A 57,671-nucleotide genomic window follows, 5' to 3' on the forward strand; every position below is an offset into this window, starting at 1 on the left:
ATAAATGATGCAGTAGAAGCTGTTATTAACATACTACAAGCTGGCATTCCAATTGCGAGAATAGAACTTGTTGATGAATTATCTATGAAACAAGTAAATCATTACAATGAAACAAATTACAGAGAAGAACCAACACTTTTTTTAGAGTTTCACGGAAATGAAGCAGGGCTAACGCAAGATATCGAGTTTACGAAGGAAATTGTTTTTGATCATAAATGTAAAGAAGTTGCTTTTGAAACTGAAACTGCGGCAAGAAATAAATTATGGGATGCAAGACATAACTTAGCTTATTCTTACGTTCATAGTTATCCTGGTAAAAAGCTAATGAGCACAGATGTATGTGTGCCAATTTCAGAGTTAGCTGGCGCGATTCAAAATGCGAAAGAGACGTTAGATAAGGTGGGCCTTGTTGGTGGTATTCTTGGCCATGTAGGAGACGGGAATTTTCACGTGCTCTTAATGATTGATCCAAATGATAAAGACGAAGTGAAAAAAGCAGATGAAATAAATGAAAGTATTGTACTGTATGCTCTTAAGCGTGGCGGAACTTGTACAGGAGAGCATGGCGTTGGAATAGGAAAGCAGAAGTATCAAGAAGAAGAACATGGTGCGGCATTATTGGTAATGGAGAAAATAAAGAAAGCTCTTGATCCGCAAAATATTTTAAATCCGAATAAAATTTTCAAGCTAACAGATAAGGAATGATGAATTTTGGAGAAACGAATTATACACTTTGAAGGATTGGTCGTCTTATTAGCTGCGGTTTATATATATGCATTATGTGGATTTAGTTGGTTATTATTTATCGTATTACTTTTTGCACCTGATTTAGCAATGGTGGCGTACTCTATTAACAAACGTGTTGGTGCACAAATTTATAATCTATTTCACACATATATCATATCAATATTACTTGTTTTAATAGGGGTCTATTTAAAGATGGATACGATTTTAATGATTGGTTTAATATGGACAGCACATATTGGAATGGATCGAATGCTTGGGTATGGATTGAAGTATGAAACTGATTTTAAGGATACGCATATTCAGAGGTTATAAAAGTGATTTGAGAAGGGTGGTCAATTGAAACAATTTATTACTGTTGAGAAATATAATACACAATGGGAAAGTGAATTTTGTAAATTACAGACGTTGATTAATAACGTAATGGGAGAACTCATTTTTTCTATAGAGCACGTTGGGAGTACATCTGTTAAAGGTCTTGCTTCTAAACCGATATTAGATGTCGATGTTGTAATAGAAGATTATGATGTTTTTCCTAAAATAATAAAGAAACTTGAAAAAATAGGTTATTTTCATCAAGAAGAGTGGAGTTTTAAGGGGAGAGAAGCTTTTGGGAGAAAGGATCAATATGTTCCGAGGGACGGGAAGAATGCAATTTGGATGGAACATCATTTATATGTATGCGATAAGAATAGTGAAGAGTTAAGAAGACATGTGGCGTTTCGTGATTACCTTCGTGGAAATCCAAACATTGTTATTGAATATGGAAAGCTAAAGAAAGAATTAGCAGAAACGGCGGGAAATCGCTTAAATTATAGCTTAGATAAAACGGAATTTATTGAATATGTATTAGAAAAAGCTATGAAGGATCGTTGAATAAGGGAGTTTGTATAAATAAAAAGATTGACTAAGGTGGCAGAAATCATATAATGCCACCTATTGTTTTTGAAGAAGAGGTTTTACTATATGAACTGACCTTATAAAATAATTACAATCAAGAAGATAAGAAAAGAGGGAGCTTATGTACATACCAAAACATTTCACTATACAAGATGAAGAGACGAAGTACGAAATGATTGAACAAAATAGCTTTGCAACTTTATTTTCTCAACATAACGGAGCACCGTACGCAACGCATTTGCCGTTATTATTAAATAGGGAAACACTTACTTTATATGGTCATTTTGCACGTCCAAATGAGCAGTGGAAAGATAGTGGAAATCAACAAGTGTTAGCTGTTTTTCAAGGGCCACATAGCTACATTTCTCCGTCATGGTATGAAACAAATAAAGCAGTACCAACATGGAACTATGTTGCGGTGCATGTATATGGAGAGTTAGAAATTGTTGAAGATGAACAGGGATTAATAGATTCTCTTCAAGATTTAGTACATAAATATGAAAATCCAAAGAGCACCTACTCACTGAACGATGTAGATCCAAATTATATGGAAGGATTAAGTAGGGGAATAGTTGGATTCAAAATAAAGATAAATAAAATAGAAGGAAAAGCGAAGTTAAGTCAAAATCATTCTGTGGAGAGAAGAGAATTAGTTGTAGAAGAACTTGAGAAAGTTGGGAGTGAAGGGAGCAGGGGGATTGCAGGGTTGATGAAGAAGGGTGTTTAAAATAATGGTGGAGTGTGAATACACATTTATAAAGTGTTAATATATTGTATTTATAGATTTTTATAGTGATTTAGACGCTGTATTTATGGGGGGCAATTTTCTTTAGTGTTTTAAAAAATTTACAGCATGTGATTAATTTAATGGATTTAATGTTAAATAAATGTTGAGAAATATTAATGAGATATTTATATCTTAATATCTATTTGTTATTATTTATGTGAGAATATTCAAAAAAGGGGGATCTTATGAACATTCCAGTGAAGGGAAGCGAACAGGTTACAAAGCAACTTAATGAATGGTATCAAGCAATGTTACAACAACAATTGTCAAAAGCAACTAATTTAAAACAAGAAATTGATAAAAATATTGATGTTTTGAAACAAGAATCAAATAAAATGTTGCAAGAACAAAATTTATTATATTATTTCTTACTAGATTTTCGTTATAAAACGCTTGTTGATAGATTTAGTATCACAAAGAGAAGCTTTGACGAAATAGATTCTTTTAAAATTCCGACGGATGGTTTCTTATCTTATTATTACCATTTTTGTAAAGCGGTATATGCTACTATAATTAAAGATTATAAAGAAGCGAAAAAATATTATGAAAAAGCAGAGTTTTTTTTGAAAGACGTTCCAGAAGAAATTGAACAAGCTGAATTTCAATCTAAGTTAGCCTTATTCTATCATAATAATAATGAACCACTTTTAGCTGTTCACTATGCAACTATTTCAAAAGATATCTTCTCTAAACACCAAGGTTATGAAAGTAATACTGCTTCTTGCGAAAATACTATTGGAATGAGTTGTGTATCTCTAAAACAGTTTGAACAGGCCGAGGAACATTTAAATTCTGCATTAAATTTATTACAAAAAAATAATGAAGAAAGATTAATTTCATTCGTGCGGCACAACTTAGGGTGGCTATATGCAAATCAAAACCTTTCTGAATTAGCTATCCGTCACTTATCAGAAGTAACAGAGAAAATACCTAATCATTTCAAAGCTGTTTTTTTACAAGCTAGGGAATATTCTAAGTTAGGTGAAACAAATGTATCTTCTATCCTTATTGAAAAAGGATTGGAACTTTGTTTAGAAGTAGAGAATGAAGAATATACACATCATTTCAATATTTTAAAAGCATTAAATAATAATGTGACTATCGAGGAATTAAAAAGGGTAATTGTTACAGGGATTTCTTATTTCAAAGAAGAGAATCTTTCTTATTATGTAGAAGAATATGCTGAGGTGATGGCAGCTAGGTTATATGAGGTGTGTGATTATAAAACGTCTAGTGAATATTTTTGTTTAAGTCTTGAAGCAAGAAAAACAAATTTAGCTAAAGGGGCGTTAAAATAATGAAGAAACTGAGTTTAATGGTAATGAGTTTAGCTGTTACAGGTATTACAGTTTTTACGATAAATACTACTCCAAAGATTCAACAAACAGCAACCACAAATACTGTCGTCAATAAGTTACAATCGACTCACGGAGAAGGGTGGTCTCCAACAAGACCTGAGTTAGTATACTTAGAGGGAAGACAACTCTAAAGTATTATTTTAAGAGTGCTAGCTTTAGTTGATATTACTTACTGGCTTGTAAACATTAAAGGTTTACAAGCCAGTTTTTTGTTGTTAGAGCTACCTTCACATTATGTTGAAAGTAATCCGTCATAATTTTAAACTATTGTAATGAATTTTAATAAAAGATTGTTGAGGAATATAGTGAAGATATTGGAACATACAAATTCTCATTAGTTATATTAAAATGGATTCATTCTCTTCTCCTTTATTTTTTATCAACATTTGTACAATAGCTGGATTTTTATATTCGAGAATAGTTGTTCCTTATCGATGTACCTGGATATAATAAGAAAAAATGAAGATTGAATAGAAGAATTTTAATAGAACAGTTACCAAGTTAACGCATTAGGAAAGAAATAGGTAGGAAGTAAGGAGCTCTCCTTTGTTCGTGACAGCTTGTTTGGTGTATGTATCTTTTTCGCATGGGAGGAAATTGATAGAGGTGATAATATACAACTGTAATCACATAGAATATGCTAACGATATGTAATACATAAAAGAAACGCAAACTAGAGTATTAAATTACGTTTTTTTTTTTCAAAAGATGGAGAAAAAAGTAGAAAAGGTGTTTTTATATGAAAACACCTTTTCTACTTATAATGTTCCTTTATGGAAAATAACGAATTGTGTACTTGAATTTAGTGGGAATTACACTAATAAATAATACAATTAGGAGCAGAAAAACAGTCTTAGTGCTCTAAATCACGTCCCGCAAAAAGTCCTATAAGGGCGATTCGACGGCGCTGGAGGCGTGCAGTAATCCGCTTGTTCTTGAGAATATTCATAAGGATTTGCTAAAGCTTGAAGAAGTTTCTCCATTACGCTATAGTCTCCATTTTTAACAGCTGCTTCTAGTGCTTCTTCTACTCTGTGGTTGCGAGGGATGATTACTGGGTTGTTATTTTTCATTAATTTGTATGCATCATCTTTCGATTCTTTTTGTCTTTCTAACCGAGATTGCCATAGCTCGTACCATTCTTTAAATTCAGGACTTTCAAATAAAGGTGCATTTTCTAATGTAGTGTCAGTTAATGCACGGAATGTATTTGTATAATCTGCTTTATATTTTTCCATTGCTTTTAAAAGTTTCTCAATAAGGGATTGATCTTGCTCTTCATTGCTAAATAGTCCTAATTTCTTCTTCATTCCGAGGAACCAATTGTTTTCGTACTGCACGTTAAACTTTGAAATTTCATCTTGTGCAATCTTTAGCGCTTCTTCTTCATCTTCGTGTAGAATCGGCATTAAAGATTCAGCTAATCGTGCAAGGTCCCATGCAGCCATATAGGGCTGATTTCCATATGAGTAGCGGCCTTTTACATCAATAGAGCTAAATACTGTTCCTTGGTCATAACTATCCATAAAGGCACAAGGACCGTAATCAATCGTTTCACCGCTAATCGTTATATTGTCAGTGTTCATTACGCCGTGAATGAAGCCGACGAGTTGCCATTTGGCGATGAGGCTTGCTTGTCTCTTAATAACTTCTTGTAGTAATGAAACGTATGGATTTTCAGTAGATTCAATTTCTGGATAATGTCTTTTTATCGTATAGTCAGCTAACGCTTTGAGATCTTCGATTGAGCCGCGAGCTGCTGCGTATTGGAATGTTCCAACGCGTATATGACTGCTTGCAACTCTTGTTAAAATAGCTCCAGGTAGCTTTGTTTCGCGATAGATTGGTTCGCCAGTTGAGACTACTGCTAAACTGCGAGTAGTTGGAATGTCAAGTGCGTACATCGCTTCACTAATAATATACTCACGTAGCATTGGACCGAGTGCGGCACGGCCATCACCGCGGCGCGAATACGGAGTTGGACCGGAACCTTTCAATTGAATATCAAACCGTTCGCCTGAAGGAGTAATTTGTTCTCCAATTAAAAGGGCACGACCATCTCCTAACATGTTGAAATGACCAAATTGGTGTCCAGCATACGCCTGAGCTAGTGGATGAGCTCCTTCTGGAATAGTATTACCAGCTAAAATGGCAATTTCAGCGTCCTTTTTTAGTTCCTCAGGATTAACGCCAAGAGATATTGCTAAAGAATTATTTAGTTTAATTAACTCCGGTGAGTGTACAGGAGTTGGGGGGATTTCAGTGAAAAATGATTTGGGCAGGTCAGTATAACTACTCTCTAAATTCCAACCAGTTTCGTTTTTATTAGTCATCGTATCTCCTCCTTTTTGTGTGTTTTTGAAATTTGAATTGTAATTGGTTTTTAATTATTTTCTTGTACTTATATGTATTCTGTGTGAGGTTAATTAAAAATATTATACGTTTATTGTAAATGATCCCCTTGAAATCTATTGTAAGGACTTCATTACATTGTGTCCATTTAACTGTCAAAAAAACAAAAAGAGCCTTCGTTATATAACGAAGGCTCTTTTTGTTTTTTTCCTTTTATTCATACACAGTCTTCATAGTTGTAGCTGTATAAAAGGAAAAAAGAAATTGGGGGCGTAATCTATCTATATGATAATTCAAAATGAAATATAAGTCTATATTTTTGTTGGTTTTTTGATTATATTTATGTCACTGAGCTCAGAAGAATATATGTGGAGGGAAAATATATGAAATCAAAACATGTACCAGTTTTAATTGTTGGAGGGGGCTTATCAGGATTATCGTCTGCATTATTTCTTGCGAAACATAACATTGATTATGTGCTTATAGAAAGGCATCCGTCTACTGCGATTCATCCGAAAGCAGGTGGAATCACATTTCGCACAATGGAATTATTTCGAGAATTAGGTCTAGAAAAAGGAATTAGATTAGCTGGTAAAGCATTAGAGAATTGTCACGGGAGAATTGCGGTTCAAACAATAGCTGAGGTAAAGAATGAAGAGTTGGAACAAATAAGGGCGGCACAGTATGAAAATAATGAAAAGTTAGTTCGTAAAGTGGAAGAGATTAGCCCATCAAAACAAACTGCTTGTTATCAAATTACTTTAGAAGAGATGATGTTACAATACGCGCAAAAGTTAGGCGGAAATCTATCTTTTAATCATGAACTGGTTTCTTATGAGCAAAATGAGAACGGAGTAATAGCAACTATTCGAAATCGTGAAACGAAGGAAGAGTGTCTTATTTATTGTGATTATGTAATCGCAGCAGATGGAGCGAAAAGTAAAATACGTGAACAGCTAGGTATTTTAACCGAGGGCCGTGGTGTAATCGGTGGTTATTATATGAACATATATTTTGAAGCGGATTTGAGTGAATTTATTAAAGGAGACGCATTCGGTTTTACTATGATAGTACATCCAGAAGTAATTGGTGCGCTTATTCCAGTCAATAACGAAAGTAAATGGATTTATCATGTAGCTTATGATCCAGTAAAAGGGGAGCGACCAGAGGATTTCTCTATAGAACGCTGTAAACAAATTATTCAAACTGCAATTGGGAGCATGGATATTAAGCCAGAAATAGTAAGTGTTTTACCGTGGGAAGCGAGTGAAAGTACAGCGGTGAAATTTCAGGGAAATCGCATCTTTTTAGTTGGTGACTCAGCACATATTATGCCGCCAACAGGAGGATTCGGTTCAAATACAGGGATACAAGATGCACATAATTTAGCTTGGAAATTAGCGGCTGTTATAAAAGGGAAAGCAAATCCGAAATTGTTAGAAACATACCATGAAGAGCGATATCCTGTTGCAAAATTAACGACGGACCATGCGAGTAGTATATTATTTCGTGCAGCGAATAGAGAGGAAGGTAATTTGAATACTATGGATAGTTTAGCTGTCACTGCTGGCTATCAGTATTGCTCAGAAGCAATTATAGACGAATGTAACACACCGCATAGAATGAATATAGTTGATTTGAACGGACGCCCTGGAACTCGTGCGCCACATTTTTGGGGAACTTATGAAGGAAATGAAGTTTCTATACTTGATCTATTTGGTAGCAACTTTGTGTTACTTACTGGAGCAGAGCCTAGTACTTGGACTGAAGCTGCAAATGTTGTTTCATCCCGATTAGGAGTAAAGATAAAAGTGTATCAGGTAGGTTTAACTGGTGATTTTATCGATCAAGGTAACTTTTTTAGAAAACTATACGGGATAGAAAATGGAGGAGCGGTAGTAATAAGACCAGATGGATTTATTGGATGGCGTACGGAAAATGAGGTAGTAAAGCCGGGTATATTACTTGAAGAGATAATGAATCGTTTATTATGTAATTAAATATAAAAACACCGCTTGTATTTCAAAAGCGGTGTTTTGATTGCTTACAACTTACAAAAATAAAATATTGTAAGTCGTAAGCGGATGTGCTAATCTTATAACCTACTTGAAAGATGAATTTTTTTGATTGCAACTTACAAATAATAAAAAATGTAAGTTATTGAAATAACAGAAGATAATTTTATTATGTAAATAAAGTGGACGGTGAGAAAAATGACAGAAAAAGCATTAACGAGAAATGTTGTTTTGGATGCAGCGGAAAAGGAATTGATTAAATACGGATGGAGTAGGACGACTCTCGTTAGTATTGCGAAATCACTTGATGTTAGTCATGCAGCTTTATACTCTTATTTTCGTAGTAAGGCAGCACTTCGAGACGCTATTTTAGAAAGATGGTTATTAAAGTATTCGGATCAACTTGAGAAAATTAGTGGGAAAGACGGAGAAACAGCAGTGATTTTACAAGAGTGGTTCTTATGTTTGTTCCAACTTAAACAGAAAGAGTTACTGGAAAATGAAGAGCTATTTACATTGAATAGTTCGTTAGTTCAGCAAAAGAATGCTGTTATCCAAAAACATGAAGAAAGATTAGTTAGGCAACTGGAGAAGGTTATAAATCAAGGGATAGAGCGTAACGAGATTGAAAAACAAGACAGTTTATTTTTAGCGCATACGATTTTTGGACTCCTATCACCGTTCTACCAGCCTGCTTTTTCTGAGCGATGGAAAGAAGAGAAGATAAACGAAGAATTTCAAAAGTCATGGGAAATTGTTGCGCGTGGTATTTTTCAAAAGTAAAGAACTTCGTATCATATAAGGCTTTCAATCAGGAAACGTAATGAGAAGGGGAGATTATATGAGTCATGTGGTATTACGATGATTGGGTATTGGCGCGCATGGGGGAAGGACCACAATTATTGCTGCCGTCTGCGTTGGCTTAATATGTAAAAGAATGTTTGAACAGTGCTATAAATCTATGATAATATACCGCTATCTATGCTTTATCTGTATAATAAAATGAATATAAAGGGCTGAGCGTTATGAGAAGAAAAGGCTATTTTATAAATAATGAAAGTAAGGAAATGTACAATAATGAAATAGTAGTTTCAAATAAAATATATCCTGAAAATCCTACATTAGAAGAACTGAAACAAATGGTTTTTAACGGTGAAATAGAAGAAGTGTTTATTTCTCATTATTACGACGATCGAAAAAGTAATTTAGAACGTGAATCAATAGATGATGTGAGAGCAGACTGGGATACAAAATATCACAATAATATTTGTCTTACTGATGAACCAGTATCTTTAGAAGATTTCCCAGAAGAGTATTGTTTCTTTGCTGAAATGTGGGGGGATGAAAAAGGAAAAGTAATTTTAGTGTTATTTATGCATCATTAGAATATTCGGGAAGCCTTTATATTGGCTTCCCGATATTTTTTATGTTGAAAAAATATTATGCAAGATGTTGGTAATATACTACGTATTTTTCTAATCCTTCAATCTCTTTCTCAGGAGGTTCAATTCCACCTTTTCGGCCGTAGCAAACATTTCTCAAGTATTCGCCGAAAATCATAGAGCGACTTTTCTCATTTTCCATCCAATTATATCTATTAATTATAAAATCACCATCAAAACTTGTATCAAATGTATATGGAATACAAGTTATATGTTTTGGTAAATGTTTTTTTAATACTCTATATTGCCGGCCTGCTCCTAAGCTTTTACATACAAATAGTAAACTGTTAATTGTTGTAAAATCAAAGATCTTCTTAGCTTCAATTACATTTGCGATAGAATGGAGAGAGTTTTTCTCGAAAATGATAGCATCTTCCGGTACACCGTGTTCAATTAACTTGTTAACAATTACTTCTGATTCTGATAAATCTCCATAATTCCAGTTTGGATGTTTCATTCCATGTAAACTAGTACCACCTGTGACGATAATTTGTGCACCTAAACCTTGTTGATAAGCATGTAAAGGAGCTTGCCAATTACCAGGATGGGAACCACCGAAAACGAAAATTGCATCACACTGTTGTGGTGTTGATTCTTTTAGGAAAGCGATTTCGGTTATTTCTTCAATTTGTTTTTTCGTAAGATGTGGGACTTCAGGGTATTTAGGGATTACCATATGAAAATCTCCTATATAGTGAAATGTTAAATTCATTATATAGCGATGTTGTTTAGTGGAAAAAGGGAAGTTTTTCATTTGACAGTTCCCCTTTTATGATAACTCTCCTATAAACAAAAGTTCTCCTTCATCATTAAATCCATCTTCATCCTTGATTATCTCTTGGAAATGCAATGTTTGGACACTGTTAGAAATTGATATTTTCCATTCATGCCCGAAGTCGGAAGCATTGGAGAGGGGAATCCATTTTTGAAATTCGTTATCTCTATTGAAAAAATTTTGAAAGTAGTCATCGTTTTTAAATATGATGATTTGTGAGTTCCATAAGCTTGCTATTTTGATCATAACAACGACTCGATATGTATTTGTATCGTTCGGTTTCATTGTCATTAATTGATTCGCTTGATTTAACAGGGTTTGAATGCACAATCGCTTTACTTTCCTAGGTGTTGTACTAGAATTGATAAAAGCTTGAGAGCCTGGTAAAGGCATATGCCAGTATTCATCGTTATAGAAAGTAGACGGAAATGCTTTAGTAGAGTCTTCAATTCTTTTTATAAGAGTTTTTGTTTTTCGTTTCATTCCGCGTATTTTCTGTTCACGCATTGTTGATCATCTCCATAAATTTTTGCAAGGCAGCTGAGTGGAAAATATCTTTTCGAATAATAAAGGTAGTAGGAACCTTTTTAAAGTGATTTGGTAATGTATTTAAAGATACACCATGTTCATAATCTGGAATAATGGATTTCATCATAATAGCCGCGCCCATACCTGATTTTACACATGCAAGTATTGCTTCAATTGTTCCGAACTCTAGTATTCTTTTAGGTGAAATCCCTTCTTCTTGAAGCCAGTTTTCTAATAGTTTTCTGTAATAACAACCTTGACTAAAAGCGAGTAAATTCAGTTCTTCTATTGTTTTAAAGGAAGATAGAGGAGTCTTACTAATGAGAACGAGTTCTTCTTCTCGAAATGAAAGTGTATGAAGTTCAGTATGCTGAATATTTCCAGCGATAAGAGCCCCGTCTAGTTTTCGCTCTAAAACGAGCTGAGTTAATTGGTCTGTCGTATTTGTTTCTAGAATCAATTCAACTTCTGGATACTTTTCATAATAGGTCGTTAATATAGGCGGGAGACGAACGGCTGTTGTCGATTCTGTACACCCGATTTTTAACGTGCCTTTTGGCTCGGTTCCGCTACTTTGAACAGCTTGAATGGATTGATCGATTAGATGGATGATTTGTTTTGCATATGTTAACAAAATTTCTCCGTTAGAAGTTAAAGTAACGCCTTTTCCATTTCGATAAAATAAAGGCACACCTAACTCAATTTCTAGTTGTTTTATACGCATCGTTACACCTGATTGTACATAGTTTAAGTTTTTAGCAGCATGAGATATATTTCCTACTGTCGCAACTTCGTAAAAAACCGTTAAATCTTTTATGTCCATTTATTATCACCCCGAAAAAGGTATCAATTTTTTTGATGGATTCTATTATTAACACTTATTTTACATGATATCAGAACCTTCATACAATGAAAGGGATATGGGGGAGATAACGTTGATAAGTGAAGAAAAAATTGAAAAGTACAGTAGTTCTAATAAATGGATCATGTTAACTTTGGCAACGGTAGCACAGGCAAGTGCAACACTTATAACATATGGAGTAGGGGTACTTGCGTTATTTTGGAAAGAGAAATATGCACTTTCGAATATGCAGGTTGGGTTGTTAATAAGTGCTGTAAATATTGGTCCGCTGTTTTGTATGCTTTTTGCCGGAAGGTTACTTGATCGATATAATGAAAGAATATTAATTGGAGCGAGTGCTGTATTACTTGGCGGGGCGCTGTTACTTGCTCATACGGCAAGGGGATTTATTGGGTTATTATTTGTTCTTCTTTTAATAGGGACCTTTTATAGTGTATCCCAGCCAGGGGGAAGTAAAGTAATCTTGAAATGGTTTCCGAAAGAGATTCGCGGATTAGCTATGGGAATACGGCAAGCTGGTATACCTATTGGCGGGGCGTTAGCAGGAGTAATAATCCCTTTGCTTACAATTAAATTTAGTTTAGCTTATACGATAAATGTTATTGCAACTATATGTATAATAGGCGGGTTATTGTTTTTCATATTTTATAAGGAATCGTACGTACGAGAACACAAGAGCCAAGAAAATGTAAGTATTTCTTTTTGGATGCAGTTAAAAAAGGTAATATGTAAAAAAGAGCTGTATCCAATTTTTATTACAGGTATTTGCATGATTTCTTTACAAATGATATTAGTCGGACATTTTATGAAGTTTTTAGCTGTTGAAAAATCGATAACACCTATTGTAGCAGGGAAAGTATTTTCAGTTATGCTAGTTGCAGGAATGATTGGGCGAATTATATTAGCTACAATAAGTGATACATATTACAAAGGTGATCGTCGTACACCTTTATTAATAACTGTATGTATATCTTTTTGCTTAATTTTAGTTGTTGTAATGAGTATAAACACAATGACACTTGAGGCATTGTTTGTGATGAGCGGACTGCTAGGGTTCTTTGCGATCGGTTGGTTTAGTCTTTTTATGGTTGAAGTTGCTGAGTCTGCAAGTGAGGAATTGGTAGGCCTAACAGTGAGTTTTGCGCTTACACTTAATCAAATTGCTATTATCTTTGCACCTGCTTTGTTTGGTTATATAGTAGATGGAAAAGGCTACACATATGCATGGATGGGGATAGCTGCATTACTAAGCGTTTCAGCAGTGAGTTTATGTAAAAGTAAACGAATATTAAAAATGTAAATCTTTTATGAAGAAAATCTAAAGAAATGTCGTGGGAGTGACATTTCTTTTTTAATATGTTGTATAATCAAGTTATAAATGAGATTCGTTTTCATTAACGTTCATTTCCTCTTTTGAAGTTACCTGTAATTTTAGCCATAATAAGTTGTTTGTCTTTTTCCTTATTTGCCCGAGTTATTTTGTTTAAAAATTTTTCAATGTCATTTCCTTTTAAATTTATAATTCATTTTCCGTAATATTCAATTAAAACTATGTTGTTATTTTTTGTTGCTCGATAATGAAACATCATATCATCTAAACGATTGTGCTTATCGGTATTTTTCAAAGTAACACCCCCATTCTTGTTAATGTGTAACGAATGTTACATAAAAAAATGAATTTAAGTGGGATGTATCCGATTGTAAGGTGGAAATTTTGTAAAAAAGAACTACAATAGAGAGTAGTTAAAATTTGAACGTTAGAAAAAGGAATCTAGTTTACTATGAGGAATAATAGAGTAGATAGATTATAAGATATTTAAAAACTAAAAGATATAGAATAGAATGGAAAAGTATAAAGTGAAACTAGATAAAAGAGGGTTCCCATATGTTTAAGAAATGGTTAATCGCTTTCTTTGTTTTTGCTATTTTTTGTGGGAGTGTCGCTGCACTCATACATGCAAATAAAGAAAAGAAATACAGTTTGAAGACATTTTCAAATTTTGAGGATAAAGTTGGAAATGTTCAACCGAAAGTTGATGCGAATCAGCAAAAACGTTATGATATTGCAGCAACGAAACTCGATCAATATTTAAAAGATAAAGGATTTAACGGAACGGTTCTCGTAACGGATAAAAATAATGTGGTTTTACGAAAAGGCTACGGGTATGCGAATATAAAAGATAAAGTTTTAACAACGCCAAGAACAAAATATCGCATCGGTTCCATAACGAAAACAGTAGTTGCAATATCTATATTACAGCTAAGAGAAAAAGGGAAATTGAATATTGAAGACAATGTAAATAAGTATATTCCATCGTTTCCAGCAGATAAAAACATTACGTTACGAAATTTGTTAACACATACGTCTGGGTTACCAGATCAGGGACAAGGTAGTGTTGATGCGGCATCACGTTTAAAGTTAGTAACGTGGATTGGAGCGCAAAAGTTGCAATTTCCTGCAGGGACAGGATGGAAATATACAGATTATAATTATATGGTACTTGCGTATATTGTAGAAAAGATATCGAATAAACCGCTTGCTGAATATGTGAAAGAAAACATTTTTACTCCTGTTGAAATGAATGAATCTGGTATGGGTGCAACTCTCCCTGAAGATATTTTCTTAGCAGAAGGTTACACGAAAAAAGATAATGAGTTAATAGCTACACCCCGCTTAAAAATGAACTGGCTGTATGGTTGTGGTGAAATGTATACGACCGTTGAAGATATGAAAAGATTAGATGAGGCTATTATGGATGGAAAGCTGATTTCTAAACAAAGCTTATCAGATATGTTTACAGTATCACCTGCGAGAAAATATGGATTTAGCTTCTATATTTACCCAGATTATTATCATAACCACGGTGTATTAGCTGGCTGGAACACTTTTAATAATTTTAACTGGGATAAAAGAACGTTTGTAATATTATTCTCTAACGTACAAAATGGTATGAATGATACATTTAATCAAGAGTTTAGGAAATTAGCGAATGATTTAATAGAAGGAAAATAATTATTTAAAAATCGGTATTGATATAAAATTATCAATACCGATTTTTTTTATTTAGTGAACAAGCATGTATGAGAGGGGATTAGTATTAGAATAAATTTATGAAGGAAGTTAAATGATAGGGATGTTAAATATAGGAAGTGTATTTTGTGAATGTCATCTATTTGTATTGAAATTATGTGATTATCATGCGGAAGAATAATTGGTAATTTTTACATTGATGAAAAAGCTTGAGCTTCACACTATGTTAAGCCTTACATTATTGTAGACATGAACAGGAGGTTGAAAAATGAAAAAAATAGTAAAGTTTTGTTTAATAGCTACATTATCTACAACGATTATTAGTGGATGTTCTTTTGAAGGGAATAATGAAAATGTCAAAGGGAAAGAGGATAAAAAAGTAGAGGTACAGAAAAACGCTGGAAAATATACGATGCCGGATGAAAAAGATAAACATGAAGGTACATGGCTACAATGGCCTCATGAATACACATATGGTCAAGAGTATAAACAAGAAGTTGAACCTATTTGGATTAAGATGGCAAGTGCTTTAACTGAGGGTGAAAAAGTCCACATTGTTGCATATGATGAGGAAGAGAAAGAGCGAATCAATAAGCTTTTAATAGATAAAGGGCTGAATATGGATAAAGTTGATTTCTTTATCGCTCCTACTGATGATGTGTGGGCAAGAGATAGTGGACCGATTTTTGTTTATGACAATAATAAAAATCTAAAAATATTAGATCCAGCATTTAATGGTTGGGGAAAGAAAACTCCATATAAAAATGATGCCCGTATACGTGAGAATGTTAGTAAACAATTAGGGATTGAAAGAATTGATTGGGGGAAATTTGTCCTTGAAGGTGGCGCAATTGAATTAGACAGCAATGGGACTGCTTTATTAACTCGAAGCGCAGTAACGAATAAAAATAGAAATCCTGATTTATCAGAAGCGGAAATTGAAAAATATATAAGTGACCTTGGGGTGACAAGCTTTATTTGGTTAGATGGAGTGCCTAATTTAGATATTACTGATTTTCATATTGATGGATTTGCTAAATTCCATGATAAATCTACAATCGTAACGATGGCAGAAGATGACTTGGCTGAATGGGGCTTGTCAAACAAAGATATGGATAAATTGTTAGATGCAAAAAATGCTTCAGGACAGAAATATAAGTACGAATACTTACCGCTTAGTAAAGATAAAGTTACTTTAGAAGGTGGAAAAACTCTAGATTATAAGGGGTCGTATATCAATTATTATGTTGGGAATACAGTTATATTGGTGCCTAACTATAATGATCCAAATGACAAAATCGCAAACGATACGATTCAGAAATTATACCCGGATCGTAAAGTAGTGGGAATTGATGTGAGAGCGCTTTATAAAAATGGCGGAATGATCCATTGTGTGACACAGCAACAACCGATTCAATTGAAGTAATCGATTATAGTTTCGTTATGTTGCTTTATAGACAAAATAGGTGAAATGCTATCTTTACTTATTTTTTCTTGTTTTAACATCTGTAACAAGAACGGAATGTATAATTTTAATGTAACGATAATTAAATAAAAGTATATTGTCATTATTGTTTTATATGGAAAAGGAGAAAAATGTTTGTGTTAAAGAATTTAAAAAGAGTATTTTCGTTTTTCCCTATCGTTCTACAGTACATTATAAATGTAGCTTTGATCTGCTTGGGAATTGTTTTAAGTGTGTTTCTTATGAAAGAAGTCATTCAATTTATACAAGAACTTAAATTAAATAGTGAGGAATCTAGTTATCATTTAATTGATAGCATTGTCGTATTCTTTTTATATTTTGAATTCATCGTAATGATTATAAAGTATTTTCAAATGAACTTTCATTTTCCATTACGTTATTTTATATATATAGGTATTACGGCTATTGTTCGTCTAATTATTATAGACCATGATAGTCCAATGGATTCATTGATATATGCTTGCGCGATTCTTGTATTAATTAGTGCTTTATTCATTGCAAATTCTAAAATAATGCGTCGTGATTTAGAAGAGTGAACGTTTGTTATTTAAATCAAAAAAGATGTTTTATCTTTTGGTAAAAAGGAGTAACAGTATTGAAAGAAATAATCTTAACCAGTTTTATAATAATAGGGTTTATGATTCTACTATTTAATTGTATACTTTCATAATTTAAAAGAATAAAAGGTTAATAAGGAAAGAGGTTTTTGTAAATATGGTTCATTACAATAATCAAAATAGTTTACATCAAATATTTACATTAAAGGGAACAGTTATAAGAGATATTTTCCCGCAAATTTTATTATATATATGTATTTCAACGATAGTAACTGTGATTAATTATTATTATGTAGAAATAAAAATTAATCAAACTCCTTGGATAATTGTTGGAGGAGCTTTAGGTCTACTGTTAGTTTTTCGTACTAACACTGCCTATGATAGGTATTGGGAAGGTAGAAAGTTATTTGGCACGGTTGGTGCTTGTACTAGAAATTTGGCAGTTAGTTTTTTATGTTATTGGGAGTCTGAAGGGAAAAAGACGGATCAGGAAAAATTAAAATTTTTACATTTGTTAATTGCTTTTCCAAAGATAGCGAAAGGACATTTGAGAGACGAAAAAGATTTATCCGAAATAAAAGCATTGTTTGATATTTGTTCTGAGAAGGAAAAAGAAATGTTGGCTGAGTCTATTCATTTACCGATTAGTATAGTTTTTATGTTAAAAACTATACTATCAAAAGGTTTGAAAACGGGTCAAATTCACCCAAATGCAATAATTAATATGGAAGCTGATTTGAATACTCTGCTTACGGCTGTGGGTGGATGTGATCGGATCAAAACAACGCCTATTCCTTTTGCATATTTTGCTCATATTAAAATTTTACTGCTCATATTTTGCGGGACTTTATCGATTGGTCTTGTTGATAGTCTTGGATGGTTTACAGTACTTGCAACTACGTTTATAAGTTTTGCATTTATAGGGATTGAAGCAATAGGAGTTGAAATTGAGGATCCATTTGGTCAAGATCCAAATGATCTCCCGTTAGAAGGAATTTGCATTGGGGTAGAAACACATTTAGTGAATTTATATAATCAAAACGCTCTATTAGAAGTAATGGATTTGAATCTTGATAAAAAAATCATCTAATCCTTCATTGTGTACGACGATTAAAATTTAAAAATCTTGTCAAGAGTCAGTTTACGGCTTAACGCCTGCTTTATATTTTTTATATAAATATATAATATTTCTCCGTGCTATAATCCATTCATGAAATGTGCACGTTTCAAAAATTGTAATGAAAAGAGAAATGAATTGGGGAATAGTTGGCTTATTGAAAACAGTTATTCAATCATTATTAAAAAGCGAGGTAAATAATATGGAACAAAAACATAATGGAATTATTTTTACTGCAATACCAGATAAATCGAATGAATATTATCGACCATTTTATGAAGACATTATTTATTTTAATGAATACTTAAATGAAAATAAAGCATTTACCGATCAACTTATATCTTTATCTGTTGAAGAGCAAGACTTTCATACAAACTTTTTTGAGTATGATGATATTTGGCTAAGAGATGTTGCACCAGTTGTAACAAATCATCTAGTTAAATTTAAATATCAACCAAATTACTTACCGAAAGATCAAGGACGATATTTAGATCAACAATTTAATAAATGGTTGAAAAAGAACGATTTTGAATATGTGACATCTCCATTGATATTAGACGGTGGAAATCTTATTTGGAATAAAAAAGATACCGTTATATTAACGGAACGCATATTTGATGATAATTATGATTGGACGGAAGAAGAAATTATAGAGCAACTGGAATGGGATTTAGATGTGAGTCGGGTTATTATTATTCCTGCTGAAGAGGGAGATGTACTTGCACACGCAGACGGAATGGTTAAATTTATTGATGAACATACAATGTTTATTAGTGATTTTTTAGGGGATCATGAATTTAGATATAATGTTCAAGAGATCATTCAAGAGCAAATGCCAGAGGCTGAATTTATATTTGTTCCTTCGTCATATACAGAGAAGGGTCAATACGATGAAGAGATAGCGTCAGCAAAAGGTTTATATATAAATATGTTAGAAACATGTGATACGCTTTACGTTCCTAAGTTTGGATTAGCTAAAGATGAGGGAGTTTTACGATATATTCAACAGCATACTGAGAAACAAGCTATTCAAATTCATGTAGGAGAAATATCGACAATGGGAGGCGCGATGAATTGTTTAACGTGGTATTGTCCTAGTCATTTGTTACCTTCAAAAATGAAAAGGCTGAACGATCAGAATGAAGGTTCTTCAATCAGAAAAATATTTGATTGGTTTTAATAAATAAGCTTATATATAAGAAAATGTATTCAAGGGGTATTTATATGTATACAATTACTGAATTTTCACGGATTTGTAAAATGAGTACACGAATGTTAAGGCATTATGATAAAGAGGAAATATTGAAACCAGCATATGTGAACCCGGAAAATGGGTATAGATATTATGAGCAAGGGCAGTTAGAAATAGCATTGAAAATAAAAAAGTTAAGGGAGTATAAGTTCCCTTTACCGAAAATTAAAATCATTCTTCAGTCGTCAGATCAAGATTCATTTATTAAACATATGCAAGCACAAATTATAGAGTTATCTCATGAGGTGAAACAAAATTTACAGGTTATTTCAGAAATGAATGAAATGGTAAATATGAATCATGGTCTAAATATTGCTCGCCATAGAAGTTACGATATATTAATTGGAATGAGAAATGAAATGACGGTAATTACTCAAAGACTACAAATAGATATAGATGATATGGATGATTATTTTTATGACTTATATGAAAATGTACAAAAAAATAGCTTTCAAATAGTCGGTTCTCCATCCGTAGTTTTTTATGATAAAGAGTATATTCCAAATCACAGTGATATTGAATTAAGAATTCCGGTTATGCATGGAAACGATAAAGACGTATTACAAGAATGTGAAATAAAAAAGCTAAATCAGCATCAAATCGTTACTACTATACATTATGGAAGTTACGACTACATAGGTTACGCTTATATAGCGTTAGAAGAATGGATTGAAAGAAATGGTTATGTAATAAATAATTCACCATATGAGGTCTACATAAAGGGACCTGAATGTGATTGTTTAGTAGAAGAGTATGTCACACAAATTTGTTTTTTAGTTACGAAAATAGAATGAGAATAAGGATTGACATTAACATTATGTCAATCCTTATTCTATATACGAAAGCAATTTATCATAATAAAAAGGAGAAAGAATATGAAAAGAAAAATCTTACTTATTTGTCTGGTTCTTAGTATGGTATGGATTTCAGCATGTACGCCTGAAGTAGGAGAAGGTGAGAATGGTAGCTCTGCTCTACCTAATCAGTTGCCGAAGAATGTAGTATTTAAAAATGGTAAAATCTATACTTCAAATGGAAAGCAAGACATCGTAGAGGCTGTAGCCGTTAAAGAAGGGAAAATTACATTTGTTGGTTCAAACAAGGATGTAGAGGGATTTATAAATGAAGATACGAAAGTGGTGGATTTACAAGGGCGTCAAATACTGCCTGGTTTTGTGGACAACCATAATCATATTTTTGAAGCGAAATCACCAGCAGCAGGGAATTGTAGTGTTTCATCAGATGCTGCGCTGCAAGAACAACGCTCATATTTAAAGGCTTGTAAAAAAGATGTGAAGGAAGGGGAATGGATAAGCGGAACGGGGTTTAGTTTGGAAGAATTGTTGAAAGATATGGACGAAAAATCAGAACAACAGACTCCATTACAAGTTCTGGATGAGTTGTTTCCTAATAATCCGACATTAATTATGGAAAGAACCTCTCATTCTGTATGGGTTAACTCGAAAGCATTGGAGCTTTCTGGAATAAATAAAGAGACGAAAGATCCGCAAGGCGGAAGAATTATCCGGGATCCAGAGACAGGAGAACCTTTTGGAATTCTGTATGATACAGCAGGGGATATCGTGATGGAAAAAGCATGGAATTCTCAGCCCAATCTCTTTGAAAAAAATTATGAAGGTTTGTTAGACGGTTTAGATGAGGTTGCGAAGAATGGTATTACGACAGTCGGTGATGGACGTCTTTATTGGAAGCGAGGCTGGTTAGACGTTTGGAATAAAGTAAATGATGAAAAAAAGTTAACGTCACGAGTAGTACTTCGTCCGTGGGTGTATCCAAATTTAAATGAAGCAGAACAAATGGAGTATTTCAAAAAAATTAAGCGTGATGATGTATCATCTCGAATGCTTATTAATCAAGTAAAAATGTATAGTGATGGAATTAGTATTAACAGCACAGCTAAAATACTAGAAAAATATAAATTTGAGTGGTTTAAAGGGACTCCATATGGGTTGAACTATATTCCAGAAGAAAAGATGAAGTGGTGGTTGACTGAACTCAATAAAATTGGTTACGGTGCACTCATTCACGCGATTGGAGACGGCGGGGTAAGAGAGAGTTTAAATGCAATTGAAGCAGCGAAAAAAGAAGGGGCGAATCAGCCTTATACGCTTACGCATGTGGAAATGGTAGAAGATAGTGATATAAAACGTTTTGCTGAGTTAGGTATTAGCGCTGATTTTCAAGTAGGTCATGATTTTGCGGAAGATCCTAAACAAAGCTGGGCAAGTACGTATTTTTCAGATCAACAGATGAAACGAATTATGCCGTTAGGACGAATTTGGAAAACAGGAGCAAATGTATCACTTAGTAGTGATTGGGATGTAAATGAACTGAATCCACTTGTGACGATTTCGAACGCATTAAGTATTGATGAGAAAGGCTTATCCGATGTACATGCAGCTATTGATGCTTATACAATTAAGCCAGCCAAAGCGTTAGGTCTTGATAACATCACTGGCTCGATTGAAGTAGGTAAATCAGCCGATATAGTAGTATTAAACGAAGATATTACTAAAATGAGTGCCGATAAGATTCCGAATGCGAAAGTTTTAATGACAGTTTTACAAGGAGAAGTAGTGTATCACAAGGGAGAATAAAGAATCCGCGTATGAAGTAGTTACAAGTAAATGAAGATATTTCTGTTGACCTTAACACGATGTCAAAGTTTAGACTGAACTTACATTCGAAGAAGGGGTGAACATGTATGAGAAATATGGGAAATAGTTTATATTATATGCCTGCTGAGTGGGAAAAACATGAGGGAACATGGCTTCAATGGCCTCATGACAAAACTCATAGAGGTGAAGGTTACAGAGCTAAGTTAGATGATATTTGGGTAACGATGGCAAAGGAGCTTCATTACGGAGAGAATGTGCATATTGTTGTATTTGATGAGGAAGAAAAAGTACATGTACAATCGAAGTTAATTGAAGCGAATGTAGATATGGATAAAATTGATTTTTTAATTGAAGAAACGGATGATGTTTGGATAAGAGATAATGGACCGATCTTTGTAAAAGATAAGGAAGGCAATCTCTGTTTAACACACTGGGTATTTAATGGTTGGGGGGATAAATATCCGTATGAAAATGATGCTGTTATTCCGGAAAAAATAAGTGAAATGTATAGCATTCCAAAAGTTAAATCTAGTGTCTGTATAGAAGGTGGAGGAATAGAGATAAATGGAAATGGCACCTTAATGGCGGCAAAAACTTCTATTATAAATGAAAATCGAAATCCTACACTAAATCAGGAAGAGATTGAAATAGAGTTAACGAAGTATTTGGGAGTAACGAATTTTATATGGATAACTGGTATTCGCGGAGAGGATAATTATGATGAAGATACAGATTACCATATTGATGGGGCAGCGCGTTTTGTAAATGAAAATACAATTCTTTATGAATATGATCCTTTTGGGGAAGGAGAGTCGTACCTTTTGGAGGTGCAGGAAAAGCATTATCAAGAATTGCGACAAGCGAGAAATATAGATGGAAATCCATTTCAGCTCATCCCAGTACCTGTAACAAGAAAAGTGGTAAAAGAGGCAGACTGTAAAGGTTCGTATTTGAACTTTTATATTGGAAATGAAGTTGTATTGGTTCCTATATACGGTGATGAACATGATAAGTTAGGACTTCAAATCATTGAAGGGCAGTTTCCAGGAAGAAGAATTGTCGGTGTTTATGTAAATGAACTGTATGCGTATGGTGGTATGATTCATTGTGTGACGCAGCAACAAGTGAATAAATGAAATGTATATTTTATAGAAAAAAGCATGCAGATTCTATAATCTGCATGCTTTTTTCTATAATGCTGAAAACTCTTCAACAAGTTGGGTGAATCGATTTAATGCACTTTCAATCGGTTCTGGTGTAGTTAAATCAACGCCAGCTTTTTTCAGTAGGTTTAATGGATAGTCAGAACTTCCGCCTTTAAGGAATTCAATATAGTTTTTCTGAGCATTTGGATCACCGCTTAATAATTTATCGGCGATTTGAATGGCAGAAGCGAATCCAGTTGCGTATTTGTACACGTAAAATGGACGATAGAAATGAGGGATTCTAGACCAGCCATATTTTACTTCTTCGTCAAATACGAGGGAGTCACCATTATATTCTCTAAATAAGTTTTCGTAAATTTCACTAAAGACTTTGGCATTTAATGGTTTACCTTGTTCGGCCATTTCATGTGTGATTTTTTCAAATTCTGCAAACATGATTTGTGTAAAGAAAGTACCTTTAAAGCTATCGATAAAGTAGTTAATTAAATGATTACGTACGTTCGTTTCTTTTGCTTCTTTTAATAAATAGTGAATTAATAACACTTCATTTACTGTAGAAGCGACTTCTGCAACAAAGATAGTATAGTGTGCAGAAATTCTTGGTTGGTATCCGTGTGAGTAATGCGTATGCATACCGTGACCGCATTCATGAGTAAGAGTAAAAAGGCTATTTAAATCATCGTGATGATTTAAAAGAATGAAAGGATGAACACCGTATACACCAAAGTTATAAGCACCAGAACGTTTTCCTGGTGTTTCTCTCACATCTATATAGCGTTTATCTTTAAAGCCTTTTAATGTTTCAATATATTCTTCCCCTAAAGGAGCTAGTGACGCGATCATTATATCAAATGCTTCGTCGTATGGAATGTCTTGTTTTACACCTTTTACTAAATCAACACTCAAGTCGTATTGTCTTAGTTCATCTACATGTAATTTTTCTTTTCTAAGTTCATTATATGTATGTAATGATTGAATATTTTTTTTCGTCGTATCGATTAAATTTTCATACACTTCTTTCGGAACCATGTCGCCAAATAATGATTTTTCTAAAGCTGATGGATATTTTCTTAGCTTTGAGACAGTAACATTGTTTTTAATAGCTGCGGACAAAGTAGAAGCGATAGAATTCTTTAATTGAACGTATGGTTTGTAATAAGCTTTATAGGCTTCTTCACGTTTCTCACGATTCTCATCTTCTATTAGCTTTGCATACATTCCACGTGTTAAGTTTACTTTTTCTCCATCATCAGTAGTCACTTCACCAAATAGTATATCTGCATTATTTAACATGCCAAATGTATGCTGCGGGGAGGAGAGTGCTTCACCCATTTGTGATAAAATCTCTTCTTGGTCTTTATTCAAAACGTGTTTTTTATAACGGTATAGCTCAAATAAGTCTTCTTTATAATAGTGTAAGCCTTCTGTTTCTTCTATGTAAGAATGTAATGTGTTTTCATCTACACTAAGTAAGAATGGGGAAAAGAAAGATTTAGCCGCACTTACTTTCACGTGTAATTGTGATACTTTATCGACAAGGGATTGAGCGTCAGTATTGCGTGTGTCAAGATCGGATTGTAATCGTGCATAAGCGAACATTAAAGATATTATGCTAGATATTTCTTCACTCTTTGTTAAATAAGCTAATAAACTATTGCCATCGTGAATATTTCCATTAAACTTGTGTAATTCATTCGTTAATACTTCAATTTTATGAAAATCGCTTTCCCAATCTTCAATTGTATGATAAATATCCGTTAAATCCCATTTTTCTTTATCAGCTACTTGTAGTCGATCTTTAAATTCAGTCATAATCATTTCCTTTCTAAATATGTAGTTATATTCCTATATAACTATGAAATACAACAAATTGCAAAAAATCCCTGCTGAAAAATAAAAAGCCTTGCCGAGAATGGCGAGGCTTTAAAAGTTATAATGTAATACCGAACGTTGAATGTAAAAGATTTTTATATTGCTCTTCTGTAATGGTTTCTTTTGTTTTTTTACCGTTTTTCGCTATTGTAAGGCTATCTTTCGTTAAAGAGGCTTGCCCATCTTCAGTTAGTTTTACAATAAGAGGCACTTTATTAAAAGGGGAACCCTCATGTTCAACGATAATTTTTTGTGCTGCATTTGCTTTTTCCACATTTACTTCTTCCAAGTGAAATGCATAACCTACTGTCCAATCATTAGTAGAAGATTGATCTAGAAACTCATTATTTTTACGCATTTCTAAAATATAATTGCCTTTTTCAGTCGTTTCTTTGCGAATACGATAATCTCCTGTTACGGAGTGAACGACTTCACCTGAGAAAGGGACAGGTGCAAGAGGTAAGTATGATCCGAATCCAACTTCAATTAAGTAAAGTTCATTATGATATTTTAAAACTGTTGCGATATGTCCAGAATCCACAGCCCATACAGAGTTTACATTGTTATAAACTGTTCCTGAAACGAGATGAACATCGAATTTAGAGTCTTTAAGGAAGTAATACATAGCCGGATTGAGTTCATAACAAAGGCCGCCACGGTTGTTTACTAAAATTTTTTCTTTTAAATTTTCCTTTAATATTTCTTTAAAGTTGTTTTCGAGAATATTTAAGTTTTCAAATGGAACAGTTTGCGCCATTCCATACATAATTTGAGATAAATCTTCAAATGATACGGTTTCTTTTTCTTCTATATGTAAGCGTGCGAAAAATTGTTTTTGAAAGTCTGTCATAGAAATCCCTCCGTCATACTTTTATAGATAAATTGTATACAATTTTGAATCCGATGTGAATTTTAAACTATGTGGGGTACTTGTGGAATAGTTGAATTCATATTTTGAAAAATAATGTGAGAGATTAAAAGATTGTTACTTTACTAACTGTAGAACGAATATTATAATAACTTTAACGGATTATGCAAACGTTTTCTTAAAGGGGGATGGTGTAAATATGTTGAAAAGGATTACGGTAGTCTGTTTATTGTTTATTTTGCTTTTTCCTAATATATATGAGGGAAACAAGGCAGAAGCAGCAACAGTGAACAATGGAACATTAATGCAGTATTTTGAGTGGTACGCTCCGAATGATGGGAATCATTGGAATCGTTTGCGTTCTGATGCTGAAAGTTTAGCTCATAAAGGAATCACATCTGTATGGATACCACCTGCATATAAAGGGACTTCGCAAAATGATGTAGGGTATGGGGCCTATGATTTATATGATTTGGGGGAGTTCAATCAAAAAGGAACGGTGCGGACGAAATATGGGACAAAAGCACAGTTGAAATCTGCAATTGACGCTTTACATAAGCAAAACATCGACGTATACGGTGATGTAGTTATGAATCATAAAGGTGGGGCTGATTATACTGAAACCGTAACAGCTGTTGAGGTAGACCGTAACAATCGAAATATTGAAGTATCAGGTGATTATCAAATTAGTGCATGGACGGGGTTTAATTTTCCAGGGCGCGGAGATGCTTATTCTAATTTCAAATGGAAATGGTATCATTTTGACGGAACGGATTGGGATGAAGGAAGGAAATTAAATCGAATTTATAAATTTAGGGGTATAGATAAAGCGTGGGATTGGGAAGTGTCTAGCGAAAATGGAAATTATGATTATTTGATGTATGCAGATCTTGATTTTGATCATCCTGATGTTGCGAATGAGATGAAAAATTGGGGAACATGGTATGCGAATGAATTAAATTTAGATGGCTTTCGTTTGGACGCTGTTAAACATATTGATCATGAATATTTACGCGATTGGGTAAATCATGCCAGACAGCAAACGGGGAAAGAAATGTTTACAGTAGCTGAATATTGGCAAAATGATGTTCAGGCTTTAAACAATTATTTAGCGAAAGTCAATTATAATCAATCTGTGTTTGATGCACCGCTTCATTACAATTTTCATTATGCTTCAACAGGAAATGGGAATTATGATATGAGAAATATTTTAAATGGAACAGTAATGAAAAATCACCCTGCACTCGCAGTTACTCTCGTTGAGAATCATGATTCTCAGCCTGGGCAGTCATTGGAATCTGTAGTAAGTCCGTGGTTTAAGCCGCTGGCATATGCATTTATTTTAACTCGTGCAGAGGGCTATCCTTCAGTTTTCTATGGTGATTACTATGGGACAAGTGGAAATAGTAGTTATGAAATTCCAGCGTTAAAAGATAAAATTGATCCAATTTTGACGGCACGAAAAAACTTTGCATATGGTACGCAGCGTGATTATTTAGACCATCCAGATGTGATTGGCTGGACAAGAGAAGGCGATGGTGTACATGCTAATTCTGGTTTAGCGACATTACTCTCGGACGGACCAGGAGGATCAAAGTGGATGGATGTGGGAAAGAATAACGCTGGGGAAGTATGGTACGATATTACGGGTAATCAAACAAATACTGTAACAATTAATAAGGACGGATGGGGGCAGTTCCATGTAAGTGGAGGCTCAGTTTCCATATATGTTCAGCAGTAAATTGGTGATGAAAAGAAGAGGTAGACTGAAATATAAGTTTCCTCTTCTTTTTACATTGTTATCATTCCTAAATCTTTATTTTAATAAATGAACTAGTCGACTTTTGAAACAACAAGAGATGCATTGGAATAAATAATGTCACCCGTGGCTTCTCTTATTCGTACTCGAAGGACATCTCCTTGGTTTAAAGGTAATAGATCAGTTCTAGCGGATGTAGTTCTTACCCCAGAACCACCACCAACTCGTGTTTCAATGGCGAATTGAATGGAATCATTTATTGTAAGGTTTAATATACTAGACGAAATAGCTTGTATCACAAATACAATTGAAAAGGATACAGAGTACACACCAGTGGTATCAATTGTAATGGAGTTGTCTACTGGGGTTAGAGTAGTTCCACTAACAGGTCCTGGAATTGTCAAATTAACATTTGTATTAACTACTGCTGAAAAACCGATACCTACTTCAGAAGTTATTGTTCCAAATACCGGGAGAATTCCTAAACCGGTTGCTCCAGTGAGACCGGTTATTCCGATTCCTGTAGCGCCGGTAGGTCCAGTTATTCCGATTCCAGTAAGTCCTGTAACACCAGTAGGACCAGTTATTCCGATTCCAGTAAGTCCTGTAACACCAGTAGGACCAGTTATTCCAATTCCAGTAAAACCTGTCGCACCGGTAGGTCCTGTGATTCCAGTAGGTCCGGTTGGGAATGTAAATGGTGGAATTGGTGGGAGTGTGGGGCCAATTAAATTTGGTTCAAGAGCAGTTCCATGTAAAATAATATTTTCTTTGCTCATATAGTAACCTCCTATGATTGCTTGTCATAATTATTAAATGTATTAGGATAAGTAAATGACATTCGCAATAGCGGAGGCGCTTATTTAATTTTTTCGCAACGAAATTAAAGTTATTACTTTAAAGTTGGATACAATAAAAACTGTACTGTGATTGCTATAGAACTAAATATTAGTATGTTTTTAACGTGATTTTAATAGATGTTATATTTGCTTTACGATAAAATGATTATATTGTAAAATTATACTATAAGTGTAAAGTGATAACAAATGGGTGTTTTTACACTTGTGGTTATTAGGGCTTTCTAAAGCAAGATGATGAGTTTTTATTATTCAAGTCAGCGAAGAAAATTTGATGTAGCGGTTATTAGAAGAAGTTCTTTATATAAATCGTAATTTAAAATCCATAAGGACATTTCTGTATAGGCAGTAGTAGCAAAAGGAGACGCAAGATGAAAAGAACAAAAATGATATATATCATAATGTTTAGTTTATTCCTATTAACATCATGTGATATATCGAATGAAGAAATTGAACAAAAAGCACAAAGTTATACAAAAGCGGAATATGGTATGTCTGTTAAATTAAACGGAGTTGAAACACTGGATAACGGAAAGGATTTCCTTGGTCCAAAGGGGCGGATAGCTTCTGTGCAGCAAGTCGATGAACCGCATTTGCAATTTCAACTTTATTTTGATGGACAAATCTCTCCAGAAGTAAATAATGACAATTATAAAATGAAAAAGAAAACATATGATTTACAAAAGAAATTTAATACATACTATGGAGAAAAAGAGAATAACACTATACTTACTTTTGATCAAATGCAAACTGGGGATACTGTTTTCGATAAAAATGCTGAGAAAAAAATAACGAAGAAAAATTTGCAGCAGTATTATACGGTAGTTTTTAAAAGTAATACTGTATTAGATGTAAATAATCCTGTACATATGGAAACATTAGCGGAGGTTGCAAGAAGTATTCAGGAATTTAATAAAACGATTGAAAATAGTAAAAGTAGTGTAGAAGATATAACGATTCAGCTGCCAAATACTAATAAAGATGTATTACAAAATATTGCTGTAGATTATATAGTAACGGCTGAAGATGCGAAAAAGACCCTTGAGAAAAAGGTTGATTATATGAAAGTTTTACAGTCTACAAAGTGAAAAAAGCATTATCCGAAAAAATTGTCCTTCCTCAGGTGTGAAAGGCAATAGTCTGACACCTTTACTTCTTGCAAAACATATAGTATGATGATTTCAATAAATTAGATTTCAATGACCATAAAATATAAATTAATGAGAGGTGCTTTTTGTGAGTGCGGTAGGTACTAAATAGGAAAAATTTAATGAAATAAATCGGATAAGACCAGGGGGTTTTTATGTACATCATACCCCTAATTTTGTCATGGATTTATTTCGAAACCTATGAAGATACCTACAATACTTTATAAAGCGTGTAATAAGGGGATTGCCATCTGTTTTTTATGGCTTATTTCCTCATATGTTATTACACTTGCCTTGTAAATGTAAAAGCTGCGGTATCCCCGCAGCTTTTTTGTATATATTTATGATGTATAAAAATGGTAATTGAATAATGTAGAACTCATTGGAATCTAATGAGTAGGTATCTTCATTTATGATATAAATCAATCATAGTGAGGAGAAACAAAATGAATACGATGACTTTTGAAAAGTTACAATATAACGAATTAATGGAAATAGTGAAATCATATTGTATAAGTGGATTAGGTAAGGAATTATTAAATAAATTAGAGCCGAGTACGAGTATAAAAGTAGTGAGAAATCGCTTAAATGAAACGACAGAAGCACGAGCTATAGTAGATGCAGAAGGGCATGTTCCTTTCTTCGGAATTTCCAATATCGCTAGTACAATTCAAAAATTAGAAAAAGGGATGATTTTAGATCCAGCAGAGTTAGTGAGCGTTTCAGACTTTTTACGTGGGTGCCGAAAGATTAAAAAGTTTATGCTAGATAAAGAATTTTTTGCGCCAGTATTAGCTTCTTATGCAAATTCAATGACTGAATTTAAAAGTATTGAAGAGGAAATTAACTTTTCAATTAAAGGAAATGGCATTGATGCAGCTGCTAGTAAAGAGTTAAAACGAATTCGAAATAACATTGATTCTGTAGATGGAAAAATAAAAGAACGTTTAACGAAATTTTTAAATAGTAGTGCAAATAAGAAATATATTCAGGAATTCTTTATTAGTAAGAAGGACGATAGGTATACGATTCCAATTAAATCTTCTTATAAAAATCAAGTTGCGGGAAGTATTGTTGAAGCATCTGCAAAAGGTTCTACTGTATTTATAGAACCACATACGGTTACAAAATTAAATGCGGAACTCGCGGGTTTGAAAGCAGAAGAAGCGATGGAAGAATATCAAATTTTAGCGACTTTATCAGGAATGGTATTAGAAAATATTTATCATATAAAAATTAATATGGAATTGATTAGCCAATATGATATGGTATTTGCGAAAGCGAAGTTTAGTAAATCAATTGATGGAATAGAGCCGAAATTAAATGATCATGGCTACATTCATTTAATGAATTGTAAGCATCCGCTTTTAAGTGGAAAAGTAGTACCATTAAATTTTGAAATCGGTCAAGAATACCGTAGTTTAATTATTACTGGGCCGAATGCAGGCGGGAAAACAATTGTGCTAAAAACAATTGGATTGTTAACATTAGCGACAATGTCAGGTCTTCATATCGCTGGAGATAAAGAAACAGAAATTGCTATTTTCGACAACGTGTTTGTAGATATAGGTGATAATCAAAGTATCGAAAATGCACTAAGTACATTTTCATCTCATATGAAAAATCTGTCTGAAATTATGAGGATGTCAAATAATAATACGTTACTACTATTTGACGAAATAGGAAGCGGCACAGAACCGAATGAAGGTGCGGCGCTTGCGATATCTATTTTAGAAGAGTTTTATCTATCGGGATGTATTACAATCGCGAGTACACATTACGGTGAAATTAAACGCTTTTCAGAAATGCATGGTGATTTTATGAACGCAGCAATGCAATTTAATAGTGAAACACTAGAGCCACTTTATAAATTAGTGATCGGAAAATCAGGTGAAAGCAATGCACTTTGGATTGCAAATAAAATGAATGTAAAAGAACATGTACTGCAAAGAGCGAAAGCGTATATGGGAAATAAAGAATACGCTATAGAAAAAGTGAATGAAAGTAAAATTAGAAAACCGAAATTCGTGCAAGAAAAAAGAGAAAATGACTATGAATATAAAATCGGTGACCGTGTGAATTTATTGGATCATGATGATTTTGGTATCATCTATAAGGAAAAAGATAATTTCTATAATGTCGTTGTATATTATAACGGTGAATTCGTTGAAGTGAATGTAAAACGTATTACTTTAGAGGTAGCGGCGAAAGAATTATACCCAGAAGGATATGATTTAAATACACTATTTGTCGATTATAAAGAAAGAAAAATGCAGCATGATATTGAGCGCGGATCGAAAAAAGCGCTTCGTAAAATTGAAAAAGAAATAAGAAAGAACAGAGGGTAATATAGAATGGTAACGATTAGACAAGAACAACAAAATGATTATAGAAAAACAGAAGAAGTTGTACAACAAGCATTTTTAAATGAAGAATTTAGTGATAAAAAAGAACATGAACTTGTAAAACGTATTAGAGAATGTGACGCGTTTGTTCCAGCTTTATCAATTGTTGCGGTAGATGAGGAAATCGTTGGTCACATTATGTTATCAAAAATTACAATAGAACAGGATGGAACTTCTGTAGAATCATTAGCACTTGCACCAGTATCAGTTGCTAGGGGCCATCAGAAAAAAGGAATTGGCAGAAAACTGATCGTAGCTGCTTTAGAAAAAGCGAAAGAACTAGGATATGAATCTGTTGTGGTATTAGGGCATCCAGAGTACTATCCGAAATTCGGATTTAAGAAAGCAAGTGATTGGAATATAAAAGCACCATTTGAAGTGCCAGATGAAGTGTTTATGGTGATGGAGCTAAGAGAGAATGCTCTTCAAGGTGTAGAAGGAATTGTACAATATTCGAGTGCTTTTGCTGAGTAGGAGTATCGGTTAAGAAATGTAATCATAAAAGATGCTATCTTTTTGTAGGGATATACAGAAAGATAGCTTTTTTTATTAAGCAAATTCGCTTACGTATATTTTGCTCAATGAATAATTGAGGTGGTAAAATTGATATAGAAATGTAAAGGGAGAGAATAGAATGAAGAAGCGAGAAACAGATAGCAATGAGAATGTAGTTACGTTATATGTTACAAGACACGGTAAAACAATATTAAATGCGAATCATCGCGCGCAAGGTTGGGCAGATTCGCCGTTAGTGGAAAAAGGCGTGGAAGTTGCCTCTAATTTAGGAACGGGATTAAAAGATATTCATTTTACTAAAGTGTATAGTAGTGATAGTGGTCGAGCGATTGAAACTGCTAATTTAGTATTAAAACATAGTGAGCAATCAAAATTGAAACTTGAGAAAAGAAAAAATTTACGAGAATTAAATTTTGGTATTTTTGAAGGTGAAAAACTTGAAAATATGTGGGATGTAGTTGGAAAAGCTGCGGGCGTTGCATCACCAGAAGAACTCATGAAGTTTTCTATTCAAGAAGTGATTAATCTGATTAGAGCAGCAGACCCTACGAAACAAGCGGAAGATTGGGAATTATTTTCTACGCGTATAACAACAGAGATTGATAAAATTAGTGAAGAAGCTGCTAAAAATGGAGGTGGCAACGTTTTAGTTGTCGTTCATGGGCTTTTGATTACTGCCTTAATAGAAATGTTAGACAGTACCAAAACAAAACTTGGAGTGGAAAATGCAAGTGTGACGAAGATTGTATATCAAGATGGAACATATACAGTCGAATCGGTTGGGGATATGAGCTATGTTGCAAAAGGGAAAGAAAGTGTGGAAATATAATTAAATCTCAAATAGAGATAAGAAAAGGAGGCTAGAAAATCTAGCTTCCTTTTTTAGTTAGATTAATTATGGAATTAATAAAATCTTCCCTGTACTTTTTCTGCTCTCTAATAATTCATGGGCACGGGCACCATCTTGTAAAGAGAATGTAGTAGGACTCGCAATGTTTAATTTGCCAGTAGCAATCCAATCAAATAATTGAGTAGAGCGTTGCTTGCGTTCTTCATACGTAGTAAGAACGTTCCAAAGGTCTCCGCCAGTTAAAGTTTTTGAAGTATCCATAAGCATACGTGGATCTACAGGCGCAGGATTACCACCGGCCATTCCGTAAAATACGACAGTACCACCAGTTTTAGTTGCTTTAAAGCTTTCTTCTAATGTAGAACCTACGGATTCATACACAACATTTACTCCAGCACCGTTAGTCATTTCAAGTACATTCGTATGCCATGCTTCGGTATATAAAAATACGTGATCAGCACCAGCTAACGTAGCTATCTTTGCTTTTACTTTTGATGACGTAAGGCCGATAACTGTTCCGCCCTGTAGTTTAATCATTTGGATAAGAAGCTGACCAACGCCACCAGCTGCGGCATGTACTAAAGCTATATCACCCTGTTTTATTTGATAGCTATCTTTCGTTAAATAATGTGCTGTTAATCCTTGTAATAAGACAGAAGCGGCTGTTTCAAAAGAAATAGAGTCTGGAAGTGTAATTGCTTTTTCAGATGGAACGGCAACTAATTCTGCATTTGAGAATGGGACGTCAGCAAATGCAATGTGGTCTCCGGGATTGATAGTAGTAACGTTAGCTCCTACTTTTTCAACAATACCAGCGCCTTCATAACCTAATATATAAGGCGGGTTACCAGCGAGATGATAATCGCCGCGGCGTCTATAAATATCAGCGAAATTTAAACCGATTGCTTGCATGCGAACAAGAATTTCATTTGGATTTATGATTGGATCAGGTATTTCTTTATATTGTAGTACATCAGCGTCTCCGAATGCTTCGAAACAAAGTGCTTTCATATGGAATACCTCCATTTATATTGTTTGTCGATGTTCTTTATCATACAATACAAATATCAATAGGCAAAGAGGATTATTTCGATAAAATCAATCGGAAATATCGATTGAAAAGAGGGATGATAAATGGAGATAAAACAATTAATTACATTTAAAGTAGCTGCAGAGACTTTGAACTTTACACAAACTGCGAAGAAATTAAACTTTGCACAATCGAGCGTAACGGCGCAAATTAAAACGTTAGAGGCTGAGCTCGGTACGCCATTATTTGAAAGATTAGGAAAACGTCTTTTCTTAACTGAAGCAGGCAGGAAGTTTCAACTATATGCTGATAAGATGATTGCACTCAGTAACGAAGCGAAAATGGCTGTGAAAGATGATGAGGAAATAGCGGGTACGTTAATAATCGGTGCACAAGAAAGTCAATGTACATATAGGCTTCCATCTATATTAAAGAAATTTAAAGCACAATTTCCGCAAATAAAACTTATATTTAAACCAGCACATTCCAATAAAGATGCGAAGGAACAATTGATGGAGGGGAAAGTAGATCTTGTATTTATTTTAGACGAATGTAAAACAGAGGATGTTTTACATGTGGAGCCACTTATGAAAGAAGAATTAAAAGTAGTGGCTGCTCCTAAGCATCGTTTACTTGAACAACCTTCCGTTTCTACAAAAGATTTAGAAAGCGAAACACTTTTACTAACAGAACTAGGTTGCTCGTATCGGACTTTATTTGAAGAGTTATTCCGTGCGGAAGATGTATACCCAGCAAATAAGATTGAATTTGTTAGTGTCGAGGCAATTAAACAATGTGTCATTGCGGATTTAGGTATAGCAGTTTTGCCAGCAATAGTAGTAGAAAAAGATATACGAGAGGGAACGATAAAAGAGTTACGTTTAGAAAATACAATCAGTCCGATTTATACACAAATTGCTTGGCATAAAGATAAATGGATGACAGCTCCGTTACAGCAATTTATTGAGGTAACGAGGGAGTCTTTTAATTAATAGATGTTATAGGTGAACAAGTAATATAATAAACGATTAAATTATTTAGGGATAGAAAGAGCATGTTTTGAAAAAGATTAATCAAAACGTGCTCTTTCTTTTTGTGTTTATCCCGCATTAACGGGCAGTAAGACTCCCACCTTAAAATTTAGCTGGAGCAAAGAAGTTAGGTGGGAGATCAATTGCCCGTAAACGCCCGATTGGTGAAGGCTAATAATCAGTGGGGGACGAACAAAGCCCCCACTGATTAAAGTTTCACTTTATTAAGTTCAGTTGTAGTAATTAACTAAGGTCTGTGTCAGGAGGAGTGTATCCGAGGTGACGAGCCATTGATACAATTTGGCCTTTATGATGAAATTCATGTGTTTCCGCATGAGTAAAAAGCCATAGCGGAGTTGTGCTCCAAGGTTCTTTTTGCCATTTCACTTCATTTGCTATATTTTCGAGCCAACGGTCATTGTATTCATCTAAAAATCGTTGTACAGTTTCATCTACTATTTTAAATCTAGCACGAACTTTCGAAACATCTGCATGCTCAATTTCATAATCGCTAGCAAATGAAAAATCTGCTCGTTTTTGGTTAAATGCGAATGATCCAAGCCAGTATCGATAACAATCGGCTACATGAATATGGGTTTTTATAATGCTGCCACTTCCGAAGTTAGGAAGCGTACTGTGCAATTTTTCTTGTGGAATTTCTTCCAAAAATGTAAATAGATTTTCCCTTGTAGAACTAATAAGATTATATTGTTGTTTTAAAACATCTAACATGTAATTACACTCCTCTTTTGTTTACTGTAATATTTGTGCAGTAAGTATTTCTATATTTATGAGGAGTGGTCCTTTTTTATTGTTTTCAGTAAGCATATTAGATGTATTTTTTAATTGTTTCTGATAGATTAAACAAGGTAAAACTTTAATAAGTAGAACATTCTTAGCTCATAATAAATTGTACATAAAAAAGGGGACGATAAAATGAATAGAATAGTTGGTTTGAAACAATTTGAAATAACGCGCGGGGCATTACTTAAATTTATGGAAACGTTAGATGATAAAACTGCAGATACGCAGCCGGAGGGTTTTAACAATACAATTCGCTGGCATATCGGTCACGTGTTAACGGCAGCAGAAACTTTCATGTTTGGAAGAGAATTTAAACAATTACCAACTGAATATCCAGGTATGTTTGGGTATGGATCAAGACCATCTAAATGGAAAACAGAAGGACCATCATTAGAAGTGTTAACGGTTCAATTAAAAGAACAAGCGAAGCGCATTCATGAAATTCCAGCAGAAGCATTTGAAAATAAACTTCCAGAGCCATTTCTAGGATTGGAAACAGTAGGGGAGCTATACGGTATGATGTTGTATCATGAAGCTGATCATATTGGTCAAATGAAGGCGATGGAACGTATTGTGAAATCTCTATAGTTTTGAATTTAATTGCTTGAAAAAACGAAATCCCAGATGGATTTCGTTTTTTTGTAATTAAAAAATCGTTATCGGAAGGGTATTTAAGATTAATATCAACTTAATTAGAATCTAATATCTCAAGTTTCTTAGCTAACACCCAACCACTTAGACCATAAGATGCACAAATGTTGTAATAAACATAATTCTCTTTTATCAATGTTTCCTCTAATTCTGTAATATTATCATAAGGCATTGGCCAACAATAGTTTTTTTGTTCCTCTAATAATTTCTTATTCTCTTGAAAAAAATCTAGAAGTCGATCCTCGTCTATATTAAAAATAATGCTAGAACTTAGATGAGTTTCAAAAAAGTGTGCTAGTACATTAGAAAAAATTATATAGATATTCCGTCCTGATTCAGTAATGGTGTGAATACGAATTTCTTCTGTCTCAAGATTAACTTGGTATGAAATAATGGTATTGTCGTGAACGCTTATCATAGATTCACTCCTTAAATTATAGGCACTTGTTTTTTTGTTTATTCAATATGATTTTTTCCTTATTGTAATGTTTGAGAGAACTAGTATGTTCAAATTTTTTGATGCATGATATTTATTTGAGTATAATGTGATGTATCATTTTATTATCCTTTCGACTCCTTCAAATGTTTGAGCTGCGTAACAATCATAATGCTAATGACAACTAATAAAAACCATGAGCTAATTTTGCTAAGGTGAACGAGGTTCCACGCTTCTCGTTGGTTTGGATATTGCCACGCTCCAAAAAAAGTTGCGATGTTCTCTGCAATCCAAATAAAGAACCCGATAAGGAAAAAGGAGAGAACGAGTGGCATTGTATATGTAACGCCTCGTAATGAAAATTCCACAAATGTGCGAAAGAAAACCATGAATAAAAGTACAGTTAATACCCATCGAAAGTCATATAGAAAATGATGTGTAAAAAAATTAAAGTAAATCATTGCGCCTAGCGGTACGGCAAAAATAGCCCTAGGCCAATGGTGCATTTGTAAATGCAATCGTCTCCACGCTTGGCATATGTAACTTGCAACACTTGCATACATAAAGCCACTGTAAAGCGGAACTCCAAAAACTTTTGAATATGCCTCTTCCGGATAACTCCATGAACCGAAATGTACTTTATATATTTCTAGTAGAAGGCCGATGAGGTGGAAGACAGTAATCACTTTTAATTCGTCTTTCGTCTCAAGTCCAGTCTTGTACATAATCCACTGCATAAGAAGACATACGATGAGTATGAAATCATATCGGTACACCCCTGGAATCGATATGATTTTTGAAAGAGCCAGTGTCAAAAAAATAACGACAGGGAATAAACAGGATAATGCTTGTTCATAAGTGAAATAGAGTAGTTGTTTTACATAAAACATGTTTTCACCTTCTATGATTTCTTATTTTGATTGAATAATCTGAAGAATAATTAAATATACTATAGTTCTAAATGATAGAAAACTATAATTAGTTTGTTTGAAAAAATAAAAAAATGTAAAATGAAGTTAATTCAATGTTGAGGAGATGTGCCAATGTCAGCGCTTATTGTAAGTATCCCGTTTATAAAGCAGTTTATGGAACTAGGGGATAAATAGGCTAGAATAAGTATCCCCGTTATTAAATAAAGGGGGAGTTTGAAATGACGATGAATCTTTTTCAAAATAAAATTATTAAATTATCAGCTATTAGAGAAGCAGATGCTGAAGTAATGACTATGTGGCAAGAGGATAGTGAATATTTAAGAAATGTAGATACAGATTTGGCATTCCCACAATCATTACATGAAATAGAGAGTAATGGGCTATTAAAGGGACGGAGATCCAATAGTGTTTCTTTCATGTTAAGAACAGTTCAAGATGATCGCTTAATTGGTTTTGTTGCAATTCATGGCATAGAGTGGAATAACAGAACAGGCTTATTAGCAATTGGAATAGGAGATGCAAATGATAGAGGAAAGGGATATGGAAGAGAAGCAATTCATCTTATCTTAAAGTATGCTTTCTATGAATTGAATTTGCACCGCGTCGGTCTGGATGTTATTTCTTATAACAAAGCTGCTATTGAGTTGTATAAAAAGATGGGTTTTCAGATGGAAGGTTGTATGAGAGAAGCAGTTCAAAGAGATGGAAAGAGTTTTGATCGTATGATTATGGGGATATTGCGGGATGAATGGATGGAGCTGCAAGGTTAGAAAGTACATTCGAAATTATATATGTAGTATGCAGGAGATATAATGATAATTGGCGAAAATTTACAGTGAACTGATTGAATTTATCCCGCATTAACGGGCAGTAAAATTCCCACCTCAAAATTCAGGTGGAGCAAAGAAGTTAGGTGTGAGATCAACTGCCCGTAAACGCCCGATTGGTTCAACTAATAATCAGTGGGGGATGAACAAAACCCCCACTGATTAAAGTTTCACTTTATAAGGAGTTATGCGAGATGAACTTAGAAAAAACTAAGCCAGTAAACGAAGAGGTCGCTGAATTAAAGGAGCTTATAAAAGAGCTACACGGAAGTGTACATCAACTTCAAAGTGAAGTGCAGCAACTAAGGCACGAAAGACCAGTTGTTGAAGTCAGAAAAGGTGTTCAATTATCACCAACAATCATCGGACAAATTGGTGGTATGATTTTAGGTGGATTAGCAATTATAGGGATATTTTGGTGATGAAAAAAGGTTTGCAGCATAGTGCTGCAAACCTTTTTTATATGACGATATAATTTCATGCAATATAACTTTTACATTAAATAACGTAAATAAATGTAAGCATGTGATAACAATAGCGCAATGATTGTTAATGGAAAACCGATTTTTAAGAAGTCCATATAAGAGAACCCATGTCCTTCACGTTTTGCAATACCAGCAACGACTACGTTTGCTGATGCTCCAATTAACGTTCCGTTTCCTCCTAAGCAAGCTCCAAGAGATAACGCCCACCATAGTACTTCAATTTGCGGGGAATCGACAGATAGTCCGAGACCTGTAGCTAAATCTTGAATAAGAGGAATCATCGTTGCGACAAATGGGATGTTGTCGATTGTCGCAGATGCGATGCCAGATACCCATAAGATAAGTATAGCAGCGAAACCGATATCACCGTTTGTTACGTCGAGTACTTCTTTTGCGAGTGAAGAAATCAGTCCGATATCAATTAATCCCCCAACGAGAACGAATAGTCCAGCGAAGAAGAAAATAGTTACCCATTCAACATGGGCAAATACATCTTCAATCTCATGTTCTTTCACACCGATTAACATGAGAAGTGTAGCACCTGTCATCGCAATAACGGCAGCGTCTACATGAATAATAGAATGAAGTACAAAGCCTAAAATAGTTAGTCCTAAAATCGTAATGGATTTTAAAAGGAGGCTCTGATCTTTAATATAATCTTTTTCATTTAATGCCATTAGTTTTTCGATTTGCTCAGGCGTTGTTTTTAGTTTGTTGCGATACATGAAGTAAATAATGCCAAGTGTAACGATAGAAATAATGATTACGATTGGAGCTAAGTTTAGTAAAAAGGCATTAAAGTCTAAATGCTTATTAGCTGATCCAATCATAATGTTCGGCGGGTCACCAATTAATGTTGCTGTTCCGCCTATATTTGAAAATAGTACTTCTGAAATTAAATAAGGAACAGGATTTACTTTTAAAATACGTGTAATGGATAGTGTAACAGGTACGATTAATAATACGGTTGTTACGTTGTCCAAAAATGCAGAACCGACAGCAGTTAATAGGGATAGTAATAATAAAATGCGGATTGGTTTTCCGCCAGCTGCTTTTGCTGCTTTTATGGCTACAAATTCAAATACGCCTGATTGACTCGTAATATGTACGAGAATCATCATCCCAATTAAAAGGGTAATCGTTTCCCATTGAATATGCGATGTGAAAGCAGTATGTAAATCTACAATTCCAAAAATAATCATAATAGCAGCACCGAATAGTGCGATTACAGCACGATTCAATTTCTCAGAAATAATAAAACCGTACGTGACTAAAAATACGGCAATTGTAAAATAATATTGCCAATTTGCTACTTCATGTGCTGATTGTTCCAATCATGTCACCTTCTTTAAAGTATGTATTCAATTGTAAAAATGCATTCCTCTACATAATTTATATTGTAGCAAATTCAAAAAAGAAAGAAAACTATTTAACAAAGTGAAGGAAAAAATGATGATTTTACATATGATATAAAAAAATGAAGAAACACAGTGCAAATTATTAGGAAAAGTGAGCGTTGTCCTCTAATATAGAGATAGCAATTTACATTATTTTTGCGTAAAATGGTTTAAAGAGGTGAATTCCGATGGAAATAGTAAAAGATAGTTCTCTTATTCAAAATGAAATTGAACGTTTTGTAAATAAAGATGTATATATTCATTTAGAAACAACAAACGGAGCGTATGCGTCACACTTTAATGAAAAGTTGATGACAGTTGGAGCATTCATCCGAAATGCAATTATCCGTTTTGAACGCGGGAAAATAACTGGAACCAACCCATACCGAGTTGGTTTGAAAATGGATCATGGCTGGGTATATGCAGAAGGCATTACGCACTGGGAAGTAGACGATAAAGAGCGTTTATTACTAGCAGGTCATGATAATCAAGGCCGCTTAGCAGTTGCGCTTGAGTTAAGCTTAACGCCATTTAAGTAAGAAGGAGGGAAACTTATGGAGAGACATGTACTTGTTGTATTTCCGCATCCAGATGATGAAGCATTTGCTGCGGGAGGAACAATTCGCTTATTAACAGATCAAGGAGTACCTGTAACGTATGCATGTGGTACTCTTGGACAAATGGGACGTAACATGGGGAAAAATGTATTCGCTAACCGTGAAACGATTCCAAATATCCGTGAAAAAGAATTAAAAGATGCGTGTGAAGCGATGGGGATTCAAGATTTAAGAATGCTCGGTTTCCATGATAAAACGTTAGAGTTTGAAGATGTTGATTTTGTTGCAGATAAAATCGAAGCGATTATTCAAGAAGTAAATCCATCTCGAGTTATTACATTTTATCCAGAACACGGCGTACATCCAGATCATGATGCATTTGGCCGTGCTGTAGTTCGCGCTGTATCACGTATGCCAAAAGAAGAGCGTCCAGTTATTCATGCGGTTGCGATTACGAGAAATCGCGAAGCAGTACTCGGTGAGCCGGATGTTGTAAATAATATTAGTGAAGTATTTGAGCATAAATTAGCTGCACTAGGCGCGCATCGTTCACAAACAGAAGCAATGCTTGAAGAAACGCATGCAAAAATAAAAAACAAAGATGCAGCAACATTGAAATGGCTGCAACTTGAACAATTTTGGACTTATAAATGGGAGTAGGCTAGAAGGGTATCTTCTAGTAGCTCTTACATATAAAAAGCGCCGTCATTTTGATATGATCCCCTTATAGTAGACAGGAAAAAGAAAGCACATTAACCTGTTTACTATGGAGGGGATTTTTTCATGGGAAAAATTAGAGTCACTTACGATGTAGAATTTAAGAAACAAGCTATAGATTTATACTTAAAAGAAGGCATGAGCTATAAAACCATTGCGAAAGAATTAGGTATTCATCACTCGGTTGTAAGTCGTTGTGTGAAACACTTTGAAGCTGAAGGAATCAAAGGACTAGAAGAAAAACGCGGTAAAGCGAAAGGACCAGGTTTAGGTAGACCAAGGGTTAGACCCGAAGATCCTGAAGCTAAGATCAGACGATTAGAAGCGGAAAATGAAATATTAAAAAAGCTCTTAGGGATGTAAAAGGAGGAATGAAAGTCGTATCCAAAATAAAAAAATTCGAAGTCATCCATGAAATGACAAAAACAGGTTATACAGTGACCATTCTATGCGATATTGCTGGTGTAACCAGAAGTGGATACTACAAATGGCTAAAACGGCATACGACGCCTTCTAAAAAACAATCAGAGGATATCGAAATTAAGAAAAAGATATTGGAGTGTCATAAAAAATTAAGAGGAATTTATGGATATAGAAGAATACAAGTGTGGCTGAAAGCCACATATAACCTTCATTTGAACCATAAGCACATCCAAAGATTGATGAGTGAACTAGGTATCAAAGCCGTAATTAGGAAAAAACGACCTTATTACGGAAAAAAGAAGCTTATGTGATTTCAGAGAACCATCTAAATAGGGAGTTTCAGGCTTCAAAACCGAATGAGAAATGGGTAACCGATATTACCTATTTGATTTTCAATGGACAGCGCTTGTACTTATCCGCTATTAAGGATTTATACAATAATGAAATTGTTGCCTATGAAACCAGTCGTAGAAACGACTTAAAGCTTGTGTTAGATACGCTTAAAAAGGCAAAGAAAAAACGAAATGTGAAGGGAATCCTCTTACATAGTGATCAAGGATCCCAGTATACATCTCGTCAATATAATCAATTACTTAAAGAATATCAGATGAAGGCAAGTATGTCTCGAAGAGGCAACTGTTGGGATAATGCTTGTATGGAAAACTTCTTCAGTCACTTTAAGGCAGAGTGTTTTCATTTATACTCCTTCCGTAAAGCGAATGAGGTCAAACTTGCCGTGCGTAAATATATGAACTTTTATAATCATCAAAGATTTCAAAAGAAATTAAGCAACCTGAGTCCATATAAATATAGAACTCAGGTTGCTTAGTTGCGCTTTTTAAATACTGTCTACTTGACAGGGATCACTGCATTTGTGATGGCGCTTTTTATATTAAAGACTATATATTTCTTAGAGCCGTACTTCAAATTTTAAAATTAGCGTGCAGTATAGCCTCCATCAACAAGAAGTGTTGTACCATTAACAAAGCTAGCATCATCACTTGCTAAAAATAAGACAGCTTTGGCTACTTCTTTTGGTGTTCCAAGTCTGCCTTGTGGATGAAGTGAAGCTAAATATTCTTTCTGTTGAGGATTAACACTACCAAGTAAAGGGGTGTCAATATAGCCAGGGCACACCGCATTAATACGTATTCCATATTTAGCGTAGGCAGTACATAAATTTTGAGTTAATAGTTTCACACCACCTTTTGCAGAGGAGTATGCTGTTGGGGTAGGTAATGAAACAAAACTATGAATCGAACCAGCGTTAACGATGACACCGCCTGTACCTTGTTTAAGAAATTGTTCAATCGAATATTTATCAGAAAGGAATACCCCAGACAAGTTAATATCAATGGTTCTTTTCCATTTTTCATAGGACAATTCGTTTGCCGGTGCATCATCAGCAATGCCGGCATTGGCATACATAATATCTAATTTACCGTATTTACTTACTGTCTCATGGATTAGCTGTTTAATATCTGCTTCTTTTGTTACATCAGTTTTAATAAATAATGTATTATATCCATGTGCATTCAATTCATCTGATAGGCCTTTTCCACGTTCAGAAAAGTCAGCAATAACTACTTTTGCACCTTCTTCAATAAAAAGGCGAACAGTGGATTCACCAATTCCACTTGCACCACCAGTTATGATTGCTACTTTGTCTTTTAATTTCATATAAACCTCTCCATTCATCAATGAATTTAAGTCAAATTTTTTAGTCTGGGGTTATATCACTATTAACCTTAAATAATAAGTAGATAGAAGAAAAAATTAGAGTTTACTTAATTGTGAGAGTACTAATTTTTTTCTTTATTTACTTTCTTTCTTTTTTGCACTTAATCCTTTTAGAACTGATATTTAGTAATAGTGTATAAGAAGCGTATATTTTGAATTATTTAATAGATTGATATATATTTATATTGATTAAATGATTTTAGTTTGTTAAAAATGGGGAAATCGATATGAAGATTAAATTTGCTGTAATAAAAGATGAAAATTTTGATTTTAGTCTATTAGAAACAAAATTATTGAAAACCTTTAAAGAAGTGGATAGTAAAGCTGATATTGTAAAAGTTGAGGATGAAATTTTTGAAAACAATGCTATTCAAACACATTTAGTGGAAATCAGCATTAATGTTCATGGGAAAAATATCGGATATAGATCTGCTTCAGCTAGTATATTTCTTGTACTAGAGAGTTTATCAATACAGCTAGTTCATATTAATATTAGTATACATTAAGTAGCTAAAAAAGCTGATTTTTAAGAAGAGAATACTGACTATATTGAGTTTTAAATGTGAGAATGGTGATTTAAATAATAGTAATTATCGTAGGTGCTACCGCATGTTGGATTGCATCTTGTTTGTTGTTAAAAAAATAAAAAAGGCTTTAAATATGCTACAGGTCTTTATGAAACGGCATATAAAGAGTACTTAGAATACATTATTAAAGTGGAATAATGAGATTTCTTTTTATACCACATATTATCTAAACGAAGACTTATATATAAGAGAATGGAAACGTGTAAGTAATTCAATTAGATTGTACAAATAATTTGGTGTGCGGATATACGGAATGTATTCACAGGTAAGAGGGTTGTCTCATAATATATATATATATATATAGTTTTTTCTATTGAGATGAACAGATGGTGTGAATATATGGAAGATGTTTACGCTAAAATTGACAGTCTCAAGGCGGAGCAAAAAGAAATTATGAGAGACATTCGTAATTTAGAAACGCGTACCACTATTAATGAGAAGGACATAGCAACAATCAATAAGCAATTGGAAAAAATAAGTACAAACATAACTTGGATTTTGCGAATTATTATAAGTGCAATAGTAATGTCAGTTTTGGGGTTGATATTAAAAGGGATGATTTAATCTTGTGAAATAGGACGATATAAAAGAAAGAGGGGAGCTTCCCCTTTCTTTTATGTAAATGAGAAGCTATAAATTTTCCGTTTCTTTTTTATCTGCATATTTTTCCTCTAAGGAAATTAATAGAGGAATTGATATAGTTACAAGAATGATTAAAGTGGTTATAAAAGATTTAGAAAGAGAAAAAGAACCTTCGATTAAAGGTGATAAAAACTTGAATGAAAGTATACTTGTTATTAAGGAAACTACTAAAAAGCTAAAAAGAGACACATTTTTATTTTTGATAGATGTTTCTATAAAATCTTTAAGACAGCTTATGACGACAAATATAGTTAATATAATAAGAGAAATAAAATAATGTGTTAAATTTGTCATACTAATAGTAGAGTCGTCTATTATGTAAGCAAGTAACTTAGATACTAACATACCTCCAAACAATAAAATAATAAAAGCAAGTAATCCTTCTGATATATAAGTGCTGAAATTATCTTTCTTGTTAAATAGTTTATAGTTTAGAGTAGATTGGATTATTTGAATTAGGAATAGGGTAATAATCCACACATAATATACAATTGGTAATTCTCCTGAGAATAGAGAAATTAGGAAGTTTACTATGGTCCTTAAAATTTCAATCATTACAAAAGTCCTCCTGTTTGTAAGCTTTGCGACATTAAAAAATGCTAGTCTATCGTTTGATAATTAGATCTATTAATTCAAACCATTCCTAATTATTCCATAAAAAGGTGATGGTATCAAGTTATCCTTCTAACAAATCCTCCAAGGCTCAACACTAGAAAAAGAAATGTAATATGTAATATAATTGAAAAAGCATATATTAAAATCAATGTTAATATTACCCTCCTATATGTATTAACATGCGTAATTGAGGTGTTTTCTTTGTTGTTTTATGATCGAATTTCTATAATGGCCCCTCCTGTTCCGTAGCTAAGGAAAGTCTATTCATTTCTGAGATTTTCAAAGTTATAGGAGGGTATTAAAAATGAAAAAAGTCTCAGTACCATCACTTTGGTTAATGATCATTCTTGTGGCATTTCCGCAAATTAGTGAAACGATTTACACACCGTCTTTACCAGACATTTCAAAGGCGTTGCACGTAAGTAATAATGAGGTACAGCTAACACTTAGTGTTTATTTTGCTGGATTTGCTTTAGGTGTATTTTTTATTGGATGGTTATCAGATATAATTGGTCGTCGCCCAGCAATGTTATTTGGAATTGTAGTATATGGGGCTGGAAGTTTCTTATGCTATATTGCCAATTCTATTGAATTTTTATTGTTTAGTCGTTTTATTCAAGCATTTGGAGCAAGTGCTGGCTCAGTTGTGACACAAACGATTCTTCGTGAAAGTGTAGAAGGGCATAAACGTCATGTTATGTTTGCTCAAATTTCGGCAGTCATTGCTTTTACACCAGCGATAGGTCCGCTAATTGGGGGCTTTCTTGATCAAATGTTTGGATTTAAAATAGTATTTTTAAGTTTAGTTGTTATGAGTGTGGGGATTTTTCTGTATACTTTTGTTTCTCTTCCGGAAACAAAAATGGACTCAGTAACGAATAAAATAAATGTCTTTTCAGTGTTAAAAAGATTAATTACAAATCCGAAAGTAGTAACATACGGTCTATTAATTGGAGGAGCGAATGGTGTTTTATTTAGCTACTACGCAGAAGCGCCGTTTATCTTTATTGAATACTTTCAGTTATCACCTAGTATGTACGGATTTCTAGGAATTGTAGTTGCGTCTGCTTCTATTATTGGAGCGAAAGTTGCAAAACGGTTACTGCCTATTTATAAACCGGAGAAAATCATATATATAGGTTGTATTGTAATGACAGTGGGAGCAGTCATTTTATCTGTTATTACGTTTGTTGGATCAAATCCAAACGTAATATATATGATTGGATTTTTAGTAGCGATGTTTATATTGCTATTAGGAATTGGGGTGGCGTTACCTAACTGTTTAAGTTTAGCATTAGTAGATTTTCAAGATGTCATTGGTACTGCGGGTGCCTTATTTAGCCTAGGCTATTATATAATAGTGACGATAACGATTTGGGGAATGAGCCAGCTTCATACAGGTTCCTTAATAGTCATGCCCCTATATTTTTTAGTTATTGTAGTAATTATGGTGGTTTTCACTCGAGTATTTATTTTGAATGATAGAGCTGAAAATTCTGTTTAAATATATAAAAAAGAGAGTCTCATTGAAAAATGAGACTCTCTTTTTTATAAAAATTATCATTCGTGCTGATAATTTTTAGTACTACAATTTTACAAATTTTATTTATTAAACAAGAGATTTTTTAGCAACTGTTTTTTATCATCTACAATAAATTGTGAATATAGTTGCCATGTGGGGGGATATAAGATTTTATCTAAAACCTGGTATTGGCCTGTGTTTGTTCTACGTTTGGTTTATATTTGGTTTATATTTGGTTTATATTTGGTTTTCGTTTGGTTTATGTTTGGTTTCATTAATTACAAAATCAGTTACAAAAGTTACAAAATCTATTTTTGTTATCAAAATAGACTTATATTACGGAGGAGAGCATGAAAAAATGTCTTTAGGAGGGGACAAAAAATTTTGGTGAATAAAAATGTATTATCAAACTTGGACATACTCATGTTATGAATCTAGACATAAAGGGAAATAGTATGAATAAACCAATAGCATTTAAATGAAAACATTATTAATCAAAAATTTATGCTCATTTTAAGATGACAGATATGATACAACATAAGATTTCGAGATTTGATAGGGATGACGAAACGTTGTAATCATTTAAATTATAACGTTATCGGTAATTGCTTAGTTTGTAAATATTAAAATTAGTAAAGAAAATAGGGAAATATAGATTGTTTTTTATTTATACAATGATTATAAACTAGGTTTATCAGTATGATTTAAAATTAAATAGTTTATATAAAAGTAAGATGATAATAGATTTACTTATAGCGTGCCGTTGATACAGAAAGAAATACAATTGATTTTTATTTAGGTGAAACAAGAAAGTATAAGGCCGCAGAGCGTTTTTTAAGAAAGCTTTGCGGTCTTTTATGTTTTAAACCCTTGTTTTATTACTCTATACAAGTATGCGGTTAATCCTATGGTAATTCAGAACAAGATTATCATTGTAATAGGTAATTGTTAATTGTTTCTAGTTTGAAAATTTATATTGGGAGTCTTAAAGATACGGTAAATATAAAGGAGATGGGTTAAATAATGAAATACACACTTAAAGATCTTATAAATGTAAACAAGTTTAAGAATATAACAGAGCAATTTTATAATTTAACTAAAGTTCCATTCTGTCTCCTTGATAATAATCAAAATGTTATATTTTCCAAAGGTGACCCTTTTTTTCGTAATCAAAAAATCCAATTGTCCCAAGAAATGCATATTCCCATCATTATTGAGCAGGAACATATAGCAACCTTTGTTGTAGGAACAAGTAGTAATAAAGAGGTTATTGCGGATTCTCACATAACACATTTTAAATGCATTGCAAATCTAATTGAAGAGATGGCAACACAACAATTACACCTTAAAAAAATTCATGAAAAAGATTCCCAAATCAATACGATAACAAATTATGAAGAAAATTGTTTAGATAGTATATTACAAAATATGCCGATTATGATTAATGCAATTGATGAAAAAGGAAATATTATTATGTGGAATCGGGAATGTGAATTAGTAACTGGATATAATGCAGATGAAATAATTAACAATCCAAAAGCGATGGAATTGCTACATCCTCATAGACCTAATCGTAACGATTTGTTGCAAAATGGTCACGATTTTAGAGATTCGGAGATGGATATCACATGTAAAAATGGTGAGATAAAAACTATTATGCAGTCCACTATTTTACATATTATTCCAACTTTAGGACGGAGTGTCGGAGCAATTGGAATTGATATAACTAAGCGTAAGAGGATGGAAGAGAAACTTAAACAAACCTCGACTGAACTAGAATTAATTTTTAAAGCAATTCCTGATTTGTATTTTTTGTCAGAACTTGATGGGACCATTAAGGATTGTAAAGTTAATTCTGTATCCAAATTTTATGTTCCAATTGAAGAATTTATAGGGAAGAAATTCCAAGAGATATTACCAGTTCCTATCATAAAGCAATTTGAGAAGGCTATTAATCAAATAAAAACTTCATCCGCTCCTGTATTAATAGATTATTCTCTACAACTAGATGATGAAATTTATTATTTTGAAGCAAGACTTTTACCGCTTTTTGACGATAAAATTATGATTATTGTGCGTGATATTACAGAACGTACAATAACGACGGAATTATTAAAAAAATCAGATACCCTTAATGCAGTAGGGCAATTGGCAGCTGGAGTCGCTCATAAAGTTCGTAATCCATTAACAGTAATTAAAGGGTTCATGCAATTATTGCAGCAGGAAGTAGGGGAGGATAAAGAATATTTAAGCCTAATACTTTCTGAAATCAGTAGTATTGAAACAGTTCTTCAAGAATTTTTATCTATTGCAAAACCGAATGCTGCAGTATTTGAGCCTAAAAACCTTTGTACTATATTAGATAATGTAGTCGACTTAATAAGTACACAAGCAATAATGAAGAATATTCGTATTACATTAAATGTGGATGCTGAAAACTTATTAGTTGAGTGTTGCGAAATTCAATTAAAACAAGTTTTCTATAGTATTTTACAAAATTCTATTGAGGCTATACAAAATGGTCAAGAAATCATTATAAGCGTGGAAAAACATAAGAGCACCGAGGTTAAGATTAGTATTTTAGATAAAGGAGTAGGTATTCCTTCAGAAAGAATTAAAAGACTAGGTGAACCTTTTTATAGTACAAAAGAAAAAGGGACGGGTGTTGGGCTTATGATGAGTTATCGAATTATTGAAAGTCATGGTGGAAAAATAAGTATAAAAAGCCAAGTTGGGAAAGGAACTACTGTTACTCTGTTTTTCCCAATTTATAACGGTGACTCAGTTGGTGATGCTAGTACAAATAACATGTAATCATAACTAGCAAATAAACCTCTGAAAATGAATAATTAAACTATTATTTTGTAGAAACATAGGTAGTCTGAAGTAATTTGATCAGGAAAAGAAAAATGGATTTAATAGGGATAATGTAACTTGAATTTGAAGTATAACTCCTAGTTTCAGTAGACGTTATATTTTATGCATAGAAGTAAGAGGCTCCTTTCAAATTTCACTTAAAAAACTAGATTGATAATTCATAATGTAACGGAAGATGAAAATTTAATTTAGGGAAAAGCAGGTTGCTCTAAATACCATTTAGGTTATGTTGCATATATATCTAAAAAGTGAAAAGTTTCTTTTTCTCAGCTATAGAAAAAGAAACTTTTTTACTTGAGTGATAATTTTTTATGATAGTTGTGAAAGGGTTTTGTTATATTTTCGAAAGAAAAATGCAATGTATATAAACTAAGATGAACTTACGCATATTGATTTTATATCATTCGCCATTGATGAAGGAACAGAGGAGATTTAATGTATGAAAACAAAAATTGCAATTATAGAAGATGAAGACAATATACGAGAAATATGTAAACGGTACCTAGAAAGAGAGGGGTATGAAGTATGCACTGCTGTGAACGGAACAGAAGGATGGAATGTATTTCAAGAATTTCAACCTGATCTAATTATTTTAGATTTGATGATGCCAGAAAAAGATGGATGGGAACTATGTGAGGAAATTCGCCAACATTCCAATGTACCTATTATTATGTTAACTGCGAGAGGAGAAGAAAGAGAACGGATTTTAGGATTAACAATGGGAGCGGATGATTATGTAACAAAACCCTTTTCACCTCGTGAATTAGTATTAAGGGTACAAATTATATTAAGAAGAGGAAGTCAAGTAACAATTCAAGGAATAGAGCCTACATCAGGAATGATAGAGTTTCCAGATTTGAAAATTGATCCAACGAAAAGAAGTGTATTTGTTTGTCAATATGAAATAGAGTTGACGGTGAAAGAGTTTGAGGTGCTTTATCTCATGGCAAAACATCCTAAACAGGTGTTTTCACGGTCTCAACTTCTTGAACAAATTTGGGGATTTGAGTATGAAGGTTGCACAAATGCAGTAACTGTATTAATGAGTCGTTTACGTGAGAAATTGGAGAAACCTACAACAAAGAACCGTTGGGTTCATACCGTTTGGGGCATCGGATATTGTTTTGAACCAGATGGAGGAAACGATAAATGAAGTTACGAAATCAACTTTTATTGATGAATCTATTAAGCACGGGTATCATGGTAATTTCTATATGGTACAGTGAAAGGCAAATGTTACTTAGACCAGAACAGACACGGTTATTAATAGTAATAGTAATTGTAGCGATGATTATTTCTACAATTATTTACTGGTTAATGACACGTCCTATTATGAGATCTATTCAAAATTTAATTGCCTTAACCAAACAATTTAGTGATAGACAATTTGGAACGATGTACATAATAGGGAAAGAACCGGAAGAGTTTAAAGAATTAGCAGAAGCTTTTCAAGAAATGGCCAAAAAATTGGACGAAAGCTTTGCTAAGTTAGAAAAAGGAGAAAAAGCACGTACAGAGCTGATTGCGAATATTTCCCATGACTTACGAACTCCCATGGCTAGCATACAATTGATGATAGAAGCGTTACAAGATGGATTAATTGAAGATCCTAATATGAAACAACAATATTTAAAGACAATCCTAAATGACATACAACGATTAAGTGGATTAATTAATGATTTATTTGACCTTTCTAAGTTAGAACTTGGACAAGAAGTTTTTTATCCAAGTTTAATACATGTAGATAGCATTTTATTAAAAGTAATAGATTCACATGATATCTTATTACAAGATAAAGAGATTGATTTGCAATTGCACGTTTCTGAGACATTACCACGAATTTGGATTATGCCATGTAAAATAGCGCGAGTTATCAATAATTTGTTGCACAACGCGATTCGGCATTCTCCTACATGTGGAACAATCGAATTAATTGTAGAGGAAAATAAACAGAAGCAACAAGTTCAATTCATTTTGTGTGATGAAGGGGAAGGAATTTCTCCAGATGATCAATTGCGTATATTTGACCGTTTCTTTAGAACGGATCCATCAAGAAGTTCACAATCTGGAGGTTCTGGGCTTGGTTTAGCCATTGCGAAATCGCTAGTTGAACTGCATAAAGGACAAATTGGTGTTCGAGACCGCCAAGATGGGAAACAGGGATGTGAATTTTGGTTTACTCTTCCTGTTACATCAGAAAAAAATGAGACGGTTGAAAGACTTTTGTAACATTTACGAAAGGAAATTGAAAGATATATGTAATAAGATTACTGTATCGAAGGTGATTATATTTTAATCTGAAGTGAAAAGTATAAGTATAATTTCAGCTTTTGTAATCTTGTAGATAGGATGAAAGAGAGGAAGAAATAAAATGGTTCAAATGAAAAAAAGTAACTCCTGCAACCTTAGTATTTGCTTGTTCTAGTAGGTCCAGTATCTTCATCTTCTAGTTCGATCACTTCCGTTGAAAAAGAAAATTCGGCATTAAATATTAAAAGTGGACAGGTGCCAGAAGAAAGTTTCAATTTCAACAGATGTATGTAAAACAGATGATTAAATACTAATTCGTTTAGATGTGCTAGAAAAATAAAGAGGTATGGAAAAAGGAAACTTATTTTTAAAACTGCTTTTATAGAATAAGAAAATGGAATCACATACATAAAAAATATATTGAACAGAGGTAACTATACGATGATTTTAAAACTATTATTTATACTTTTTGGCGTAGTCTTAGTATTATGGGGTATATATAGAATGAAAACGGATGAGGCATTTATAGGGAAAACACAAACAAGAAAAAATATTTTTAATTTCTTTATTTTAGGAGAAACAGCGGGACTAGGACAATTTTTAAGCGGAATTGCATGTATAATTATTGGGATTTTATCTTTTATAATTAAATAGTTTATAAATAAAAGGAACACAACTTTAAAATAAAAGTTGTGTTCCTTTTATTTTTGTCACCTATCAGATTTACAATTTATCCCGCTATTTGCGGGCAGTAAGACTCCCACCTCAAAATTCGGCGAATGCGAGGAAGTTAGGTGGGAGATAACTGCCCGTAAAACCCCCACTGATTAAAGTTTCACTTTATTAAATAGCAAGATAAAACAGGGAGTAAGCATAGAAAATGCTTTCTTCCTTTTTATTTGGTTAGGAAATGATTTATAAAATTTGTTTCTGCAATTTTCGCATCTTTCTATGTGTTAAGAAATTCTGCAACGGAAATCGTTATATCAATAAAATAAAAAAGATTAGTGAAAGACTTTTGTAACATTTGCGAAAGAGAAATGAAAGACTTGTGAGATATTATGAAATCAATCTTACTAGTAGATGTTCAAACACGTATAGGAAATATGGAGGAAAACTAAGATGAAAAAATTAAAGCCAATACTTGGTGCAGTAAGTAGTTTAACTATGGCATTGACGATAACAGCCCCTACCTTAGCTGAAACAAAGCCTGAACAAGGTGGAAAAGTGGAAACCTTTAAGGAAGATACAAATATAAAGGAAGGACAGAATATAATCTATGGTGATTCTGGAAAAAAGGGAATCATGATTATGGAGGAGCCTCAGGTAAATAATGATTGGGACGAGGATGGTATTCCTAATGATGTGGAAGAAAAAGGATTTAAAATTGTATTTAATGAAAAGACAGGGAAAAATGAAGCCCAGTTATATGACCTAGATCAAGACTTTGGGAAAAAGAGATTTATAACAAATCCTAGGAGTGCAAATTCAGATGGGGACCCTTTTACAGATAGCTATGAAGTGGAGCATTATGATAGCGATTCTGATATAGATTTTAACCCCATGATCGCGAATGTACCCAATCTACAAATTGCTGTAAAACGTATCGATATTACTCCTGTTGCTAGTATTACAGATTCAAATGGTGAGTCACGTACTAAAAGTTGGGAAAAAAGCTTAGCTGTACAACATTCTTTTAATGTTGGCTTAACTGGTGAAGGTGGCGCTGAAGGATCAGCAGGGGGACCTGTACCGTCGGGTAAGGGATCGATAAACGTGGGGTATGGTTATTCAAATACAAAAACAGAAACAGAAAGTATTTCTAATAGCTTTGACTGGTCGACAGCAACCACTGTTGATTCATCAAAAGCAGCAAATGTAAGATTTCATCTAGAATATAAAAATACGGGTACTGCATCTGCTGGGGATGTTTCACCTCACTTTAACATTCGATTAGGAAATAAAATTATTAATACTGTAAAGGCAACACAAGATCGTTATAAAGCCAACTTGTTAACTACAGCAAAAGGTGGAAACAATAAAACTGAAATCCTAATGGATAGTATAGAAGGTCAAGCGGATGTGAAAATTTCCCTGACACTGGATGAATTAAAAGCAGTAGAACAAGGGGCACCCCTTTCTATTGAAGTCTTGCCTACTAGTACAATGAATGTATATACCATGAAAGATGGTCAATTTGTAAATTTAGGAGATTGGTCGCATTTTGCATCAAATGTAAATGCTTCTACTACATTAGTAGAAACAAACTACGGTTCCATACCAAAATATAGAGTCTATACACCAAGAACGGGCAAGGAAAAGCCTGCTAACATTAATCATAATCTTTCACTAGACGAATTGTTTGCACATACTGAGATAGCTGGTAATGGCTGGGTAGCGAATTATGTAGTAAATGGTCGCCAAACCGAGGAACGAGAGCGTTATGGTCCAAATCGGACTCTTTTAGAACGAGGTAAGAACCTTGGTTTCTTTGATAATCGTGCACTACGACCAACTTTATCATATAGCAGTTATGATTATAGTAAGAAAAAGATTTATGCATCGGTTATACCAGGGATATTTAATTTGAGTGATGAAATATTTGTTACGGTTCGTAATAAAAAAGGTGAGAGCCAAAAGGTAACTTTAGTTCGAAATCAGAATTCAAATGTGTATGAATCTAAAGAAAATGAACCTGTAGACATAGCAATAAACCGTACACCTCTTGGAGAATCAAAGGTTAAATTTGAACTTGTTGATGTAAAAGACAATAAAACTGAAGTCTCCACACCTCTTGTTTCAAATAAAAGCTATCTAGAAGCTATTGATAAATTAGTAGTAGATAATTCCGGAGAACCTATAGTAGAAGGTAAACAGTACTATTTGAAGTCAAATGTTGGATTTTATAATGGTGTAAAGGAATCTTGGTCTGCCGGCACTTTAAACCAATCAATTAATGGGAGATATGTACACTTTTCACTTAAGGGGAATAATTGGGATGGATTGAGACTCGGTCCTATCCAACAAGCAATACATGGACCAGACATTCAAGCAACACCAGTATTGATTGAAAGAAAAGGAAAATCTAAACCTGAAGAACCATTCAAAAAAGATGAAGAAGTGTTTCTTAAGTTTACGAATAGTAGCCATAGTAATTACCAGTATTTAAATTTTGGAAATGGTTATGATTATAGCTGGTTAGATACTGAACACAATAGATCTGCTATTAAATTAGACAAACTTCCTAATGCGAAGAACTTCTATATAAAATCTGATGCTACTTATATAACATCTAGAGAAAATCAGTGGACTAGTTCTGTTGCAGATAATGGTATTGCCCCGCTTGTAGGTGCTGGTGAGCGTGTTTTAAAATCTGAGCATACAACTTCACCGGGTAATTATCACCAATGGGAATTAGAAAGTATTAAGTAAAGAATGATGCTATTATGTACCCTCTGTCCATATGGATGGGGGGTATATATAAGTTTATAAAGATATCAAATCTTTCTGTTGGAGATGTCAATCTTCTCGTTTCGGATTATTTGAATTTATTAGCCTGATGGATATGTAGCGAAACCTAGGACGATAATACCTAAATAATATAAGTAGTATTACAATTTAATATGAATGCATAAAAAAGACACTCTCAAGAGTGTCTTTTTTTAGCAGCCGAATCCGCTGCAACTAGCTCCAACAATGATTAATAAGATAAAGAGTACAACTAGTAAGGCGAATCCGCCACCAAAACCACAGCCTCCACCGCAACTACCACCATATCCCATAATACTTCCTCCTTTACGTAAGAGGGGAAAACATTATGTCACTCTTTTGTTTTAACGGGTTTACATTACTTTATGCATTTTTAATGATGAATGAGCAGGTCCTTCGAGAGATGATTAAAGAAAAACAACGTGCAGGAATAAAGTTAGCGAAGCGAAAAGGAGTTTGCAGAGGAGAGATAGTTAAGGTTTTGTTGAATAAAAATGCGTTACAATAGTTTGTTTATTATTTAATAGATAATTTCGGGAAAAGTATTTATTTTTCAATAATATTGAATATATGCTTTTAGTTACTTAGTAATGAATTGTATTCGATTCACATATAACAATTTACCAGAAAAAGTAATTGTATTTTTCAGATAAATCAATTATTATAAAATAAGCAATTTTGCAATTTTGCAAAGGGAGGACAATGAAGAGGCTTTTACGACTTAATAGAAGTAAAGAACAACTTTTAAGTTCGCTAAAAATTATACTCGCTTCATCATTTTCAGACCAAAGAGGAATTAGGGGTAAAGCATCTTACTTTAAAATGCGGCTATGAATCATCTAAGAGGGGGAAATGAAGTGGCAAACAAAGAATTGAAACGAGGTTTAGAAGCACGTCATATTCAAATGATTGCTTTAGGCGGAACAATTGGTGTTGGTTTGTTTATGGGGTCAGCCAGCACGATTAAATGGACAGGTCCGTCAGTAATGCTTGCATATGCAATCGCAGGTATTTTCATCTTCTTCATTATGCGTGCCATGGGAGAAATGTTGTATATGGAGCCAAGCACAGGTTCATTTGCGACATTTGGCCACAAGTATATTCATCCGCTAGCTGGTTATATGACAGCGTGGAGTAACTGGTTCCAGTGGGTTATCGTTGGGATGTCAGAGATTATCGCAGTTGGGGCGTATATGAAATATTGGTTCCCGGATTTACCGGCTTGGATACCTGGTATTATCGCAATGGTTATTCTTGGCGCTGCTAACTTAATTTCGGTTAAGTCATTTGGTGAATTTGAATTTTGGTTTGCAATGATTAAAATCGTTACGATTTTATTAATGATTATTGCCGGATTCGGTCTCATTTTCTTC

Annotated in this window: 56 protein-coding genes and 3 pseudogenes (2 of these 59 running past the window's edge); 43 read left to right on the plus strand and 16 right to left on the minus strand. The window is 33.6% G+C overall.

Annotated elements, in window-relative coordinates; translation table 11 throughout:
• The 6 genes from MKX77_RS07335 to MKX77_RS07360 form a co-directional block, all read left to right on the plus strand.
• Window positions 1-705 carry the 3' portion of an FAD-binding oxidoreductase gene (locus tag MKX77_RS07335; RefSeq protein WP_002128446.1) on the plus strand. The gene continues 687 nt to the left of window position 1, outside the view, so only the last 705 of its 1,392 coding nucleotides appear in the window; its start codon lies beyond the left edge, outside the window; its stop codon occupies window positions 703-705.
• 6 nt (window positions 706-711) lie between these two features.
• Window positions 712-1,059, plus strand: coding sequence for a DUF4260 domain-containing protein (locus MKX77_RS07340; RefSeq protein ID WP_088293383.1), 348 nt, complete (start codon window positions 712-714; stop codon window positions 1,057-1,059).
• Between the two features lie 24 nt (window positions 1,060-1,083).
• Window positions 1,084-1,620 carry a GrpB family protein gene (locus MKX77_RS07345; RefSeq protein WP_341306172.1) on the plus strand — a complete coding sequence of 179 codons (537 nt, stop codon included), beginning with the start codon at window positions 1,084-1,086 and terminating at the stop codon, window positions 1,618-1,620.
• 145 nt (window positions 1,621-1,765) lie between these two features.
• The gene (locus MKX77_RS07350) at window positions 1,766-2,371 is read left to right on the plus strand and encodes an FMN-binding negative transcriptional regulator (protein WP_341306173.1); all 606 of its coding nucleotides are present in this window, start codon (window positions 1,766-1,768) and stop codon (window positions 2,369-2,371) included.
• 245 nt (window positions 2,372-2,616) lie between these two features.
• A complete protein-coding gene (locus MKX77_RS07355; protein ID WP_002014173.1) occupies window positions 2,617-3,729 on the plus strand; it encodes a response regulator aspartate phosphatase in 1,113 nt (370 codons plus the stop codon).
• Window positions 3,729-3,920: a Phr family secreted Rap phosphatase inhibitor gene (locus tag MKX77_RS07360; RefSeq protein ID WP_341306174.1), complete on the plus strand. Its 192-nt coding sequence runs from the start codon at window positions 3,729-3,731 to the stop codon at window positions 3,918-3,920. Before MKX77_RS07355 ends, MKX77_RS07360 begins: the two co-directional genes overlap by 1 nt.
• Before the next feature lie 735 nt (window positions 3,921-4,655).
• Here MKX77_RS07360 and MKX77_RS07365 read toward each other — a convergent pair.
• Entirely contained in the window at window positions 4,656-6,122 is a 1,467-nt protein-coding gene (locus tag MKX77_RS07365; RefSeq protein ID WP_341306175.1) for a protein adenylyltransferase SelO, read from the minus strand.
• Window positions 6,123-6,524: 402 nt separating this feature from the next.
• On the opposite strand from MKX77_RS07365, the gene MKX77_RS07370 reads away from it, so the two are divergent.
• The 3 genes from MKX77_RS07370 (at window position 6,525) to MKX77_RS07380 (ending at window position 9,541) form a co-directional block, all read left to right on the plus strand.
• Window positions 6,525-8,141, plus strand: a complete 1,617-nt coding sequence (locus MKX77_RS07370; protein ID WP_341306176.1) for an FAD-dependent oxidoreductase — start codon at window positions 6,525-6,527, stop codon at window positions 8,139-8,141.
• A gap of 213 nt (window positions 8,142-8,354) precedes the next feature.
• Window positions 8,355-8,939: a TetR/AcrR family transcriptional regulator gene (locus MKX77_RS07375; protein ID WP_341306177.1), complete on the plus strand. Its 585-nt coding sequence runs from the start codon at window positions 8,355-8,357 to the stop codon at window positions 8,937-8,939.
• 242 nt (window positions 8,940-9,181) lie between these two features.
• The gene (locus MKX77_RS07380) at window positions 9,182-9,541 is read left to right on the plus strand and encodes a hypothetical protein (RefSeq protein WP_341306178.1); all 360 of its coding nucleotides are present in this window, start codon (window positions 9,182-9,184) and stop codon (window positions 9,539-9,541) included.
• Window positions 9,542-9,596: 55 nt separating this feature from the next.
• Here MKX77_RS07380 and MKX77_RS07385 read toward each other — a convergent pair whose 3' ends face one another.
• The 3 genes from MKX77_RS07385 to MKX77_RS07395 form a co-directional block, all read right to left on the minus strand.
• On the minus strand, window positions 9,597-10,274 hold the full coding sequence (locus tag MKX77_RS07385) for a YdcF family protein (RefSeq protein ID WP_002167869.1): 678 nt from the start codon (window positions 10,272-10,274) through the stop codon (window positions 9,597-9,599).
• A gap of 93 nt (window positions 10,275-10,367) precedes the next feature.
• A complete protein-coding gene (locus MKX77_RS07390; RefSeq protein ID WP_341306179.1) occupies window positions 10,368-10,880 on the minus strand; it encodes a DUF3916 domain-containing protein in 513 nt (170 codons plus the stop codon).
• The gene (locus MKX77_RS07395) at window positions 10,873-11,724 is read right to left on the minus strand and encodes a LysR family transcriptional regulator (protein WP_341306180.1); all 852 of its coding nucleotides are present in this window, start codon (window positions 11,722-11,724) and stop codon (window positions 10,873-10,875) included. Before MKX77_RS07395 ends, MKX77_RS07390 begins: the two co-directional genes overlap by 8 nt.
• Before the next feature lie 112 nt (window positions 11,725-11,836).
• Between MKX77_RS07395 and MKX77_RS07400 the strand changes: the two genes are divergently transcribed.
• Window positions 11,837-13,063, plus strand: coding sequence for an MFS transporter (locus MKX77_RS07400; RefSeq protein WP_341306181.1), 1,227 nt, complete (start codon window positions 11,837-11,839; stop codon window positions 13,061-13,063).
• 94 nt (window positions 13,064-13,157) lie between these two features.
• Here the strand turns inward: MKX77_RS07400 and MKX77_RS07405 are convergent.
• Window positions 13,158-13,388: pseudogene (locus MKX77_RS07405) on the minus strand (hypothetical protein).
• Window positions 13,389-13,648: 260 nt separating this feature from the next.
• On the opposite strand from MKX77_RS07405, the gene MKX77_RS07410 reads away from it, so the two are divergent.
• The 8 genes from MKX77_RS07410 to MKX77_RS07445 all read left to right on the plus strand — a co-directional run bounded on the left by MKX77_RS07410 (window position 13,649) and on the right by MKX77_RS07445 (window position 22,981).
• On the plus strand, window positions 13,649-14,776 hold the full coding sequence (locus tag MKX77_RS07410) for a serine hydrolase domain-containing protein (RefSeq protein WP_341306182.1): 1,128 nt from the start codon (window positions 13,649-13,651) through the stop codon (window positions 14,774-14,776).
• A 286-nt stretch (window positions 14,777-15,062) separates the two neighbouring features.
• Window positions 15,063-16,220 carry an agmatine deiminase family protein gene (locus tag MKX77_RS07415; RefSeq protein WP_341306183.1) on the plus strand — a complete coding sequence of 386 codons (1,158 nt, stop codon included), beginning with the start codon at window positions 15,063-15,065 and terminating at the stop codon, window positions 16,218-16,220.
• A gap of 176 nt (window positions 16,221-16,396) precedes the next feature.
• A complete protein-coding gene (gene psiE / locus MKX77_RS07420; RefSeq protein ID WP_002165314.1) occupies window positions 16,397-16,816 on the plus strand; it encodes a phosphate-starvation-inducible protein PsiE in 420 nt (139 codons plus the stop codon).
• A 178-nt stretch (window positions 16,817-16,994) separates the two neighbouring features.
• Window positions 16,995-17,927: a bestrophin family protein gene (locus MKX77_RS07425; protein ID WP_341306184.1), complete on the plus strand. Its 933-nt coding sequence runs from the start codon at window positions 16,995-16,997 to the stop codon at window positions 17,925-17,927.
• A gap of 229 nt (window positions 17,928-18,156) precedes the next feature.
• Window positions 18,157-19,134, plus strand: coding sequence for an agmatine deiminase family protein (locus MKX77_RS07430; RefSeq protein ID WP_341307939.1), 978 nt, complete (start codon window positions 18,157-18,159; stop codon window positions 19,132-19,134).
• Window positions 19,135-19,178: 44 nt separating this feature from the next.
• On the plus strand, window positions 19,179-20,000 hold the full coding sequence (locus MKX77_RS07435; RefSeq protein WP_341306185.1) for a MerR family transcriptional regulator: 822 nt from the start codon (window positions 19,179-19,181) through the stop codon (window positions 19,998-20,000).
• 81 nt (window positions 20,001-20,081) lie between these two features.
• Window positions 20,082-21,824: an amidohydrolase gene (locus MKX77_RS07440; RefSeq protein ID WP_341306186.1), complete on the plus strand. Its 1,743-nt coding sequence runs from the start codon at window positions 20,082-20,084 to the stop codon at window positions 21,822-21,824.
• A 107-nt stretch (window positions 21,825-21,931) separates the two neighbouring features.
• The gene (locus MKX77_RS07445) at window positions 21,932-22,981 is read left to right on the plus strand and encodes an agmatine deiminase family protein (protein ID WP_341306187.1); all 1,050 of its coding nucleotides are present in this window, start codon (window positions 21,932-21,934) and stop codon (window positions 22,979-22,981) included.
• A 54-nt stretch (window positions 22,982-23,035) separates the two neighbouring features.
• Here the strand turns inward: MKX77_RS07445 and pepF are convergent, their stop codons facing one another.
• Together pepF and MKX77_RS07455 are read right to left on the minus strand one after the other, a co-directional pair.
• Entirely contained in the window at window positions 23,036-24,823 is a 1,788-nt protein-coding gene (gene pepF / locus MKX77_RS07450) for an oligoendopeptidase F (protein ID WP_341306188.1), read from the minus strand.
• Window positions 24,824-24,941: 118 nt separating this feature from the next.
• A complete protein-coding gene (locus tag MKX77_RS07455; protein WP_341306189.1) occupies window positions 24,942-25,733 on the minus strand; it encodes an arylamine N-acetyltransferase family protein in 792 nt (263 codons plus the stop codon).
• A gap of 217 nt (window positions 25,734-25,950) precedes the next feature.
• Here MKX77_RS07455 and amyS point away from each other — a divergent pair, with 217 nt between their 5' ends.
• Window positions 25,951-27,492, plus strand: a complete 1,542-nt coding sequence (amyS, locus tag MKX77_RS07460; RefSeq protein WP_341306190.1) for an alpha-amylase — start codon at window positions 25,951-25,953, stop codon at window positions 27,490-27,492.
• 92 nt (window positions 27,493-27,584) lie between these two features.
• On the opposite strand, the gene MKX77_RS07465 is transcribed toward amyS, so the two are convergent.
• Window positions 27,585-28,289: an exosporium leader peptide-containing protein gene (locus MKX77_RS07465; protein ID WP_341306191.1), complete on the minus strand. Its 705-nt coding sequence runs from the start codon at window positions 28,287-28,289 to the stop codon at window positions 27,585-27,587.
• Between the two features lie 449 nt (window positions 28,290-28,738).
• Between MKX77_RS07465 and MKX77_RS07470 the strand changes: the two genes are divergently transcribed.
• The 4 genes from MKX77_RS07470 (at window position 28,739) to MKX77_RS07485 (ending at window position 33,265) form a co-directional block, all read left to right on the plus strand.
• Window positions 28,739-29,455, plus strand: coding sequence for a hypothetical protein (locus MKX77_RS07470; RefSeq protein ID WP_341306192.1), 717 nt, complete (start codon window positions 28,739-28,741; stop codon window positions 29,453-29,455).
• Between the two features lie 506 nt (window positions 29,456-29,961).
• On the plus strand, window positions 29,962-31,863 hold the full coding sequence (locus tag MKX77_RS07475) for an endonuclease MutS2 (RefSeq protein WP_341306193.1): 1,902 nt from the start codon (window positions 29,962-29,964) through the stop codon (window positions 31,861-31,863).
• 6 nt (window positions 31,864-31,869) lie between these two features.
• Complete coding sequence (locus MKX77_RS07480; protein WP_341306194.1) at window positions 31,870-32,394, plus strand: GNAT family N-acetyltransferase; 525 nt, start codon at window positions 31,870-31,872, stop codon at window positions 32,392-32,394.
• Window positions 32,395-32,554: 160 nt separating this feature from the next.
• The gene (locus MKX77_RS07485) at window positions 32,555-33,265 is read left to right on the plus strand and encodes a histidine phosphatase family protein (protein WP_341306195.1); all 711 of its coding nucleotides are present in this window, start codon (window positions 32,555-32,557) and stop codon (window positions 33,263-33,265) included.
• A 66-nt stretch (window positions 33,266-33,331) separates the two neighbouring features.
• Here the strand turns inward: MKX77_RS07485 and MKX77_RS07490 are convergent, their stop codons facing one another.
• A complete protein-coding gene (locus MKX77_RS07490) occupies window positions 33,332-34,297 on the minus strand; it encodes a quinone oxidoreductase family protein (RefSeq protein WP_341306196.1) in 966 nt (321 codons plus the stop codon).
• 123 nt (window positions 34,298-34,420) lie between these two features.
• Between MKX77_RS07490 and MKX77_RS07495 the strand changes: the two genes are divergently transcribed.
• Window positions 34,421-35,308, plus strand: a complete 888-nt coding sequence (locus tag MKX77_RS07495; RefSeq protein ID WP_341306197.1) for a LysR family transcriptional regulator — start codon at window positions 34,421-34,423, stop codon at window positions 35,306-35,308.
• 282 nt (window positions 35,309-35,590) lie between these two features.
• Here the strand turns inward: MKX77_RS07495 and MKX77_RS07500 are convergent, their stop codons facing one another.
• Window positions 35,591-36,079, minus strand: coding sequence for a DinB family protein (locus MKX77_RS07500; RefSeq protein WP_341306198.1), 489 nt, complete (start codon window positions 36,077-36,079; stop codon window positions 35,591-35,593).
• A gap of 204 nt (window positions 36,080-36,283) precedes the next feature.
• On the opposite strand from MKX77_RS07500, the gene MKX77_RS07505 reads away from it, so the two are divergent.
• On the plus strand, window positions 36,284-36,739 hold the full coding sequence (locus MKX77_RS07505) for a DinB family protein (protein WP_341306199.1): 456 nt from the start codon (window positions 36,284-36,286) through the stop codon (window positions 36,737-36,739).
• A 100-nt stretch (window positions 36,740-36,839) separates the two neighbouring features.
• On the opposite strand, the gene MKX77_RS07510 is transcribed toward MKX77_RS07505, so the two are convergent.
• Together MKX77_RS07510 and MKX77_RS07515 are read right to left on the minus strand one after the other, a co-directional pair.
• Window positions 36,840-37,220, minus strand: coding sequence for a hypothetical protein (locus MKX77_RS07510; RefSeq protein WP_341306200.1), 381 nt, complete (start codon window positions 37,218-37,220; stop codon window positions 36,840-36,842).
• Window positions 37,221-37,363: 143 nt separating this feature from the next.
• Complete coding sequence (locus tag MKX77_RS07515; RefSeq protein WP_341306201.1) at window positions 37,364-38,128, minus strand: DUF817 domain-containing protein; 765 nt, start codon at window positions 38,126-38,128, stop codon at window positions 37,364-37,366.
• A 260-nt stretch (window positions 38,129-38,388) separates the two neighbouring features.
• Here MKX77_RS07515 and MKX77_RS07520 point away from each other — a divergent pair, with 260 nt between their 5' ends.
• Window positions 38,389-38,940: a GNAT family N-acetyltransferase gene (locus MKX77_RS07520; RefSeq protein WP_341306202.1), complete on the plus strand. Its 552-nt coding sequence runs from the start codon at window positions 38,389-38,391 to the stop codon at window positions 38,938-38,940.
• Between the two features lie 251 nt (window positions 38,941-39,191).
• Entirely contained in the window at window positions 39,192-39,419 is a 228-nt protein-coding gene (locus tag MKX77_RS07525; protein ID WP_002161008.1) for a hypothetical protein, read from the plus strand.
• A 71-nt stretch (window positions 39,420-39,490) separates the two neighbouring features.
• On the opposite strand, the gene MKX77_RS07530 is transcribed toward MKX77_RS07525, so the two are convergent.
• Complete coding sequence (locus tag MKX77_RS07530; RefSeq protein ID WP_341306203.1) at window positions 39,491-40,816, minus strand: ArsB/NhaD family transporter; 1,326 nt, start codon at window positions 40,814-40,816, stop codon at window positions 39,491-39,493.
• 251 nt (window positions 40,817-41,067) lie between these two features.
• On the opposite strand from MKX77_RS07530, the gene MKX77_RS07535 reads away from it, so the two are divergent.
• The 5 genes from MKX77_RS07535 to MKX77_RS07555 all read left to right on the plus strand — a co-directional run bounded on the left by MKX77_RS07535 (window position 41,068) and on the right by MKX77_RS07555 (window position 43,405).
• Entirely contained in the window at window positions 41,068-41,418 is a 351-nt protein-coding gene (locus MKX77_RS07535) for a YojF family protein (protein WP_000407037.1), read from the plus strand.
• A gap of 15 nt (window positions 41,419-41,433) precedes the next feature.
• On the plus strand, window positions 41,434-42,096 hold the full coding sequence (gene bshB2 / locus MKX77_RS07540; RefSeq protein WP_215553720.1) for a bacillithiol biosynthesis deacetylase BshB2: 663 nt from the start codon (window positions 41,434-41,436) through the stop codon (window positions 42,094-42,096).
• Between the two features lie 123 nt (window positions 42,097-42,219).
• The gene (locus MKX77_RS07545; protein WP_341306204.1) at window positions 42,220-42,516 is read left to right on the plus strand and encodes a transposase; all 297 of its coding nucleotides are present in this window, start codon (window positions 42,220-42,222) and stop codon (window positions 42,514-42,516) included.
• 8 nt (window positions 42,517-42,524) lie between these two features.
• Entirely contained in the window at window positions 42,525-42,887 is a 363-nt protein-coding gene (locus tag MKX77_RS07550; protein WP_201052560.1) for an IS3 family transposase, read from the plus strand.
• A complete protein-coding gene (locus tag MKX77_RS07555) occupies window positions 42,884-43,405 on the plus strand; it encodes an IS3 family transposase (protein ID WP_341306205.1) in 522 nt (173 codons plus the stop codon). The genes MKX77_RS07550 and MKX77_RS07555 overlap by 4 nt, the downstream gene beginning before the upstream one ends.
• A 107-nt stretch (window positions 43,406-43,512) precedes the next feature.
• Here MKX77_RS07555 and MKX77_RS07560 read toward each other — a convergent pair whose 3' ends face one another.
• Complete coding sequence (locus MKX77_RS07560; protein ID WP_341306206.1) at window positions 43,513-44,256, minus strand: SDR family NAD(P)-dependent oxidoreductase; 744 nt, start codon at window positions 44,254-44,256, stop codon at window positions 43,513-43,515.
• A gap of 287 nt (window positions 44,257-44,543) precedes the next feature.
• Here MKX77_RS07560 and MKX77_RS07565 point away from each other — a divergent pair, with 287 nt between their 5' ends.
• Together MKX77_RS07565 and MKX77_RS07570 are read left to right on the plus strand one after the other, a co-directional pair.
• A complete protein-coding gene (locus MKX77_RS07565; RefSeq protein ID WP_002087631.1) occupies window positions 44,544-44,822 on the plus strand; it encodes a hypothetical protein in 279 nt (92 codons plus the stop codon).
• A gap of 420 nt (window positions 44,823-45,242) precedes the next feature.
• On the plus strand, window positions 45,243-45,467 hold the full coding sequence (locus tag MKX77_RS07570; protein WP_002066432.1) for a hemolysin XhlA family protein: 225 nt from the start codon (window positions 45,243-45,245) through the stop codon (window positions 45,465-45,467).
• 66 nt (window positions 45,468-45,533) lie between these two features.
• On the opposite strand, the gene MKX77_RS07575 is transcribed toward MKX77_RS07570, so the two are convergent.
• A complete protein-coding gene (locus MKX77_RS07575) occupies window positions 45,534-46,100 on the minus strand; it encodes a DUF5823 family protein (RefSeq protein ID WP_002087629.1) in 567 nt (188 codons plus the stop codon).
• A 364-nt stretch (window positions 46,101-46,464) separates the two neighbouring features.
• On the opposite strand from MKX77_RS07575, the gene MKX77_RS07580 reads away from it, so the two are divergent.
• From MKX77_RS07580 to MKX77_RS07610, 7 genes and pseudogenes are all read left to right on the plus strand, one after another.
• On the plus strand, window positions 46,465-47,664 hold the full coding sequence (locus tag MKX77_RS07580) for a multidrug effflux MFS transporter (RefSeq protein WP_341306207.1): 1,200 nt from the start codon (window positions 46,465-46,467) through the stop codon (window positions 47,662-47,664).
• Window positions 47,665-48,438: 774 nt separating this feature from the next.
• Window positions 48,439-48,539, plus strand: a pseudogene (locus tag MKX77_RS07585) (DDE-type integrase/transposase/recombinase); the annotation flags it as partial.
• A 166-nt stretch (window positions 48,540-48,705) separates the two neighbouring features.
• Window positions 48,706-50,496, plus strand: coding sequence for an ATP-binding protein (locus MKX77_RS07590; RefSeq protein WP_341306208.1), 1,791 nt, complete (start codon window positions 48,706-48,708; stop codon window positions 50,494-50,496).
• Between the two features lie 502 nt (window positions 50,497-50,998).
• Entirely contained in the window at window positions 50,999-51,712 is a 714-nt protein-coding gene (locus MKX77_RS07595; protein ID WP_215553710.1) for a response regulator transcription factor, read from the plus strand.
• Window positions 51,709-52,788: a sensor histidine kinase gene (locus MKX77_RS07600; RefSeq protein ID WP_215553709.1), complete on the plus strand. Its 1,080-nt coding sequence runs from the start codon at window positions 51,709-51,711 to the stop codon at window positions 52,786-52,788. The genes MKX77_RS07595 and MKX77_RS07600 overlap by 4 nt, the downstream gene beginning before the upstream one ends.
• A gap of 462 nt (window positions 52,789-53,250) precedes the next feature.
• Window positions 53,251-53,463: a hypothetical protein gene (locus MKX77_RS07605; RefSeq protein ID WP_098474019.1), complete on the plus strand. Its 213-nt coding sequence runs from the start codon at window positions 53,251-53,253 to the stop codon at window positions 53,461-53,463.
• Between the two features lie 468 nt (window positions 53,464-53,931).
• Complete coding sequence (locus MKX77_RS07610; protein WP_341306209.1) at window positions 53,932-56,241, plus strand: binary toxin-like calcium binding domain-containing protein; 2,310 nt, start codon at window positions 53,932-53,934, stop codon at window positions 56,239-56,241.
• 230 nt (window positions 56,242-56,471) lie between these two features.
• Here MKX77_RS07610 and MKX77_RS07615 read toward each other — a convergent pair whose 3' ends face one another.
• Window positions 56,472-56,591: a YjcZ family sporulation protein gene (locus tag MKX77_RS07615; protein WP_070141115.1), complete on the minus strand. Its 120-nt coding sequence runs from the start codon at window positions 56,589-56,591 to the stop codon at window positions 56,472-56,474.
• Between the two features lie 104 nt (window positions 56,592-56,695).
• On the opposite strand from MKX77_RS07615, the pseudogene MKX77_RS30625 reads away from it, so the two are divergent.
• Both MKX77_RS30625 and MKX77_RS07625 read left to right on the plus strand, forming a co-directional pair.
• A pseudogene (locus MKX77_RS30625) lies at window positions 56,696-56,776 on the plus strand (recombinase family protein); the annotation flags it as partial.
• Window positions 56,777-57,155: 379 nt separating this feature from the next.
• A protein-coding gene (locus tag MKX77_RS07625) for an amino acid permease (RefSeq protein ID WP_341306211.1) crosses the window boundary here: on the plus strand, window positions 57,156-57,671 show its beginning. Its footprint extends 873 nt past the window's final position; 516 of the gene's 1,389 nt are visible here — the first part of the coding sequence; it begins with the start codon at window positions 57,156-57,158; the stop codon falls past the right edge of the window.

It is taken from the genome of Bacillus sp. FSL R9-9410, assembly GCF_038050385.1.
Taxonomy (GTDB): Bacteria; Bacillota; Bacilli; order Bacillales; family Bacillaceae_G; genus Bacillus_A; species Bacillus_A cereus_U.

Bases quoted from the DNA above. Each gene is read 5' to 3' on its own strand.
- MKX77_RS07380 (WP_341306178.1), top strand. From the start codon at position 9,182: ATGAGAAGAAAAGGCTATTTTATAAATAATGAAAGTAAGGAAATGTAC.
- MKX77_RS07465 (WP_341306191.1), bottom strand. From the start codon at position 28,289: ATGAGCAAAGAAAATATTATTTTACATGGAACTGCTCTTGAACCAAAT.
- MKX77_RS07500 (WP_341306198.1), bottom strand. From the start codon at position 36,079: ATGTTAGATGTTTTAAAACAACAATATAATCTTATTAGTTCTACAAGG.
- MKX77_RS07475 (WP_341306193.1), top strand. From the start codon at position 29,962: ATGAATACGATGACTTTTGAAAAGTTACAATATAACGAATTAATGGAA.
- MKX77_RS07590 (WP_341306208.1), top strand. From the start codon at position 48,706: ATGAAATACACACTTAAAGATCTTATAAATGTAAACAAGTTTAAGAAT.
- MKX77_RS07550 (WP_201052560.1), top strand. From the start codon at position 42,525: ATGAAAGTCGTATCCAAAATAAAAAAATTCGAAGTCATCCATGAAATG.
- MKX77_RS07520 (WP_341306202.1), top strand. From the start codon at position 38,389: ATGACGATGAATCTTTTTCAAAATAAAATTATTAAATTATCAGCTATT.
- MKX77_RS07615 (WP_070141115.1), bottom strand. From the start codon at position 56,591: ATGGGATATGGTGGTAGTTGCGGTGGAGGCTGTGGTTTTGGTGGCGGA.
- MKX77_RS07495 (WP_341306197.1), top strand. From the start codon at position 34,421: ATGGAGATAAAACAATTAATTACATTTAAAGTAGCTGCAGAGACTTTG.
- amyS (WP_341306190.1), top strand. From the start codon at position 25,951: ATGTTGAAAAGGATTACGGTAGTCTGTTTATTGTTTATTTTGCTTTTT.
- MKX77_RS07570 (WP_002066432.1), top strand. From the start codon at position 45,243: ATGGAAGATGTTTACGCTAAAATTGACAGTCTCAAGGCGGAGCAAAAA.
- MKX77_RS07575 (WP_002087629.1), bottom strand. From the start codon at position 46,100: ATGATTGAAATTTTAAGGACCATAGTAAACTTCCTAATTTCTCTATTC.
- MKX77_RS07390 (WP_341306179.1), bottom strand. From the start codon at position 10,880: ATGCGTGAACAGAAAATACGCGGAATGAAACGAAAAACAAAAACTCTT.
- MKX77_RS07410 (WP_341306182.1), top strand. From the start codon at position 13,649: ATGTTTAAGAAATGGTTAATCGCTTTCTTTGTTTTTGCTATTTTTTGT.
- MKX77_RS07430 (WP_341307939.1), top strand. From the start codon at position 18,157: ATGGAACAAAAACATAATGGAATTATTTTTACTGCAATACCAGATAAA.
- MKX77_RS07480 (WP_341306194.1), top strand. From the start codon at position 31,870: ATGGTAACGATTAGACAAGAACAACAAAATGATTATAGAAAAACAGAA.
- MKX77_RS07485 (WP_341306195.1), top strand. From the start codon at position 32,555: ATGAAGAAGCGAGAAACAGATAGCAATGAGAATGTAGTTACGTTATAT.
- MKX77_RS07525 (WP_002161008.1), top strand. From the start codon at position 39,192: ATGAACTTAGAAAAAACTAAGCCAGTAAACGAAGAGGTCGCTGAATTA.
- MKX77_RS07370 (WP_341306176.1), top strand. From the start codon at position 6,525: ATGAAATCAAAACATGTACCAGTTTTAATTGTTGGAGGGGGCTTATCA.
- MKX77_RS07580 (WP_341306207.1), top strand. From the start codon at position 46,465: ATGAAAAAAGTCTCAGTACCATCACTTTGGTTAATGATCATTCTTGTG.
- MKX77_RS07600 (WP_215553709.1), top strand. From the start codon at position 51,709: ATGAAGTTACGAAATCAACTTTTATTGATGAATCTATTAAGCACGGGT.
- MKX77_RS07595 (WP_215553710.1), top strand. From the start codon at position 50,999: ATGAAAACAAAAATTGCAATTATAGAAGATGAAGACAATATACGAGAA.
- MKX77_RS07565 (WP_002087631.1), top strand. From the start codon at position 44,544: ATGAAGATTAAATTTGCTGTAATAAAAGATGAAAATTTTGATTTTAGT.
- MKX77_RS07470 (WP_341306192.1), top strand. From the start codon at position 28,739: ATGAAAAGAACAAAAATGATATATATCATAATGTTTAGTTTATTCCTA.
- MKX77_RS07515 (WP_341306201.1), bottom strand. From the start codon at position 38,128: ATGTTTTATGTAAAACAACTACTCTATTTCACTTATGAACAAGCATTA.
- MKX77_RS07355 (WP_002014173.1), top strand. From the start codon at position 2,617: ATGAACATTCCAGTGAAGGGAAGCGAACAGGTTACAAAGCAACTTAAT.
- MKX77_RS07365 (WP_341306175.1), bottom strand. From the start codon at position 6,122: ATGACTAATAAAAACGAAACTGGTTGGAATTTAGAGAGTAGTTATACT.
- MKX77_RS07415 (WP_341306183.1), top strand. From the start codon at position 15,063: ATGAAAAAAATAGTAAAGTTTTGTTTAATAGCTACATTATCTACAACG.
- MKX77_RS07435 (WP_341306185.1), top strand. From the start codon at position 19,179: ATGTATACAATTACTGAATTTTCACGGATTTGTAAAATGAGTACACGA.
- MKX77_RS07445 (WP_341306187.1), top strand. From the start codon at position 21,932: ATGAGAAATATGGGAAATAGTTTATATTATATGCCTGCTGAGTGGGAA.
- MKX77_RS07610 (WP_341306209.1), top strand. From the start codon at position 53,932: ATGAAAAAATTAAAGCCAATACTTGGTGCAGTAAGTAGTTTAACTATG.
- MKX77_RS07425 (WP_341306184.1), top strand. From the start codon at position 16,995: ATGGTTCATTACAATAATCAAAATAGTTTACATCAAATATTTACATTA.
- pepF (WP_341306188.1), bottom strand. From the start codon at position 24,823: ATGACTGAATTTAAAGATCGACTACAAGTAGCTGATAAAGAAAAATGG.
- MKX77_RS07360 (WP_341306174.1), top strand. From the start codon at position 3,729: ATGAAGAAACTGAGTTTAATGGTAATGAGTTTAGCTGTTACAGGTATT.
- MKX77_RS07505 (WP_341306199.1), top strand. From the start codon at position 36,284: ATGAATAGAATAGTTGGTTTGAAACAATTTGAAATAACGCGCGGGGCA.
- MKX77_RS07350 (WP_341306173.1), top strand. From the start codon at position 1,766: ATGTACATACCAAAACATTTCACTATACAAGATGAAGAGACGAAGTAC.
- bshB2 (WP_215553720.1), top strand. From the start codon at position 41,434: ATGGAGAGACATGTACTTGTTGTATTTCCGCATCCAGATGATGAAGCA.
- MKX77_RS07375 (WP_341306177.1), top strand. From the start codon at position 8,355: ATGACAGAAAAAGCATTAACGAGAAATGTTGTTTTGGATGCAGCGGAA.
- MKX77_RS07395 (WP_341306180.1), bottom strand. From the start codon at position 11,724: ATGGACATAAAAGATTTAACGGTTTTTTACGAAGTTGCGACAGTAGGA.
- MKX77_RS07560 (WP_341306206.1), bottom strand. From the start codon at position 44,256: ATGAAATTAAAAGACAAAGTAGCAATCATAACTGGTGGTGCAAGTGGA.
- MKX77_RS07385 (WP_002167869.1), bottom strand. From the start codon at position 10,274: ATGGTAATCCCTAAATACCCTGAAGTCCCACATCTTACGAAAAAACAA.
- MKX77_RS07605 (WP_098474019.1), top strand. From the start codon at position 53,251: ATGATTTTAAAACTATTATTTATACTTTTTGGCGTAGTCTTAGTATTA.
- MKX77_RS07535 (WP_000407037.1), top strand. From the start codon at position 41,068: ATGGAAATAGTAAAAGATAGTTCTCTTATTCAAAATGAAATTGAACGT.
- MKX77_RS07510 (WP_341306200.1), bottom strand. From the start codon at position 37,220: ATGATAAGCGTTCACGACAATACCATTATTTCATACCAAGTTAATCTT.
- MKX77_RS07455 (WP_341306189.1), bottom strand. From the start codon at position 25,733: ATGACAGACTTTCAAAAACAATTTTTCGCACGCTTACATATAGAAGAA.
- MKX77_RS07490 (WP_341306196.1), bottom strand. From the start codon at position 34,297: ATGAAAGCACTTTGTTTCGAAGCATTCGGAGACGCTGATGTACTACAA.
- MKX77_RS07440 (WP_341306186.1), top strand. From the start codon at position 20,082: ATGAAAAGAAAAATCTTACTTATTTGTCTGGTTCTTAGTATGGTATGG.
- MKX77_RS07545 (WP_341306204.1), top strand. From the start codon at position 42,220: ATGGGAAAAATTAGAGTCACTTACGATGTAGAATTTAAGAAACAAGCT.